This window comes from Providencia sp. AGC89 (assembly GCF_053543535.1).
On sequence record NZ_JBIXLP010000005.1, the window covers coordinates 1 to 49,325 of the forward strand.

Consider the following 49,325-nt stretch of genomic DNA (forward strand, 5'->3'; position numbering starts at 1 on the left):
CCATAAAACCGGGCATGGTACGTATTACCAAGCAGTTTGGTGAAGAAGAACTAATTTACCTCTCCGGCGGTATTTTAGAAGTACAACCAAACGGTGTTATCGTACTCGCTGATACAGCGATCCGTGGTAAAGATTTAGACGAAGCTCGAGCAGTGGAATCTAAACGTAAAGCGGAAGAACACGTCCGTAAAGCACACGGTGATGTTGATTATGCTCAGGCATCGGCAGAACTTGCAAAAGCAATAGCCAAACTTCGAGTGATCGAATTGACTAAAAAGCTAATGTAATGATAGCAGTATAGAAAAAAGCCAGTTGGTTAACCCTAACTGGCTTTTTTATTTGAACGAAATATGTAGTAATTTATAAAGGAAATAGGTTTACTTTCATCCCTAAGTTGGAGTTTCAGGAAAAATGACTGTGCAAAGAAAAAGTGTCGTGATTTTAGCTGCCGGTAAAGGCACACGGATGTATTCAAATCTACCTAAAGTTTTGCATTTACTTGCGGGCAAACCGATGGTGCAGCATGTTATAGATACAGCAAAATCCATTGGTGCATCAGATATTCATCTGGTATACGGACATGGCGGTGATTTACTGAAGGAAAAACTGGGTGAGCAAAACCTAAATTGGGTATTGCAGGCCGAACAACTTGGAACGGGCCATGCGATGCAACAAGCTGCACCAAACTTCCAAGATGATGAAGACATTGTCATGTTATATGGTGATGTCCCATTGATTGCCAAAGATACCTTAGATCGCTTAATTGAAGTGAAACCTGAAGGTGGAATTGGTTTACTGACCGTTATCTTAGATAATCCAAGTGGTTATGGACGTATCATTCGTGAAAATAATGAAGTTGTCGGTATTATTGAACAGAAAGATGCGACTGAAGAGCAACGTAAGATCCAAGAAATCAATACTGGTATTATGGTTGCTAGTGGTAAAGATTTTAAACGTTGGTTGGCTCAGCTAAACAACGATAATGCACAAGGCGAATATTACATTACAGATGTCATCGCATTAGCGCATAAAGAAGGGAATAAAATTGCAACTGTTCATCCTAAACATTTAAGTGAAATGGAAGGCGTGAATAACCGTCTGCAATTGGCTGCGTTAGAAAGGGTTTATCAGAAAGAACAAGCTGAAAAACTGTTATTAGCGGGGGTGATGCTAATCGACCCTGCACGTTTTGACCTGCGTGGAACATTGACTCATGGTCGTGACATTATTATTGATACCAATGTGATCATTGAAGGCGATGTGACATTAGGCAATAACGTCCATATTCAATCTGGCTGTATTTTGAAAAACTGTGTAATTGGGGATAACTCAGTTATTAGCCCATATTCAGTAATAGAAAACTCTGATTTATCATCAGAATGCACGGTTGGCCCTTTTGCGCGTTTACGCCCAGGTGCTAAATTAGCGGCCAAAGCGCACGTAGGTAATTTCGTTGAAATGAAAAATGCGTCTTTAGGGTTAGGTTCTAAAGCTGGCCATTTGAGTTACCTCGGTGATGCACAAATTGGTGATAACGTGAATATTGGTGCTGGAACTATCACTTGTAACTATGATGGCGCTAATAAACATAAAACCATTATCGGTGATGATGTATTTGTAGGCTCTGATACCCAATTAGTCGCGCCAGTTTCAGTGGCAAAAGGTGCAACCATTGGTGCTGGTACGACAGTGACTCGTGATGTGAATGAAGATGAGCTTGTTGTTAGCCGTGTAAAGCAAATGCATATAAAAAACTGGCAACGTCCAGTTAAGAAAAAATAAGTAAATATTAAGGAGTGATAGCGATATCTCTCCTATGATAAAAACGCTAATAAATAGCAAAGATTAAAATAGCTACCTAAGGTAGCAATATAAAAATAAATATCCCCATTTTCTACAAGGCTGGGGAACAGTGAAAACTGTACAACAATTAGGTTACGACAAAATAAGGGTCTCTATAGAAAGAGCCTTTTGTCTAGGAATCAATAAAATATGTGTGGAATTGTAGGTGCTGTTGCACAACGTGATATCGCAGAAATTTTGTTAGAAGGTCTTCGTCGTCTTGAATATCGTGGTTACGACTCAGCTGGTATGGCTGTTGTTGATCACGAAGGTCATCTACAACGCTTACGTGAAGTGGGCAAGGTGCAAATGCTGGCGGAAGAAGCGGAAAAGAACCCTGTATCAGGTGGAACGGGGATTGCGCATACTCGTTGGGCGACTCATGGTATTCCAAGTGAACGTAATGCTCACCCGCATACGTCAGGTTATATTGCAGTTGTTCATAATGGTATTATTGAAAACTACTTAGAACTGAAAGAAGAACTGAAAAAACTCGGTTATGTCTTTAGTTCAGAGACTGACACTGAAGTGATTGCTCACCTTGTTCACCATGAACAACAAAAAGGTGGGTCACTGGTGGAAGTGGTTCAACGTGTTATTCCACAATTACGCGGTGCTTACGGTACGGTAATTATGGATAGCCGTATTCCTGAATTATTAGTCGCCGCACGCTCTGGTAGCCCATTGGTTATTGGCTTAGGTGTGGGTGAAAACTTCTTAGCATCGGACCAATTAGCACTACTGCCTGTGACTCGTCGTTTTATTTACCTTGAAGAAGGTGATGTCGCGGAAGTTACTCGCCGTACTGTTCGTATTTTTGATAATAACGGTGCCCCTGTTGAACGCGAGCAAATCGAATCAAATGTTCAATATGATGCAGGTGATAAAGGCGTTTATCGTCATTACATGCAAAAAGAAATTTACGAACAGCCAATGGCAATTAAAAACACCCTTGAAGGGCGTTTTGACAAAGACAATGGCATCGATTTGAGCGAATTAGGCCCTAAAGCCGGTGATATTTTATCTCAAGTTGAGCATATTCAAATTGTTGCTTGTGGAACATCTTACAATGCAGGCATGGTTGCGCGCTATTGGTTTGAATCCTTAGCAGGTATTCCATGTGATGTGGAAATCGCTTCAGAGTATCGTTATCGCAATCCAGCACATCGTAAAAATAGTTTAATGATCACGTTGTCTCAGTCAGGTGAAACGGCGGATACATTAGCGGCATTGCGTTTATCTAAAGAATTAGGTTATCTGACTTCTTTAGCTGTTTGTAATGTTGCAGGCTCTTCATTGGTACGTGAATCAGAATTTGCGTTGATGACAAAAGCGGGTGCAGAAATTGGCGTGGCATCAACCAAGGCATTTACTACACAATTAACTGTTTTACTGATGTTAGTGGCGTATATGGGGCGTTTAAAAGGCGCAAACCCTGAGCTGGAAGAAAATATTTCCCATGCATTACATGCGCTCCCTTCCCGTATTGAAAGCATGTTGTCTCAAGATAAAGTCATCGAAGCATTAGCGGAAGATTTTTCTGATAAGCACCATGCATTATTCTTAGGTCGTGGTGATCAATTCCCTATAGCAGTTGAAGGGGCATTGAAATTGAAAGAAATTTCATATATTCATGCGGAAGCTTACGCTGCGGGTGAATTGAAACATGGTCCATTAGCGTTAATCGATGCAGATATGCCTGTCATTATTATTGCTCCTAATAATGAGTTACTTGAAAAGCTTAAATCAAATATTGAAGAAGTGCGTGCTCGCGGCGGTTTATTGTATGTGTTTGCTGATAAAGACGCGGGATTTGAAGCCAGTGAAAATATGAAAATCGTTTCTTTACCTCATGTTGAAGAACTGATTGCACCAATTTTTTATACTGTCCCATTACAATTACTGTCTTATCACGTCGCATTAATTAAAGGTACTGATGTAGATCAGCCTCGTAACTTAGCGAAATCTGTTACGGTTGAGTAATTAATAAATTGATTAATAAAGGGCTCATTATTTAACCGTAATGAGCTTTTTTTTCAAATTTAAGCAATCTTGAACATATTTGTGTTGATTGTATACGTATAGAAAATAAAAAAGAAAGGCAAGAAAAAGTTGAATATATTGATAACCTCTTCTTTATAAAAAAAGAAAATGCGTTAAGTATCAATGATCTTTATTTTGAAAATAGTGTTTTTTTACTTGCACTTATACGGTGTTGTGCTGATGAAAACCTAATGTATTTAGATAGCCTTGATAATCGGAGGTATGAAAAATTAACACCGAATTATAATTTTGATCTGTTAATTATAGAACAGCTTTATACCGCTGGTTTAGTCACTCATTTTCCTGCATCAGGGTCATTTTCCTTGTAAGAAAAATGACCCTGTGTTGTGGAATAGTATCGTTAGTAAGGATGTTATTTCACTTTCCTTTCAATTTTGGTAAAAGATCTTCTATTTCAGAATAATAAAAAGGCTTTTCATTATTCGTTTTAAGTGGGTTTATAGTAAATATATCCTTATAAATTTCATGTATTGTTAGGGTTCCTAATGAGGGATATTTTTTTAACCCAGTAGCTTGTGCTACAAAGTCGACATCAATAACATATTTTTTTCCATTCTTATCTATTTTAACATTTCCTTCAGAACCATAATCAAATAAAATACGCCCTTTCTCTTTTACAAAGTCAAATGCATTTTTTCCAGTTATAGACTTACCATCGACATATTTGGTAATTAGTACTTGTTTACCATTTTTTAATGTGATTCCTCGAGAAAAATCATTATCCCTATTTATTTCATTTAATACATTTGAACAGCGAGAGTACTCGGTGTTTTTATTACTTTTCTGTATATTGTCATCATTGGGTATTTTGATAACAAAGTTACCTATCCTATAGGCGGCTCCATATACCCCTTTTCCGATGAGATCGCCGGAACATAGGACTATGGTATGATCATTATTCCCTGTTGGAATGAATGTTTTTCGGTGGTTTTTAATTAAATTAATATATTGTGGTGGTAGTGTTTTATTTTGTGATTGAGTGTAAATTACATTTTTTTCTCTAATTATTCTAGAAAACAAATCTATATTATCTATACTTTCTATGTTTTTTTTATCGCTTTTTATTTTGTTTGATATAATTTCTTTTTTATAATTTAGTTCTATGTTTTTGTTTGCTATATTTACTATCTTGTTTTTTAGTGTGACCTTGTTGGAAATGTTATATATTTTATTTGGGTTATGTTTATAATCAACATTGATAATAATTGGTCTCATAATAATCTCCATTTAAATATGTTGTATAATGATATTAAAATTAAGAGATTATTTATTTTAAAAAAGGATGTTATGAGTCGTTTTTCAATAAGTTAATCATATCACTAAATATAGATTGCCATTCATTATCATCGATTTCCATTAATCCCATATAGCGCAGCATAAAAGCGCCTTCAGTTGCTAGAAAAATAATTCTTGCCTGTTTGCCTTTTTCTGTGGATGTATCCAGGTTTTCAATACGTTCACGATACCAAATACGTGTACTTTTAAGGTATTCCGGCGTTTGTAATAATGACGCCATTAAGGCCGCACCTTTGGCCATTGAGACTTTATCGTGCTCATGGGTTGCTTGTAGATGGGCTAAAATTTTCCTTTCTGGGCTATTATCTTGCTCAATAACTCGGTTGAATACTTCATCATAGGATCGGCCCCAACGTTCAAACATCGCATCGATAAGGGCCTCTTTATTGCCAAAGCAGTACTGAACTCCACCTTTAGAAATCCCCATTGCTTTTGCAACAGCATCAATAGTCAGGGCTGCGGCCCCTTGTGTAATGACGATTTCTTCAGCGGTATCCAGTACCTTATCGCGATCAATCGTTCGTTGACGTCCCATTTAGAAAAACCTCTTTTCAATACATACGTATGGATTTATATTATAGCACGATCATCAATAAAGCGTGATCAACTAAACTCATTGAGAGAATTTTATGTTAGCCGATTATAAACGCTGGATAGTACTTCTGTTAGTATCAAGTGTGTTATTTCTTATAGTTATTGATGTTACTGTGCTTTATACCGCACTGCCCAAGTTGACTCATGATTTAGGTGCGACCGCATCTGAAAAACTATGGATTATGAATGCTTACCCATTAGTGGTTGCAGGTTTATTGCCTGCTGCGGGAATGTTAAGCGATAAAGTGGGTCATAAGCAGATGTTTTTATTGGGGCTACCATTATTTGGCATAGCGTCATTATGTGCGGCTTTTTCGCCAACGGCGATGAGTTTAATTTTATCTCGAGGTTTCCTCGCTGTTGGTGCTGCTGTAAGTATGCCTGCGACATTAGCGATTGTTAGGAATGTTTTTTTAAACCCAAAAGAAAGGGCGCTCGCAATCGGTATTTGGTCTGCTGTGGCATCAGGTGGTGCCGCTATTGGCCCTTTAATTGGCGGCATCTTACTTAACCATTTTTGGTGGGGTTCTGTTTTTTTAATTAATGTTCCTGTTGTGTTATTAGTTTTACCATTTGCTTATTGTTTGGTTCCTAAATGCGGTGGAAATAACACCAAAAAAATCGATGTACTGGGTGCTATTTTAGTTTTGATCGGGCTTATCAGTTCTATTTATACATTAAAAGAAATAGGTAAAGCTTATACAGATTGGACTGCTGTAATGGCTTCTGGGGTTATTGGTGTGGTCTTTTTGGCGGTCTTTAGGCATCGGCAAATCACATCGGAATCGCCAATGATTGATTTTGCCTTATTGAGAAATCCTAAATTTAGTGCTGGTATCTTGATGGCAATTATATCCCTTGTGGTTATTGTTGGGGTCGAACTGCTGCTTAGTCAGCGGTTACAGTTGGTACTAGGTTATACGCCATTTGACGCGGCGCTTTATATCATGCCTATTCCTATTGCCTCGTTGATCTCAGCCCCTTTAGCGGGGGTGTATTTGCATAAGTTAGGTGAAACAAAATTAGCTGTTTTAGGGTTTACATGTACCTTAATTGGTGTTGTTGGTTTAGCGTGGGTATTTAAAACATCAACAGGTTTATTATTACTTTCATTCTTATTTTTGATTGGCTTTGGGTTAGGGGCTATTTTTACTACGGCTTCTACAACGGTAATGTTAAGTGCATCCGAAGAAAAAGCAGGTATGGCAGCTTCTCTTGAAGAGGTTGCTTATGAAATTGGTAGTGTACTTGGCGTGACTTTTATGGGGGGGTTGATGAGTGCTGTTTATACGTTAAAGCTATCCCTTCCAGATGATTTAGCGGTCAGTAATAAGGTCTATGATAGCATTGATGAAGCGTTGCTGGTTTCTGAAAAGCTACCATTAGACAGTGCTAACAGATTAATTAATCAGGCTAATATTGCTTTTGATCATGCCTTTTTAGTGGTTATGATAGCGACGATTGTTGTCTTGCTTGTTAGCATATTGGCTCTACCGTACTTTATGCGTACTAAAAAACACTGAATTAATTAAAAATGGGAGCTAGGTTGCTCCCATTTTAGTTGGATTTAATTATTTCACTTTACGGATCATGATGATAGCCATCAACGGGCTAAGGGCAAATAACGCAAATAGCCAGATAGATGCCTGTTGTGCCCCCAACATTCCGCCGGGGCTGATTAGCCCACTATTGTTAACAACGACACCAACAAGAGCTGCTGATAAGGCCGTGGCATATAGCTGAATAGTAATTATTGAAGAAGATGCAAGGTTTTCTTCCCCTTTTGGCGCATTATTAAATACACGTAGAACGAGGTGAGGCCAACAAATGCCAATACCTAGCCCAACGCCCGCCATAGCAATTAAGTAAATAATAAATAAAGGTAAAGATTCGGTCAGTTTCTGGTTATGCGTCAATACTGCTAGAACAATCAGAGATATAAATATGATGACCGGCCCGACTCTTATAATCTGAATGACTACCTTACCTGTTTTATTTGCACTAAATAGTGCCCCTATTGTCCAGCCAGCAGCCATGATCGCAGTTAAGTACCCTGCATATAATGGTGAAAAGTGATGAATGGTTTGAAGAAAATAAGGTACATAAATTTCTGTTGTCATACCACCAACAAGTAAGCACATAGTTAAAAAAATCACACCAAGCTGATTTTTTAACGAATAGGAGCCGGTTGGTAATAAACGTTTTCCGTTTTTCCCATCTAACAACACAATAATAATAAGTGTGGCGAGGCCAATGAATAAGCCAATCAGGTTTGCTAGTAATTTTTCCGATAAGCTACCAATTGAAATAGCAAGAACTGAGATAACAAGTAATGATATTGCTAAGAAAGGAATTTTAGCCGTTTGAGGTGGCTGGTTTTGCCTTTTTGGTAGTTGTCCGATGACAATTAAGGATAAAAAAACGGCTACAGGGAGTAGGGCCCAAAATGCCCAGCGCCAATGACCTCCCTCTGCAAAAATACCACCAATGGCTGGGCCACATAAGGTCGCTATTCCCCACATACCAGAAACGACGCCCATCGCCCGTGACCATAAATTTTCTGTGAAAACAATTCGGATCAAAGCATAACTTAGTGTGAATAAAATCCCCCCACCAAGTCCTTGTAGCGCTCTACCTCCAAGTAATATCAACATAGATGGGGAAGCCGCACACCAGATAGACCCAAGGGAAAATAATATTAATGCTATTAAATAGGCAAATTTAGGCCCAAAGCTATCTAAAATTTTGCTGGAAAGCGCTGAACCGACAATTGAAGTTGCCACAAACAACGTGGTATTCCATGCATAATATTCAAGACCACCAATATCGTTAACCACACTGGGTAATATGGTTGTTACGATATAAATATTAATAGCGTGTAAGGCAACGCCTCCAGTGAGCGCTATTGTGAGTAATGCATTGGAACCACTGAGTAAATCAGCCCATTTACCCTGTGCTGTTGTTGGTGTTTTATTGCTCATAGAGAGACCCGCTAGACGGAATAGTCAGAAAAGAGGTATTATCCAAGTAATGTATTGGATAATAGAGTCGTATAATGATTAAGGCAAGTAATTACTTTGATAATTTAAATCTCACTCAAGCCGTAGATAAAGTCCTTTTTTGTATTAAAACGAAAGGGCCAATATCTACAGCAGTAATCGCTAAAGATTTAAATCTGACGGGGGAGGCTGCACGGCAACACCTTCAAAAGTTAGTTACTTTAGGGTTAGTGGAAGGTGCTCAGTGTATGTCACAAACTGGAGCAGGAAGGCCTCGGCAAAATTGGGTTCTCACTGAATTAGGGCACCAGCGTTTTCCTGATACCCATGCGCAATTAGCTCTGCAATTAATTGATTCTGTTCGTACTATTTTTGGTGATGAGGGTTTAGAGCGCCTGATAAGCCAAAGAGAAGAGGAAAGCCGATATAAATATTTTGCACGTTGTAAAGGTTTGGCATTGCCGGAACGTTTAGCAGCATTAGCAGAAGTCCGGAGCGAGGAAGGCTATATGGCGAAAGTTGAGCAAGATAATGACAGTTGGTTATTTATTGAAAATCATTGCCCAATTTGTGCTGCCGCGACGGTTTGCCAAAACTTTTGCCGTTCGGAATTAACTTTATTTAGCGAGGTAGTCGGTGACGAGGGGAGTGTTGTGCGTGAGCAATACTTGCTAAATGGTGCGGCACGTTGTGTATATCGAGTCACAGTTAAAAACTAAATACCAAGAAGTCTTGGTATTTAGTTATCAAAATAAGCTTATTGATAAACAGTGAGTGTTTCCGTTGATTCTATATGTGGCGCCAGTTCTTGTTTATCTAACCATAATGGTTTTTTACCGAACTGGTTGTACAGTGAAAGCTGGTCTTGGTAATGGGGTGAGCGTTTGCCTTGGGGCGAAATAAAACCACTTTGACCAGGAGCAACAACATCCCACGCTTGAACACCATTTTCAGTAAATACCACAAGGTCATTTTCTGTACCTCTATTATGGTATTCATTTTGATGGAAATTTTCTTTTGCTAGAGCCTGTGGAACCCCAAAGAAATTATTTTCACGGAAAGTTAATGCAGTAGCATTGGTTTGCCAGTTTGCAGGGTCGTCGCCGTATTTATCTTTCATTTTTTGGTAGGTGGTATCCAGTGCTTTTCGGATGATAGTATTCTTGGATTGACCTGAAAAAATATCCACTGTTTGAGGAATAGCGGAGTCATTACCCAGTAGTGATTCATAAAGTAACTTGGCACCCGTGCTAATATTTAATGACCCTGTAGGCCCTTCTTGTGTGGTTTCATAACCACTTGCAAGATACCATTTATCAAATGGGGCTGGGATCGTTTGGCCTAATGTAGCTTTGAGCATCTCTTTTAACCAAATATCAAGGATGGCTGAACCAGGGTGAATATAGTGTTTACCATCACTGGATAATTGGTTTATACCATCCCATTGTTTGAGTATTGAGACTAATTTGGCAGCGTTATCACTAGCTGGTAAGGCTTCAGTAGCTTGGCTTAAATAAGGCATAAATAAACGCCGGTTGAGGTCAACACGGCTAGTCTGTTGTAAAATATTCCACATATCATCTGATGTTAATTTATCATAAGAATCTATGAGGTTGTCTATCTCTGTCACTCTATCCGCACTGCCCCAGAGAAAAGCAAAAAGGTCGCTCGCAGGGTAATTTTTTGCGGGGGAATTATTCCAGTTAGCGATATAACCTGATTTAGGGTTATACACTTTAGGGTTGTTTTCGAAGGGTTGCATACCTTTCCAATCCCAATCACCTGTTCCTGGAACAGGTAAACGCGGATCATGGTTAGCTTGGCGATCTGGGTAATGACCGGTGTGAACATAGCCGATGTTTCCGTCTTTATCGGCGTAGTACCAGTTAATTGTGAGGGCTTGGTCCTTTGCTTGGTTTAGCCATTGCTGCCAATTTTGTGCTTGCCCTTGTTTAACCCATGCCATTAATGATGATACTTCTTTCCCATCCCATGCGCGAGATTTACTGTAAGCGGTGTGAGTAGAGTCGTCGCGCTTAATAATATTGCCATGAACTGTACGGTAAACAGCAAAGGTAACCGGTTTTTCGCCTTTTACGTTGATTGTTTCTTGGCGTGTTAGCATTTTTTTCCATTGGCCTTGATGTAAATAATTATTGGGGTTTTCAGGTGAAACTTCTTCAGCAAAGATATCAACACCATCGCCAAACCCTGCCGTTGACCCCCAAGAAATATGGCCATTATGACCGAATAAAATAGCTGGGTAGGCAAAAGGAGTATTTCCAACAATGTTAAACCCTGCACCATGCAAACCAATACCATAGGTATATGCGGGGTTAAACCAACCGAACTGAGGGCCGTTGAGTAAAATAGCGTTTGCGCCAGAAGCTTTATTTTTCCCCACTAACCAAATATTGCTGGTGGTGGGGTAGCCCGCAATCCCATTAGCTCCACCTTGTTCGTACTGTTGGGAAATTAACGCATTGTTTTGTTTAGGGGAAAGAGCAATAAGTTTACCTGAGTTATTTTTAGCGGGTCGATCAAACATGGGAGCCGTTAAACGGTAATCATTAATTTGATTCAATTGTGTTGTTATTTTGTTATTTTTTGAATCTGAATAGGTAAATTCTTGCGGTGAGATGGTTGTTGGTGCATTGGGGTTATTAAGCCAATTAATTTGGTCAAAGACTTTTACTCCCATTTGTTCACCATACTTATCTTTCAGTGCAGTAAGTAATGCAAGGTTATCAATTTCACTGTTCATATCAGAAAAACGATTTGCCATTGTACCAACCATGATCATGGCAACATCAAAGCTATCCCATTGTGAAGGTAAAAAACCATAATCGATAAACTGCTTAGGCATTAATTCATTTGGTTTTTCATTAACTTGTTTTATCCATGCATTCATTCCATCAGCATAACCTTTTAGAATATCTTTCTGTTCTGTCGGTAAATGAGTTATTTGTTGATGAATAGAATCTGGCCAATAGTTAGTTCTAATATCTTTGTCAAAAGCGATGTAATCTTTACCTAACACTTCTGAAACCGTGCCCTGTGTGCTGCGTTTCGCCATTTCCATTTGGAACAGCCTGTCTTGTGCGACAGCATAACCATACCCATAAAAAAGGCTATAAGTATCATCGGCATAAATATGAGGAACACCATAGCTGTCTCGTTCAATTTTCACTTGTGTAGTGTGTGCGGCAAGTGAGGTGAATGACAAGGTGGTTAACCCGAAAACCATTGCGATAGGTATGACTTTTTTTTTCATCGGTTGTGTCTCCATTGTCGTTATTGTTTTTTGAGACTAGCATTATTACATTGTTAATTATTGGTTAATTTTAAGTTAATTATTAATATGTGAATCAAGCTCACAAAAAGGGATACGTAAAATGGGAAAAAATATAAAAAATGAGTCAAATGGTGGGGTTATTTGAGCGAAGATCAACGCGTTTTTTTGTCGTAACGATTAGCTAACCATGCGTAGGTGATACCAGCTAGGGCACCAGCAATATGGGATTCAGTAGAAATATACAGGTTAATGGGGAGCAAGCCGCTAGCCATCGTACCAAAATAAAATAACACGAATAATGCAATGGCAATATCAACCCATTTTCGCCGTAAAAAGCCTTGGGCAATGAGTAAGCCCCATAGACCAAAAACCCAGCCACTAGCACCGATATGGATAGCATTACGGCCTAGTAACCAAACAGCTAAACCACCAACACTGATAATAAACAATGACGCCAGTAGATAAGCTTTAACTGTGCGATGAAGTAGCAAGGCACTTAAAATGATAAATGGCGGTAAATTGCTGAATAGATGCTCCCAACTACCGTGGATAAAGGGGGCAAAAAAAATGCCTAGTAACCCGGTCATGGTTCGAGGGACAACCCCAAAGGGGGTTAACCCACCCGCTGTTAGACTATTAATTAACTGAACAATAATAAAAATTGCTACCAGAAAAATTAATAGCCTAATACGCGGGTAACCTTGCAAAAAGTTCATCAGGGGTTACCAAGGGCTTGGACGCTTTCTACTAATGAAGCTAGCTGGCCCACGACCCGATCACCAATATCGGCATTATCGCCACCAAGTGCTTTATTACGCATGAAGTCTTTCTTAATTTGCTGCCAGCGTTTAGCATCTTTCTGAGAAAGAGTGCCACGTATTTCAGCCAGTTTAAGTAAGTTTTCTTCTGCACCAGTGGTTAAAAGTTGAGCTTCCCCAAGGTAGTGGTCATCAAGTAACCTTTCTAGCTCATCGTCATTCATAACTGAAGAAACCTTTTCACTCAATTTATTCATGTTTCGATAGCTACCTTGTAGGCGGAAAGCCGGCTCTGTACGGTATTTATCTGATTGGGCTGCACTTGCGATATACTGTTGGTTCACCTTCAATACAATATCTCGTAACTTAATCATTTTTTTGATTACTGAAGTAATTTCATTTATTTCAGCATCAGAATATGGGTAGCTGAGTGAGTTAGTTGAGATTGATTTCCCCATAGCTTTGTCGACAAATAAGTAGAGGTCATTAAGGTCCCGTAACGCTAGAGGGGCTAATACAGGGTTAGATGTGAGGCTATTTTCGATATAACTCAATGCAAAAGCATCATCCATCCCACCTAATACTTCCCCGAGGTTATAGATATCAGCACGGTTTGCTAGCATATCTGGAATACGGAACACTTCTCCTGACTCGGTATAAGGGTTACCGGCCATGACGACACAGAATTTTTTGCCTCGCATATCATAAGTTTTAGTTTTTCCTTTCCAAACCCCTTCAATGCGCCTTGTTCCATCACATAAGGAAATAAATTTCTGTAAAAACTCAGGGTGTGTATGTTGTATATCATCGACATATAGCATCACATTATTCCCCATTTCGAGGGCTAAATTCAGCTTTTCAAGTTCTTGCCTTGCCGTGGCATTAGGTGCTTGTTCGGGGTCAAGGGAAAGCACATCATGCCCAAGAGCAGGGCCATTAACTTTCATAAAAATTAACCCTAAGCGATCTGCCGCGTATTCCATTAAGGTAGTTTTACCATAACCTGGTGGGGATATCATTAATAGTAGCCCCATTAGGTCGGTGCGTTTCCCTTCCCCAAGAGCCCCTATTTGTTTCGCCATATTGTCACCAATAATTGGTAAATAAACATCATTTATCAATTTATTACGAACAAATGAACTCAGTGGTTTGGCTTTGAACTCATGAAGTTTTAAGCGACTACGTTCTGTGGCAATAATGCGTTGTCGTAATGCTTGATACTGGCGAAATTCAGGAATAAAACGTTTCCTTTGCCCACGCATACGACCAAAGTAATTATCTAAACTTAAGGATAAAGTCTGGTTTTCAATCGTTGGATGCTCACCTAGCAAACCGCTAACTTTAAAGTAAAGGTCAGCTTCACTATAACGGGCAGAGGCGACTTTATCTAATATGATAATCGCGATTGCACCTGGTATATAAGGTTCTAGATGAGAAAATTCAGGTACAGAACATAGCCCTTGTAGCCAGTTTTGAATTAATGACCAGCGTTGAGCATAGCGAGTACCTAAGTTTTGTTGTGAACGATTGAAATCGAGCCACATATGCGCATCTTCCAATCGGCTTTGTAATGCGAGCACTAATTCCCTAGCATATTTACTATAAACCAATTCTATGGGTGTTCTCGCTAAGGCAAAACTTAGATATTCAGCAGCCTGAGTCTGTACATACCCTTGGCATTGAATTGGGTTATCTTGTAAAAATAAGCTGATACCAGCTTCAATTTCGGCTTGTAGGTCAAGTAGGGCATTATCATTATGGAATAATTGGTGAATATTCATTGCCGTTCTTGCGCGTTCCGGCCATTGAGCAGGGTAATCTTCGTTTTGTACTTGTTCCCAATAGATTGCAGCAATGGCACGGGCTGTTGGGTTATAACGTAGAAGGTCTGCATTTTCACCGATTGGCAGTAATTTTTTCAGTAGTGCAACGGCATCATGGTCATGAATACCTTTTTCATAGCCTTCTTTGTAACGTGGGCTAGCAAAATCACGGACAATTTTCTCAAGTTTTTCTGGGGAAGTTAACGCACTTTTTAGAAGACTAAAATCCAGCCCGTCTTGGCGCTTGGTTGCCGCATAAATAATAGAATAAGCAAGGTATTCTGAACGATAAACGGTATCAGACTCAGATTCTAGTGATGCACTCCAATAAGGTCGTAACTGTGATAACTCTGCATTCTCAATAGGTTCTTGGAAATCAGTCCCTGTTAGATAAACCCACAGTTGATCATTCTTAGGTAAAATCGTTAGGTCTAGTTCTTGGGTATTCACACTAAAACGGTGACGACCCAATTTAATGATATTGCCGCCATCTTCAAAAATATCTGTTTTATCCCTTAGGACGCGGATAGCTTGGTCGCGAGAGGCTTTTAAACGAGCATCGATATCATCTGCCTTAACGTTATCGTTAATTTCCCTTAGTTTTTCAATAATTTCGCGAGTTTTTAATGCGAGGGGATCAGATGCGAAGAAAGCGTTAAGTTCATCTTGAGATTGTAAACGGACGGTTCTACGTTGCAAGCTATCGAGTAGGCGATCTGCTGCGGTTAATAAGTTTTGAGCACGACGTTGGCGGTCGTCAATTAGAACTTGTTTATGGGACTCAAAGGTTTCGAGTAATTCTTCACGTTTAGCAAGAATATCATCGAGAAATTCATCATGGCTACTAAACTGGCTTTCCAGTTCTTCTAATTGAACCAGTAATCTTGATAGCTGATCATCACAACTTTCAGGGTCAGAGGCAAGGGAAAGTGCATTGGTGATCCCTTGGCTAAACAAGCGAAATTGAGCCCCAAATTGCGCGACAGTTTCCACGCTACTTTGAGATTTTCGTTTTTGTTGTAAGCGAGCACGAGACTGGTTTAATTGTGCATATATTTGTGAGATAGCATCAATAATACTTGTTTGTTGAGTGACATCGTTAAAAGACAATGATGCCATTAAATTGGATAACATATCTAAATCAGCAGACATTTTTTCCATGTCATTCATGGGGACGTCTAACTGAGCACTGTTTTGTGATTTTTCTATTTGTTCTTCAAAAATAGCAAGCTGTGATTTAAAAGGTAGTAATGCTTTATCGCTTGCAAGGAACGCTGCGGTTGCTTGTGAAACAGATTGCTGAGCTTCAATTATTTCATTTTCCATTTCGCTGAGTTGTTCTAAATCCATATAGCGAAATTCACGTAATGAAATTAAATGCCCTCGATGTGCATTGAGAGAATTTAAGCCATCAACAAACTGTTGAATATCAGTCCAACCATCAGGCAGTGTCAAAGAAAGTAGTGATTTTTGACGACTGACAGCCTCATTCATTGATTTGGCGGATTGTTGCCTAATACTCTCAACTTTTTCATACTCATCAAGAACTAATTCACTAGTCTGAGTAATCTCTTTCAGTAATTTACCAATACTTAGGCACTGTTCATCGCTGAGCCAATAATAGAGATCTAATAAATTTTTGGGTTGTTGGCTAAGTTGTTCATAGCGCGCAATAGAAACTTGGTTACCTTCTATCTCTTTTGCAACATGCAAAATTTCTGAAATACCCCTTACTAAATCAGCATTACCTATACGCCCAAAAAAACCACTCCGGGTTGGTTGCTGATCTGCAAACTCTTCTGAGTAAAAAGGTGTTTGCCAAACCTGCATAGGATGCACTCGGGTGGCTTCCTCCCCTTCACCTTCAAACAGTACCATTTTGCCATCTTCAAACATGGCGTAACCATGCCCAATAAGCGGAACGGATAATGTACGTTCGATTAAATTATAGTTAAATAGGGCAAGGCGACCTTGGTTTGGGGAATAGAAAACATATAAGACATCTTCACCATTTGGAGAACGACGTAAACGACGAAAACGCATTCCCTCCATGGGCTGATCAAAGGTTTTGTAATCGCCATTTTGTAAATAGTAGCCACCAGGGAAAATAATGCCGTGATCTTCAGGTAGCTGAACACAAGCTTGCCCAATGGCATCGATGCGTTGTACTGATTGGGATAATGTGTTGTAAACCAGATAACGCCAGCTTTCTTCTCGGTAAGGCAGAACCTTTAATATAATTAAGCTGCCTGTTTGAGCGTATTCAATTTGTGCGTCATCAAGAGACTGGTTTTTATCCAGAACAGCTTCCCGATAAATCCCTAAACCATCTTCAGTATTATTTTCACACTTAATTGTTAAGTCGCCACCGATAGTTTCAATAAATACAGTATCAAGAATATTTAGATGAGGGTAACGACCATTAACCGTGTTTTCGCGTGTGGTTTTATGCCATTCAAAGTCATACGCGGGAGGAAGAGCTATGTCCCGCTCACCTCGATTATCTATATATTCGATACGGCGCTTATCACTTGATATAGACCAACGGAAAACACGGACATCAGTGATGCGGTCACCAATTTGGAAACTGGCGAGAAGTTTCCCATCCCTTTCAACAAGCTGAAGGAGTTGGGTGTTTTTATAGTAAGTGTACAGTTCAGTAAAATCTTGAACAAAGCGATTATCGCTTAAAAAGGTTTCTTCGTAAGGGACGGCTTCAACATCAAATTCATCCTCACCTTCGACGAGTCGATATAATGAAAAAACATCTTCAAGGTGAGTTTCTTTTTTAAGCCCGAGGAAAACGTTATAACCAAATAAAAGCCATTCACCAACACGAACAATGTCCCTTGCTTGGCAATTATTTTCAGTACGAATACGAATGCGGCCAATAATATCCATTTGGCTTTGGCCAAATTCTTCTAGCCGTTTTTCATTCAGTAACGAAGCTTTTTGATGAAGTTGCTGACCTTGCTCGGTTAGGCGCTTACGCAATATTTCATACGCCCCCCCTTCTGCGACAGCGCTATCGAGTATTTCTTGTTCGCGATCCGTATCCTGAATATCTGACATGGTGCAGCAAATTCCCTTAACTAAGACAATAAAAATGAAAAGCGATTAGGGGTAGAATTACCCCTATATGTGCTGATTACTTAAAGTTGGTCATCTGTCGGTGGAATAGGTTTTGCAGTGACTGTTTTTGCCAGTTGCCCTGCCCCTTTCGCTGCCATAAAGCCATTGATTAGGTCTTGAACTTCAGGGTTTTTTAGTAAAGCGGCAATATCAACTTTCTTATCTTCTTTGCTGCGATTAATTAGTTTTTCAACATTCTCTTTAGCGAAGCTGCTTTTATCCATAAAACCATCAACAGCTTTGCCTAAGCTAAGTGCTTTTGAGAAAGTATTAAAGAAGCTGCCATCACCACCTACAATTTCGATATTGGTTTTGCTCAGTGCAGCAGCCAATACATCGGCTTGTTCACGAGCAATTTCTTTATTCGCATCAATAGAGGCCATGGCTTGTTCAAATTCTTTCTCAAGACGCATACGGAACTCTTCATGAGAACGAGCAGTATCGCTGAGGTGATCCATTGATTTAAATTTATCTGTTAAACCATCAGCTTCGGCTTTCAGGCGTTGGCGGATAACTTCTGCTTGTGCTGAACCTAATTGACCTTCACCGCGAGCTTGTGCTGCCAGTTTTTCTTCAAGGACTTTGGCATCGGCTAAGCCTAATTTTTCTTTAGCGTTAGCTTGTTGTTCTTCACCACGAGCTTGCGCTGCTAATTTTTCTTCAAGAATTTTTGCTTCAGCAAACCCTTGTTGTTGCTCAGCTTTTGCTTTAGCTTCCATAACTTGGGCTTCAGTTAAGCCTTTTTCTTTCAAGCCACGTGCTTCGGCTAGCAGTTTCTCAGCCGTGATATTAGCAAGTACTAAACCTTCTTTTTCTTCGGCTTCCGCAGTTGCTTGGCGAACACGAGCTTCTGCTAAACCTAATGCGGCATGCTCAGCTTCAATACCTTCAGCTAAACGTTTTTTCGATTCAGCTTGTTTTGCTGATGCTTCTAATTCAGCTTGTGCCATCGTACTGATTTCTTCTGCACGGTGTTTAGCGCTAGCTTCATCTGCGGCAGCTTTTTTCACTTGGCGGACTAAAGACTCTTCCGCTTCTGCTTCGGCATTAATGACAGTGACTTTTTTCATACGCTCAGCTTCAGAAACTTCGCGAACTTCTTTAATGCGTTCCTCTTCTTGTGCAACCGTTTTTTCCACTGCTACACGCTCACGGATTACATTAGAGATATTCTTACGTTCTTCTTCCAGCGCTTTTTCTTTTTCAATACGTTGTAATTCAACTTCTCGTTCACGAGCAACGACTTCAAGTTCACGAGCACGGCTAACGCGTTCTTCTTCAATAGCAACAGCGCGAGTGCGGTTCTGTTGAGCCACTTCGACTTCACGCATGCGGTTTTCTTCACGAATTTCAATTTCTTGCTGAGTTTGGATACGTGCTTGTTCTGATTTTAAACGTTCTTCTTCTTGAACACGTAAAGTTTCAGCCTGTTCACGCGCTCGGATATTATCGATTTCACGTTTTTGACGGGCTTCTGCATTAGCTTGTTGACGCTCAAGTGCTAAGCTAGCTTCACGCGTTTCCACATTTTTCTTTTGAATCGCCAGTTCTTGGTCTCGTTCTTTCTGGTTGGTTTCTATATTGTGAATAGCCGTAATTTCAGTAATTTTACGAATACCTTCGGAGTCAAAAATATTATTTGGGTCGAGGGCTGATTTTGGTGTCTGTTCTAGGTAGTCGATAGCGACATCTTCCAGAGCGTAACCGTTGAGGTCTTTACCTATTACATCCACAATGCGGTCACGGAAATCTTGTCTATTTTCAAATAATGTTGCTAAATCTAATTGTTTACCGACAGTTTTTAATGCTTCTGAGAATTTAGCACTAAATAAGGTGCTGACGGCTTGGTGGTCTGATGCGCGGTCAACCCCGATAGCTTTAGCCACTTTCAGTACATCTTCAGTGGTTTCATTTACGCGCAAGTAGAATGCAACCGTGATATCTGCGCGTAGGTTATCATGACAAATAAGGCCATCTTTACCGCGACGGTCAACTTCCAGAGTCAGCAATGAAATACGCATGAACTCTTTTTTGTAGATAACGGGATAAACTAATGCCCCAGTAAAATGTACTTTTGGTTGAGACGACATATCGTTGACAATCAAAGCAGTACCTTGTGGGACTTTGATATAGAAGGCTTTGAATAACCCAAAAAACCCTAAAATAACTAGGATTATCCCTCCGACAATGGTTAAAAAGGGCATTAATGCAGCCAAATCCATATTTTTTCTCCATAGGTTCTGACGATGTCGTCATTTCGATGATTCAAGCAAGTATTATTTTATATAACAACCAATAGCTTTAGTTGCGGAATTCTTTTTCAGTGACAACTTGGTAACTGTGTGAGTCTGCGTCATAGCTAATAATAACAACGCGATCACCCCGTTTTATACCTTCTGTAAATGGCGCTCGTATTTGCAAAATTAGCCCGGCACCACCATCTTCGAGTATGGCTTCACCGTTTTTTTCATTGACGGTACCTGAGCGGACTGTGGCATATTTCCCGATGAGTTGGTGTACTGTTTTGGGTTTATTGAGGCTAATAAGTTTATTCCGTACAGGTTTTAAGCAAAGGGCGGTTAAGTGAAGTGAGATAAATATCGTGATAACAAATACAGCAAAACCAACAAGATAACGCAATAGACTTAAATCAATAAAGCGAATAAAACCATAAACACTAAAGTAGGTGATCACCCAACCAAACAGTGTAAATAATGTCAGAATAATGGTGACAGGGACCCCTGCTAACCCAAGTTTTGTTAACCACCCAGCAAAACCTGTTGCGTCAATACCGCTATCAAATTCAGTATCAACATTGAATAAATCAATATCTAACAGACCAAAAGCAGCGCATAACCAGTAAAACAACACAATAATTAGTAAGCCGCTAAAGATAACTGTTGGAAACATCAAGCTGTTATGGAAAAACAAACTCATAGGATTTTCTCTTTATTCTAAGTATGTATACATAGTATGCAAAAACAGGAACAGCTTGTTTAATTTATCACCATTAAAAAATATAACGTAATAATATATTTTTTAATTAATTACAGTATCAGACTAGTCTATAAGCACTTTTAATTTTTGAGTTTCGTACAATACTGGATTGATATCCAGTGTGATCCTCTGAAGTTATTCCTAAAGTACTTTTTATAATAAGAAGCTACTGACAGAGCATGATTTTATCATTAATAGCTAAGTTGATGATAATCATTCTCAACCAAAGAGGTGGTATTTAAAGGATAAAATGGGGAAAATAGAAATGATTAAAGTGATAAATTTGCGCTTCATTGGCTAAAAGCTTAATGAAGCGCAAAAAAGTACAAAGTTAGTCAATTAAGTTTAGGAATGCTGCCCCTCGAGCCCCACCAGAGTCACCATAACGTGCTTTTTCAATCGCAGGTAATGTTGCGATGCCATAAAGATATTGTGGTAGGACTTCAGGTAGTCGTTGATAGATTTCTTCAAATTGTGAGAGCCCCCCACCAATAACGACTAAATCAGGGTCGAAAACGGTGACGATTTGCCCCATAAACATTGCAAGCAATGATATATAACGGTCGACATGCTGTTTTGCTTGGATATCACCTTGCTTATATTGTTCAATGATTTCGATTGCTGAATGTTTTCTACCAGTAAACGAAGCATAGATACGTTCAAAGCCGGGGCCAGATAAATAAGTTTCAAAGCAAGCGGTTTGCCCACAACCGCAAATGATTTCAGGGACTCTATCACCCAAAAGCTTAGCGCCGCGAACGCTTAAATTCATGTGGCCAATTTCTCCGGCAATCCCATTTTTTCCAGGTAGCACTTTGCCGTTTATGACGAAACCACCACCAACCCCTGTTCCTAGAATTAAGCCTAAGACGGTTGGATAACGTTTGAATTCAGGGTCCCAAGCTTCTGATAAAGCAAAACAATTAGCATCATTTTCCACTTTGACTGGGCGCTGTAAAATATTAGCCAAGTCATGAATTAAAGGTTTATATTGCGCAGTTGGGACGTTTGTTGTGAATACAGTGCCTTCAGCATGGTTGACGATACCTGGCACACCAACTCCTATTTTGCCTAGACAGTTAAATTTTTCATCGGCTTCTTGTGTGAGTGTGAGAAACGCGTTTAACAGTGATTGGTAGTCATTTTTAGGCGTAGGAACACGTTTTTGCCAGACTTGATTTAACTCTTTGTCAAAGACAGCAAGTTCAATTTTTGTTCCGCCCATGTCAAAGCCGTAATACATTTTCACCTTCCCCTAATGGTTTATTTATTAAAAAGCTAATGTATCTCTTTGATAAATAATAAATGATAGTGCGTAATAGGTTAATTATACAAAAGATCACTAGAGGATAAATTATTGTTTTAGATTTTATTTTTCTTTAGGTGTTTTTAGGTTGATTTGCATTGAACAATAACAGATTAAAAGAGGCCAGTGTGTAACGACTCGCCTCTCGGTGAGGGTTAATCAGTTGTTGTAGGAGCTACAGGAGATTTAAAATTTTTTGCAATAAATTCATTGAGTTTAAGTGCCACAATGGCATGAACTTCTTGTGTTGGATGGACATTATCATTAAATAGATAAGGTGGGGCCGTATCTAGTTGTTCTTTTCCACCAATATAACCGTTAGCAAATGGTAGGTTTGTTTCATAGTTAAGGGTTTTGGCTTGCTGATAAATCTCTGTCATCGTTTTATCAATATCAAAAAAGACGATATTAGTACTATGCAGAGCATTTAATTTTTTTATGCTATTTTCCAATGCTTGATTATGCATAAGAGTTAGCATTTTCATTTTATTTTCATATTCCATCGGTTTTTCGTTCTTAAAGGGGGTTTTACTAGGGTCAGGTATCCCCATTATTAAGATATTCTGTGCACCATGCTTTATCATTTTATTGATTGCTTTGAGCTGACTGGAAATGACTTTATAGGTATTTGTTTTATTGAATGTCATGTAATCATTAGAGCCAATAGAGATAATAGCAAGGTCTGACTTATTGAATTTAATACCTTGTATTTGCCTTTTTATATTGGAAATAAATCTAAATTTAGGGTTTTTTTGGTTGTAAGTTGCGCAGACAGCGCCCCCTTCGGCCTTATTGATAACTTCAACAGGTCGATATGTATTATTTGAATTTTTGTCTTTGTAGCTCATCACTGTTGGTGAAGTTAGGAAGTCTACCCATGTGAAGCCGTTAGTAAAGCGTCCTTTATAGTATTGTGGTGCAGAAGGTAGCAGCCCTAGTGTCTTTTTCAGCATTCTTCCTTCTGAATCTGACAGGCTGTCTCCAACCACAATAACTCTTTCAAAATTATTAATTTTATCTTTTGGCTGGCTATACATACTAATAGCTAATGAAAATAGTTCTTTAGACTGTGAAGAGTCAGTCTCATCGGTATTAATACTATTAGTTGATGGGTTAGACACATTAAAAATAGGTACGCCTCCTAACTGAAAACGGGAATTAAATAACATTTTGATTTTACGAGTGAATGAGGAAGAGGTATTTTCAGGTCGACAATTATTTACTTGATCAGTATGACGAGGGAAAGTGCGTATTGTTTCTATAGGCATTGTTTTTTTACCCAAATAATTAATTAAGTACTTATAAAGTTATCAGGTAATTTTTTATTCAAATATCAAATAGTGATAACAGATTTTTGGTTTTTCTAGTATTTATTCTCTTATAAAGTGTTTTAATTCAGTTTGTTATGTTTATTTTGTTGTTTGTGAAATAGTGTTGGTCCATAAAATAGTTGCGTCGTTATTTTAAATAATATATTGTTATATTATAACATAACATTTAGGTGGCTATTATGAAACAGGGGATACATCCACAGTACCGTACAGTGGTTTTCCATGACACAAGTGTTGATGCTTATTTTAAAGTGGGCTCGACGATAAAAACGGCAAAAACGATTGAATTTGAAGGGGAGATTTTCCCTTATGTCACCCTTGATGTGTCTTCTCAATCGCACCCATTCTATACCGGCAAACAAAAAGTGATTTCTCAAGAAGGGAAAACAGCACAATTCCAAAAACGTTTCGGGCGTTTTTTACAAACAGAGGGGAAATAAACGTGAAAGTGTTGAGTTCGTTAAAAACGGCAAAAACGCGTCATCCAGATTGCCAAGTTGTTCGCCGTCGTGGTCGTGTGTATGTGATATGCAAAACAAACCCACGTTTTAAAGCTGTACAAGGCTAACTCCTTGTTAATTTTTTCTGGTGTTTCTTGCTTTTGCCATGGCAATTCATGCTCCTTGCCATGGCATTTTTTATGCATTTACAAAATTGAGAATGCTATTTTTAATTTGTTCTCTTAGCCATAATGTTTTGGAATTATACGAGTTGCGTTTATGCCACAACACTAAAAAGGGGATTTCGAGTTGCTGGTAAAGAATGTCATCAATGGGGAGTGGTAGACAGACGAGATCAAGTTTGAAGTTATTCACATAATGTTGGCAGTATCCGGGAGTACAGGTAATGAGATTGTGTTCAGGTCGTGATGCCATCAGCAGTGATTGTTCAAATGTTGAAAATGAAAGGCTAATTTGGCGATTAAGCCCCATTGTAGACAATAAGTCATCTAGGGCCCATGGAATACGATTACCAAATTCAGTGCTAATATGAGGGTATTTTAGGAAATTGGCTAAACTCCATTCTTCTTTTAGAATGGGGTGATCTCGGCGAATAAAGGCCAGAGGTCGGTCAGTAAACAACACGTCGAAATTAAGGATATTTGGTAAGTGGTTTATTGACTCTTTTGAGCTGTGAAAACTTTCCCTACCTACTAACCCAATATCGGCATCACCTGCCACTAATGCCGCAAGTGAATTATAGTCCCAATCCCGCATAATGACGTCTGATTCAGGATATTGATTGAGGATATTCAAGGATAAATCATGGAGCATGATCAGATTTAATGGAGCTTCCATCATTAACCGGAATGTCATTCCCCGTGGTTTTTCAGTATCACGGATTTCAGTGATATAGCTGGATAAATTCAAAAACTCAGGAAGTGATTTTTCTATATGATACATCAATGGTGTAGGAAGAAGCCCTTGCGGGCTGCGAATAAATAGCGGGTCATCAAACCATTGGCGTAGTTTAGACAATGATTTACTGACAGAAGATGGCGTGATAGCAAGGCGTTGAGCTACGAGGCTAACACTCCGCTCTTCCATTAAATATTGCAAAATAACCAGTAAATTTAAGTCTAAACGATGCAATTGTTTATTCACATGCTATTACCTTTTCATTGACTTGTGTGGCGGGAACTCTGAGCAAGATTATGCCCATAGTACCTGCTGCTAATAGGATAATTAGCAACATACTGATTGATGGTATGCCAATTGCCCCCATTAGCCAAATATACAAAGAGGCGAAGCTGAGTTGCGAAATGGCTAAAATGGAGCTTGCAATACCGGCTTTTCTGGCAAATGGGGATAGCGCTTGGCTCATAATAATCCCAAATTGCATTGAAAAACCCATTCCGCTACAAGCAAAAACAATAAATAGCAAAATCAGGTTGTTAAACGTAAAGAGATACACAGATAAAACAACGGCATTGAATAAAAATAACCCAAGGGCAGTATTGAGCAGTGATTGGCTATTAAATGTTGATAGCAATTTTGGCATTAAGAACGAAGTCCCCATACTCACCATTGCTAGAACGGTCATAGCTGTGGAATATTGACCCGTGGTAAAACCTAGATTACCCATCAGGATAATCGGTGCGACATTCACATAGGTCAGGATCACCGCCATTCCAAAGCAAGAAATAATCAAACGAGTGACAAAGAATAAATTGAAGATTTTTTCTGTGGTGTCTGGCGATGATGTGGTGTGTTTGGTTTCTTGGCGAGCCGCAGGTTTAGTTTCTTTTATCGACACTAAGCAGAAAACCATACTCAGTACCGCATAAGCAGCCATAAAGTAAAACATCATTGACCAATGGTAGACCAGTAAAATGGCAAACCCAATGACAGGGGCAAGTACGGGGGCGATACAAGTCACGCCATTCATTGCCGCTAAGACTTTAGTCCGCCTTTGTGGACTAAGTACATCTCGTAAAATAGCGAAAGTCACCACATAACAGAAACCAGCGCCGATGCCTTGTAGGAAGCGAGCCATCAAAAATAGGTCAATCGATGTCGAGTTTCCTGCCATGACAGAGGAAATGGCAAATATTGCCGTCCCCACTAAGACCACGGGTTTACGGCCAACATGGTCGGCGAACCATCCCCCAATGAGCATTGTGGATGCCATGCCTGCAAGGTAAATAGAAAATGCGACATGAAGTTGGCTTTCACTAGCGCTTAAGTCAGCGGCTATATAAGGAATACCCGTTAAGTGAAGGTCGACACCAAGGGGATAGATAAGGACTATCCAAAAGCTAAAAAGAACATATTTGGTCATGAGATAAGCTGTACTGTGAGAGGGATTATTCTAATTTTAAGCTGAGTGAATGATATAACGAATGGATTAATTAGAAAACAGCATTTTCCAAAATGGAAATAAGATATTCATGTGTTTTAGGAGGAGTATTAGCTTTATTACTAATCTTCTTACTATTAGTGATGAAATTCACTTGCACACTGATGCATATTTTGTCAGGTTTAATATATCCGAAAAATTTCTAGCTCCAGCTTTCATGAGCCTCTTATAAATGACAAAAATGCGGTATTGCTTCTTATTAAGTTGGAACAGGAAATTTTTTGGTAAAACTTTAAACAAACAGGGTGAATAAAAATGAAAAATGTAGGGTTTGTTGGTTGGCGCGGTATGGTCGGTTCAGTATTGATGCAGAGAATGGTAGAAGAACGTGATTTTGATGCGATCCGCCCTGTATTTTTTACGACGTCACAACAAGGTGCAGAAGCACCAACTTATGGTGGTCATCGAAGTGTTTTACAAGATGCCTTTGATATCGATGCATTGAAAGCGCTAGATGTTATTATTAGCTGCCAAGGTGGTGATTATACTAATGATGTCTATCCGAAGCTCAGAGCCGCAGGCTGGGATGGCTACTGGATTGACGCAGCATCTTCATTACGTATGAATGATGATGCGACTATCATTCTTGACCCAGTGAATAACCAACACATTCAAGATGGTTTGAATAAAGGTATTAAGACCTTTGTTGGTGGTAACTGTACAGTTAGTTTGATGTTGATGTCTTTAGGTGGTTTGTTCACGAATAATTTAGTGGAATGGGCGTCAGTTGCAACTTATCAAGCCGCATCAGGTGCAGGTGCACGTAATATGCGTGAGCTACTGGCACAAATGGGGTCTTTGCACACACAAGTGGTCAAAGAACTGCAAGACCCAGCCTCTGCTATTTTAGATATTGAGAAGAAAGTCACTGATTTTACACGCAGTGGCGCGATGCCAACAGATGCGTTTGGTGTCCCACTAGCAGGAAGCTTAATCCCATGGATTGATAAAGCGCTAGAAAATGGCCAAAGCCGTGAAGAGTGGAAAGGCCAAGCGGAATCTAACAAAATATTGGCAACAGGTAAAAATATTATCCCTGTTGATGGTTTGTGTGTTCGTATTGGCGCACTTCGTTGCCATAGCCAAGCCTTTACATTGAAATTGAAAAAAGATGTGCCGTTAAAAGAGGTTGAACAATTACTGGCTTCTCATAATGAGTGGGTAAAAGTCGTTCCAAATGATAGAGAAATCACAATGCGTGAACTGACACCTGCTGCAGTGACTGGTACATTAAGTACGCCAGTTGGCCGCTTACGCAAATTGAATATGGGGCCTGAGTATTTATCAGCCTTTACTGTTGGTGACCAATTACTGTGGGGAGCCGCTGAGCCTCTTCGCCGTATGTTAAGGATTTTATTATAATTCCTTAATGAATGTCGGTGGGTTATATAGGCCTGCATATAAAAATATGTTGGCTTTACCCAAGGGGATATTCTTGTTGTACACGAATAATGGCGTCTTGATATGACGCCATTATGTATTTTGGTGATGAATAACCTTTAATTCAATATACTTCACTGGATAGAAAATACGGTTTTTTTAGGTATTGAAACATCATTAGGGGGAAGTATATTCACGTTTCCTCAAGCAGTTTTATATTATGACCCACTGTATTATTGGCAATACTAGGGCGAACAGTATTGGCGACTTCCATGATGCCACTATTTTTCTTTAGATAATGCCAAATATTTTTAGCTTTTATTGAGGGTCTTTTGTTTCCGATGGTAATTGATTAACCGGTAATATGTTACGGTTGCCATCAATCACCTGAATGTTGTTATTGGGTTGATAGCATTCACGCATGGGAGATAAACAAGCTTGTGATGCATGCTGTTGTATTCCTAACCAGTCACTAATTAACCAATAATTATTAGCAGTTGAATAGGGTTGACCCAAAGCTCGTGGGTTTAATGCCGGTTTTGGTATGGTTTGGCTGTACCAGATTAATAAGGGTATCTCATAAGCTTCTTTTCTTGGGTTATTTACGCCATGGTGGTAGTGAATATTGTTATCACTGTCTAATCGTTGTAATGCATGGTCTGAAAAGTACATCAACGAAGCGGGCTTCCCGTCTAGCTGTTGGAGTAAGTTTTCGATAAATTTATCGGTATAAGCGATAGAGCTGTCATAACAATTATCATCTTCTTGTTCACTGAATTTTTTTAACTCTTTTTCTGGAAAACGGTTACACGCAGGCTCATGGCTCCCATAAGTATGTAGGATGATCAGTTTTTTCTTGTCTGTTGGGTCGTTAATCGCATCATTAAAATGGTCTTGAATTTCCTCATCATAACCCACGAATTCATTCCATTTTTTCTTTTGAGCCATGTTAGCTATCGCAGAGATGACACTGGTTCGTTTATTGGTTTTTCCTTGGTTACTTATCCAATAGGTTTTAAAACCCGCATGATTGGCTAATGAAATAATATTGTCAGCATAGTGTGATTTATCCTGCATTTGGTCAAAGCGAATATTAGACAGTGAGATTGGCACTGACAATATGGTGACCGGAGCAGGAGAATAAGCTTGTTGGAATACCAAAAGCTGTGACTGACGATTATCTAGATTAGGGGTTGTATCATATTGATAGCCATATAAACCCATATGGTCACGACGTAGGGATTCGCCAATGACGAGAACATAGATTTGTGCTTCAGTATCTTTTTTCTCATAGTCAAATGATACGATTTGGGATGAGATTTTTTTTATGCCGCGGTTTTCATACAAGTTTTTGACGAGAGCAGCTGCATTGTAAAATGGCGTGTTGAGCAAATATTTTTCGGTTATTAACAATGAGCTATCTGGTTTATTGAGTAATGACGCGTAATAAGCAGGGATTGCTAAGAGGTAACCACATAACATCGCGATACTAATCATTGTCGTACGGCGGTTTATATATTTAGCACATTTATGGATGCTTAATAAATACACTGAAAAAACAAACAAATAAAAGATCACATAACCAATATTGTAGGAGAGCATCCCCACCGTTTCGCTACTATTGGTATTAATAAAGGTTTCGGCAATTGAAGAGGAAAACCGAATATCGTGTTTTTTGTAAAAGAAAAATGAGACTGAAAGATTTAACGCCCAAAGCAATGAGACGAAAACCGTGAATATTTTTCCGATAAGGAACCGATATACGCCAGCACACAGAAGCATAATGAGTGTGCCAGAAATGATAATCGCAGTGTCTGCCATCACATTCGCATCACCACTGAAAAAAACAGGGATGGATGAGAGCAACAAAAAATAAATAGGGATAATCAGTTGTCGTATCATTGTTTTCTTATTACGTATTTTGCTTTTACCTTGAGTGTGTTGGGTTATTGAACATATGGATTTAACCATTAACATCTAATTAACTTAGGGTATTAACCGTTTATAGCACATAAAAAGATAAGATAATCAAAATAGTGGCGTAAAAAACTGTAAAATCTCGTGAGGTTAAGTCATGAGCTTTTCCCTACCAAGAAAATGGCAGCGAAGAAACTTTGTTAAAAGAGAGAGCAATTTGGATCTCAATATCACTGTGATGGTCGCTTTTAGATAAAGACTTACCATAATCGGCTAATAAATTAATGAGTTATTGCTTATTTTAAAATAAGAGGGCTGCTGAATGTCATGTTCAGTGAGCAAATAAGTAGGGGAAATAAAGAAAAAAATAACCCCACACTTTCGAGTGGAGTTATTTAATATTAGTCAGTAAATATAATAATTAAATATCAATATTTGCTGCTTTTAGCGCATTCTCTTCAATAAATGCACGGCGAGGTTCAACAGCATCACCCATCAATGTAGTAAAGAGTAAATCTGTTGCGATAGCATCTTTTACGGTTACGCGCATCATACGGCGAGTTTCAGGGTTCATGGTGGTTTCCCAAAGCTGTTCTGGGTTCATTTCACCAAGACCTTTATAACGCTGTACATACAGACCACGACGCGATTCACGAGATAGCCAAGCGAGAGCTTCTTCAAAGTTATCAATATTCTGACGACGCTCACCACGTTGGATATACGCCCCTTCTTCAATTAAGCCACTGATTAAGTCGCCTAAATGAGTGATACGGCGATACTCGCTACCGTGAACAAAATCGAAGTCGAGGTTGTAATCAGTATCAACACCGTGAGTGCGAATACGGATTGTTGGCTCAAATAATTGGCGCTCACGATTTTCTTTAATTATGTAGCTATATGTGCTGCCGAATTGCTCATTGTCTTCTAAGCGCTTAACTAATGTTTGAGCCCATTCTTCAACTTTTGCGTTTTCTTTTAAGTCTTCCTCAGTCAGCGTAGACTGATAAACTAAGCTGTTGAGTAAGGCTTGTGGGTATAAGCGCTCAAGGCGACGAATAATACGGTGAGCCGCATTATATTCGACAACCAGCTTTTCTAATTCTTCACCTTTCATTGCTGGAGCGTCGGCACTGAGATGTAACTCTGCACCATCAAGGGCGATAGAAATAAGATAATCGTCCATCGCATCGTCATCTTTTATGTATTGCTCTTGTTTGCCACGTTTTACTTTATACAGTGGCGGCTGAGCGATAAAGATATGACCGCGTTCAACAATTTCAGGCATTTGACGATAGAAGAAGGTTAATAGCAGTGTACGAATGTGTGAACCATCGACGTCCGCATCCGTCATGATAATAATGCTATGATAACGCAGTTTGTCTGGGTTGTACTCATCACGTCCGATGCCACAACCTAATGCTGTGATAAGAGTGGCAACTTCTTGTGAAGAAAGCATTTTATCGAAACGCGCTTTTTCAACATTAAGAATTTTACCTTTTAGTGGCAAAATAGCTTGGTTTTTACGGTTACGGCCTTGTTTTGCTGAGCCGCCCGCAGAGTCCCCTTCCACTAAGTAGAGTTCAGATAATGCTGGGTCACGTTCTTGGCAGTCTGCTAATTTACCCGGTAGGCCGGCTAAGTCTAACGCACCTTTACGGCGTGTCATTTCACGTGCTTTACGTGCGGCTTCACGAGCACGAGCGGCATCGATAATTTTACCGACAACAATTTTAGCGTCATTCGGGTTTTCCAGTAAATACTCAACCAACCGCTCGTTCATGATGGTTTCAACGGCAGTTTTTACCTCAGAAGAAACTAGTTTTTCTTTGGTTTGTGATGAGAATTTAGGGTCTGGAACTTTCACGGAAATAACAGCAATTAGGCCTTCACGCGCATCATCACCTGTAGCGTTGACTTTGCTTTTCTTCTGATAGCCTTCTTTTTCCATGTAGTTATTTAATGTGCGGGTCATCGCTGCACGGAAACCAGCTAAGTGAGTACCACCATCACGTTGTGGGATGTTATTGGTGTAGCAGTACACATTTTCTTGGAAGCCATCATTCCATTGCATTGAAACTTCAACACCAATACCGTCTTTTTCTGTAGAGAAATAAAATACTGACGGATGAATTGGCGTTTTATTGCGACTTAAATATTCAACAAAGGCTTTGATACCACCTTCGTAATGGAAATGGTCTTCTTTCCCATCACGTTTATCAATAAGCCTGATTGATACCCCAGAGTTTAAGAATGATAGCTCACGAAGACGTTTAGCTAAAATATCATACTCGAATTCTGTGACACCTTTAAAGGTATCCATACTTGGCCAAAAACGTACGAGAGTACCTGTTATGTCTGTTTCCCCAACAACAGTCAGAGGACCTTGTGGTTCACCGTGTTTATAAATTTGCTCATGAACTTTACCGTCACGACGAATGACCAGTTCAAGTTTTTCAGATAAGGCGTTAACAACAGAAACCCCAACTCCGTGTAAACCACCGGAGACTTTATAGGAGTTGTCATCAAATTTCCCCCCTGCGTGCAGGACAGTCATGATAACTTCTGCAGCAGAGACACCTTCTTCTTCGTGTATACCTGTTGGTATCCCACGTCCATCATCCTGTACGGAGATAGAGTTATCGGCATGGATAGTGATCACGATATCGTCACAGAAGCCTGCGAGGGCTTCGTCGATAGCGTTGTCGACAACCTCGAAAACCATGTGATGAAGACCTGTTCCATCGTCTGTATCACCGATATACATGCCCGGGCGCTTACGCACCGCATCCAGTCCTTTTAATACCTTGATACTTGAGGAGTCATATGTATTCGACATCAACGTTTCCTGCTCTTTCTATTCCTGAGGTTGAACTTCTATTTTGCCATGTTCTACACTAAACATCTTACTGTTTGCGTCTATCATATCATTAACTTGTTCAGCTGTAATGGCACTGACAAACACTTGTGCTTGCGTAGCTTTGAGACGTGTCGCTAACAATTGGCGGCGACCCGCATCAAGCTCGGAGGCAAAATCATCCAGCAGATACAGGCACCTTTGCCCGCTCTGACGAGTGAAAAACTCACCCTGCGCTAACCTTAATGCACACATTAATAGCTTTAGTTGGCCCCGAGAAAGCATATCTTCTACAGGGGTACCATTTGCACGAATACGCAAATCTGCTTTATGTGGCCCTGAAGCGGTATAGGTTAGTGCTCTATCACGCTCAAATTGGCGCTCTAATTGTTCTGAATAATCAATTTCTTTATCCCAACCGCGCTGAAAGGATACCGAGAGTGAAAATTCGGGTAAAAACTGCTGACAGGTTTGCTCTATATTTTCGGCAATACCTGCGATGTAGTCATGACGCCATTGGCTAATTTGCTCTGAAATTGGCGCCAGTTGTTTATCCCAGTGACGTATTTGTTCGTAACGGGTAACTTGGCGTAAAGCCGCATTTCGCTGCTTTAATAACCGTTTTAAATCAGACCATACTGAAAAAAACAACGGATCATTGTGAAAACAGCCCCAATCAATGAAGGCTCGACGATATTTCGGGCCGCCATTGAGTAGTGTAAAACCTTCTGGGGTAATTAATTGCATCGGCAACAGTTTTGCAAGCTCTGCAATTTTATGGCCGTCGGTGCCGTCTATGCGAACTTTACTGTCACCCTCGCGATTTTTGCTTAACCCCAATGAAAGGTCATTACGATTTTTATCTAGATGGCTAAGTTTACCATGAAGAATAAATTGTTCTTGCTCATGACGAATAACACGATTCGCTTGAATACTGCGAAATGCGCGGCCATGACCTAAGGTGTACACTGCTTCCAGTATACTAGTTTTGCCACTCCCGTTTGGGCCAATTAAAAAATTGAACCCATTAGCAAGGGCGAGATCCGCATTTTCAATATTTCGAAAATCGCGGATTAATAAACGCGAAAGGATCATAAATACCGATTATAAACGCATTGGCATGACAACATATACCGCCGCTTTGCTTTCAGCGTCTTCAATTTGCACACTGGAAACTGCATCGGTTAATAATAGCTGCACGTTTTCACTTTTCAGTGCATTTAAGACATCTAAGATGTAGCTGACGTTAAAACCAATTTCCATCTCAGTTCCCTGATAGCTAACATCAACAATTTCTTCAGCTTCTTCTTGCTCAGGGTTATTTGCTGTGATGCGTAATTGGTTTTCACTAAAATATAAGCGTACTCCGCGGAATTTTTCATTGGATAAAATCGCCGCACGGGAAAATGCCTGTTTTAGTAAGTCACAACGAGCTTCTAATGTTTTATTTGGGTTTTTCGGTAACACACGGCGATAATCAGGGAAGCGACCATCAACCAATTTAGAGGTAAAAATAAAATCCCCTACGTGGGCGCGTATGTTATTGCTACCGATTTGCAGTTGTAATGGTGAATCGCCACCATCTAACAAGCGCATTAACTCAATCACCCCTTTACGAGGAACAATTACCGAATGAGAAGGTAAAGATTGACCGATGTCCATCGCACAAACTGCTAGCCTGTGCCCATCGGTTGAAACGGTTCTCAGCATTGAGTCTTCAGTTTCAAATAGCATTCCGTTGAGATAATAACGCACATCTTGGTGTGCCATGGAAAACTGAGTTGCTTCAATTAAACGTTTCAGTATTGACTGAGGAAGAGAAAATTCAACTTCACTTTGCCAATCATCTAGGTTTGGAAAGTCTGCTGCTGGCAAAGTAGATAATGAAAAGCGGCTACGACCAGAACGGACGAGCAGTCTATCATCATTGAGTTCTACTAGAATTTCAGAACCTTCAGGTAAACCACGCCAGATATCAAAAAACTTGCGTGCAGGCACCGTTGTTGCACCAACTTCATGTTCCTGCGTTAGAGGAACGTTGGCCATCATCTCCATTTCAAGGTCGGTTCCAGTGAGTTGGAGGGTGCCTTCTTTTACCTGTAATAAAAGGTTACCTAAAATAGGCAGAGTTGGACGCCCACCTAAAGGACCACTAACCTGTTGTAACGGTTTTAATAACTGCTCGCGTTCTATAATAAATTTCATAGCAATTAAGATGATAATGTTCTGATTAAATTAGAAAAATCTTCTTTGATGTCATGGCTCTCTTCCCGTAACTGTTCAATTTTACGACAAGCGTGTAATACCGTGGTATGGTCACGGCCGCCAAAGGCATCCCCGATTTCAGGTAAACTATGGTTGGTCAGCTCTTTTGCCAAGGCCATTGCCATCTGACGCGGACGAGCGACAGAACGAGAACGGCGTTTCGACAGTAAATCTGCCACTTTAATTTTATAATATTCAGCAACAGTTTTTTGAATATTATCAATAGTTACCAGTTTTTCTTGTAGTGCTAATAGGTCACGTAATGCTTCGCGTACAAAATCGATAGTAATTGCGCGACCTGTAAAGTTTGCGTTGGCGATCACACGATTTAATGCGCCTTCTAACTCACGAACATTAGAGCGAAGCCGTTTTGCGATGAAAAAAGCCACTTCACCTGGCAGTTGGATTTCATTTTCATCTGCTTTTTTCATTAATATCGCGACACGGGTTTCGAGTTCTGGTGGTTCGATTGCTACCGTTAAACCCCAACCAAAGCGTGACTTTAAGCGATCTTCAACCCCGTTAATCTCTTTTGGATAACGGTCGGATGTTAAAATAATTTGCTGATTGCCTTCAAGTAACGCGTTAAAAGTATGGAAAAACTCTTCTTGTGAACGCTCTTTGTTAGCAAAAAATTGAATATCATCAATAAGTAATGCATCTACAGAACGGTAATAACGTTTAAATTCTTCAATTGCGTTATTCTGTAGAGCTTTGACCATATCTTGAACAAAACGTTCAGAGTGCATATAAACCACGCGTGCGTTGGCTTTATGCTCCATAATACTATTGCCTACAGCATGTAATAAGTGAGTTTTACCTAAACCTGTTCCACCATAAAGGAATAGTGGATTATAGGCCCCACCCGGATTTTCAGCCACTTGCCTCGCGGCGGCACGAGCCAATTGGTTCGATTTACCTTCAACAAAGTTATCAAAAGTGTGCTTAGGGTTCACATTAGAACGGTAAGCGACTTCCGGTTGTACTTTGGCTGAGTTATCCCAACTTGGTTTAATCGGAGCTGACGGCGCGGCAAATGCAGGTACTTGGTTTGTTGTACGTGCTTGCGTTGCTGCCGGTGCGACGGCAATCGGTTTATTGCCCACTTCAAAGTGTAGAGCAGGCGCGTCAGTTCCACAAAAGTCATTCAATAATTCATTAATATTATTGATGTACTTGTCTCTAACCCAGTCGAGAACAAAACGATTTGGGGCATACAGTGCCAGTGTGTTGTCGTTTAATTCAGCTTGAAGGGGGCGTATCCACATACTGAATTCTGTGGCAGGTAGTTCATCCTGCAATCGGGCAAGACATTGCTGCCAAAGCGAAAGTGACACGTTGGACTCCCCTAAACAAGGTCAATGGAACAAGAATTACGGATTCAAACAAGAATTTTCTCAGGATCACTTTTTATTAATGGCCCAAAGAGGTTTTAGATTAATTTTTACTTACCGCATATTGCTGATCAGTGGATCAGAAATAGACCCGAGATCATACCGCAAAATTAGCCAGAGATCTTCATTCTTTTACACAGTTTTTATGCTTTTTATCCACAGGTAAATGTGATAAGGCATCTCTTATGATAAGGCATCTCTTATGATAAAGAAACAGACAGGATGATCGTCATTACCCGCTATTTTTCCACATGGCTGGGGATAACTTTAGACGATTTCTCGAAAATATTCTGCTTGATCAAAAAATATTTTCAGATCACTTCAAGATCCTTGCGCTTTGGGGCGGAGTCCGTATAATCTTCCTCCCTGTGTACAGTACTGATGTGATTTTTACACAAAACTGAGGTAAACTTGCTGGGTACCGCTACTCTATTTTAACGCTGACGTTAAAGAGAGAGGGGTTAAAAGCAGGTGGTCAGCCAGTATGAAAGTAAAATAATCAGTTGGCTGTCACAACATATGTCGGCAAACCTGTCAGCCAGGCTATAAATAAAAGTGGTTTGATTGCGTCATTTCATTGACGTGACCCCCTATGTTTTATTACAATCCTGCCTCTTTCTATATTGTTGCGATAGAGGCACAGGTGTAAATCAGTTTTCACTGGTTGCCAACGCGTTTACTGAATCAGTAATAAATTTTAAAGTTAGGTAGAAATCGTTATGAAACGCACTTTTCAACCGTCCGTACTGAAGCGCAACCGTTCACACGGTTTCCGTGCTCGTATGGCTACAAAAAATGGTCGTCAAGTTCTGGCTCGCCGTCGTGCGAAAGGCCGCTCTAGTCTGACCGTTTCATCTAAGTAATAAAGCTAGCCCTCTATTCCAGTGGTTACGCTCGCTTTTACCCGGGAGTTACGTTTGTTAACTCCCAGGCATTTCGATAATGTCTTTAAGCAGCCGCAGAGGGCGAGTTCCCCAGAGATAACTATCCTTGGTCGCCTAAACGAGCTGGGGCATCCCCGCATCGGTCTTACCATCGCCAAAAAAAATGTTAAACGAGCTCATGAGCGAAATCGTATCAAACGGTTAGCCCGTGAATACTTTCGTTTGCATCAACATGAGTTGCCTTCAATGGATTTTGTGGTATTGGTAAGGAAAGGGGTCGCTAATCTCGACAATCAACAGATTACGGAATCGTTGGATAAGTTATGGCGTCGTCACCGTCGCTTGGCTCAAAATTCCTGATCATGCTGATCAGAGGCTACCAACTGGTGATTAGCCCGTTGTTAGGGCCTCGTTGTCGCTTCAATCCCACATGTTCAAATTACGGAATTGAGGCATTGCGCAGGTTTGGTATGCTAAAAGGGAGTTGGTTAACGGCGAAACGCATATTAAAATGCCACCCTTTACACGCTGGTGGAGATGATCCTGTCCCACCTAGAAAAACTGATGATAATAGAGAATTATAACGATGGATTCGCAACGCAATCTTCTACTCATCGCTTTGTTGTTCGTGTCGTTCTTAGTTTGGCAGGCCTGGGAGAGCGATAAAGTTGCTCAGGAAGTTAAAACTGTTCAAACTACGCAACAAGCGGATATGCCAAGCAGTGATGCTCAAGCCGTAACTGGCAGCGGGCAAGGTAAGCTCATCACAGTCAAAACAGATGTATTGGATATTCGTATCAATACTCGTGGCGGTGATATCGATGAGGCTGACCTGTTAGCCTATCCTGCGACCCTTCATTCGGAAGACCCTTTCCGTTTACTGGAAACTAACCCAGGCTTTGTCTACCAGGCACAAAGTGGTTTGATTGGCCTTCATGGCCCAGACAACCCCGCAAATAATAATGGCGAACGTCCACTGTACTCTACAGACTCTGCAACTTTCGTTTTAGAGAACGGTCAGGATGTGTTACGTGTTCCAATGACATTTACAGATAGCAACGGTGTTGTTTATCAGAAAACGTATATTGTGAAACGTGGCCAATACACTGTTGAAGTTGAATACAGTATTCAAAACCCGACAGCTCAACCTTTAAGTCTCGCTTTCTTCGGTCAGTTGAAACAAACTATCGAGTTACCAAAAGAGCGTGATACAGGTAGCAGTAATTTTGCTTTGCATACTTACCGTGGTGCAGCTTACTCTTCAGATGAAAACAACTATAAAAAATATAGCTTTGGTGACATCGAAGATAAAAGCCTTGATTTGACCACTAAAGGTGGCTGGGTCGCGATGTTGCAACAATATTTTGCAACCGCATGGATCCCTGCAAGTTCTGAAAAGAGCACCTTCTATACCATCGACCTTGATAAAAAATCTGCCATTATTGGTTATAAGAGTGAACCAATGACCATTGCTGCAAATGGTGCAGGTACTTATTCATCAACGTTATGGGTTGGTCCAGAAATTCAATCTGAAATGGCGGCAGTTGCTCCTCATTTAGATTTGACCGTAGATTACGGTTGGTTATGGTTTATCTCTCAGCCTCTGTTCAAACTGTTGAAATTTATTCACGGTTTCGTGGGTAACTGGGGTATTGCCATCATTGTTATTACCTTTATCGTCCGTGGTATTATGTACCCACTGACTAAAGCGCAATATACCTCAATGGCGAAAATGCGTTTACTGCAACCAAAATTGGCTGCGATGCGTGAGCGTATTGGTGATGACAAACAGCGTATGAGCCAAGAAATGATGGCGATGTATAAAGCAGAAAAAGTAAACCCACTGGGTGGATGTTTACCTCTGCTGATCCAAATGCCAATATTCCTTGCACTTTATTATATGTTGATGGGTTCTGTTGAACTGCGTCACGCCCCATTCTTCGGTTGGATCCAAGACTTGTCTGCGCAAGACCCGTATTACATCCTGCCAGTATTGATGGGTGTGACGATGTTTGTTATCCAGAAAATGTCACCGACCGCTGTGACTGACCCAATGCAGCAGAAGATCATGACGTACATGCCTGTCGTGTTTACTATTTTCTTCCTGTGGTTCCCATCAGGTCTGGTTCTGTATTATATCGTGAGTAACTTAGTCACTATTATCCAGCAACAAGTGATTTACCGTGGTCTGGAAAAACGTGGTCTACACAGTCGCGATAAAAAAGAGAAAAAATAATTTCGCTTCTCAGTAAATTGAGAATGGCTTCACAAAGCGAGATTCTATAGTAGTATTAAGGCGACCAATTATGGTCGCCTTAATTATTTTCAAAAAACAGTTTTCAAGTCAAAGACAGAGAAACCTCATGCAAATCAACGATACTATCGTCGCACAGGCAACACCTCCCGGTCGTGGTGGTGTCGGTATTTTACGTATATCTGGCCCAAAAGCTGCATTAGTGGCTGAAACCGTGTTGGGTAAACTCCCTAAGCCACGTTATGCGGATTATCTCCCTTTTCGTGATGTAGAAGGTTCTGTCCTTGACCAAGGTATTGCGCTTTACTTCCCTGGGCCAAATTCCTTTACAGGGGAAGATGTCCTTGAACTACAAGGACACGGTGGTCCGGTCATTCTTGATTTATTGCTAAGAAGAATACTCACTATTGATGGTATTCGTATAGCAAATCCGGGTGAGTTTTCTGAGCGTGCATTTTTGAATGATAAGCTTGATTTAGCCCAAGCTGAGGCGATTGCCGATTTAATCGATGCGAGTTCAGAGCAAGCTGCGCGTTCTGCAATGAACTCCTTACAGGGGGCTTTTTCTTCCCATATTCACCAATTAGTGGAAGCACTCACTCACTTGCGCATCTATGTGGAAGCAGCGATTGATTTTCCCGATGAAGAAATTGATTTTCTATCTGATGGTAAAATTGAAGCCAAGCTTAATGAAGTGGTTGCCGATTTAGAACAGGTTCGCTCCCAAGCTCGCCAAGGTAGTTTGTTGCGAGAAGGGATGAAAGTGGTGATTGCTGGGCGTCCAAACGCCGGTAAATCTAGCTTACTGAATGCGTTAGCAGGGCGAGAGGCAGCGATTGTCACGGATATAGCGGGTACAACCCGTGATGTGTTGCGTGAACATATACATATTGATGGAATGCCATTACATATCATTGATACAGCAGGCCTACGGGAAGCCAGTGATGAAGTTGAGCGTATAGGTATCGAGCGTGCATGGAAGGAGATTGAACAGGCTGACCATGTGCTGTTTATGGTGGATAGCACCACGACTGATGCCACTGAGCCACAAGAGATTTGGCCCGAATTTATGGCACGCCTACCCGATGAGCTACCCGTAACTGTGATCCGTAATAAAGCAGACATGACCGGGGAGCCGGTTGAGTTTATTGATAACACTCGTTACCCATTAATCCGTTTATCTGCTCGAGAAGAAAATGGTATTGATTTATTGCGGGATCATCTAAAAGAAGCGGTTGGCTTTAATAGTAATACAGAGGGTGGTTTCTTGGCACGTAGCCGCCATTTACAAGCATTGAATGCGGCCGCAGTTCACCTAGAACAGGGCTATGACCAGTTAGTGAATGCCCGCTCCGGTGAGCTTTTGGCTGAAGAGTTGCGTCTAGCCCAATTAGAACTCAGCGAAATCACGGGGGAGTTTACCTCTGATGATTTATTAGGCCGTATTTTCTCAAGTTTTTGTATTGGGAAGTAATACGGTATCGTATTAACCTACACGGCGTTGTGTAGGTTTCCTTTCTTTTTTGTCGTCTTAATCCAATATTAAGCATTTAGTGTTTTTATTTTTCTAAAATGGTCGATTAAACCAACTAACAGATAAAAGCATGGATAAGTTATTGCAAGTTAACACTCAAAGTTACGCTCAACGCCCTGACTTAATAGAAGAGTGCGAGTTATTTCTTGATAAGTTATGGCCTCAGTTTATGAGCCAATCATCGGTATGTGATGAATATTGGAACAGGCTTGATGAAGAGCCCAATTCTTATTTTCAATTTATTGCCACTGTAAATGAGAACGAAGAGGAGCGGGTCATTGGTATTATTCGCTCTGTGCCTTTTTTATGGCCTTATGGTGATTTTAGCAAATTAGCGGAAATGGGCTGGGATGCGATTTTTAACTTCGCGATGGAAAATCAACAAGGCGGAGAGCCTTATATTTCGGCACTTTCTGTGACGGTTGACCCGCAATATCGTGGGTGTCAAATCCCTGCTTTATTGATTAATGCATTAAAACACGCAGCAAAAGAATATGCGGCAAAAGCGGTGATTGTGCCTGTTCGCCCAACATTAAAACATTGTTATCCATTACAGGATTTTGAGGCGTATTGCGGCTGGCAAAATGAGCGAGGAGAGCCTTTTGACCCGTGGATCAGAACGCATTGGCGGTTGGGTGCCACGGTACTACAGCCCGTTCATCGTTCAATGGTCATTACAGGCTCAATTGCTGATTGGCAATCATGGACAGGCATGTATTTCCCGCAATCAGGGCAATATATTGTACCCAACGCTTTGGTGCCAGTTACTGTTGATATTCAGCGCCAACAAGTTGAATATATTGAGCCTAATTTGTGGATGCTGCACTCGCTTTAAGGCTCAGTATTGTGTCTATCTTTGAATGATACTTATCGATATATTTCTACACTCTATAGCGTGTTATTTATATTTTACCGGTTATAGCAGGTAAATATCATTAGTGCCAAACAAGGTAGGTGTTAAAATGAAAGTGACCAATACCCGACAACTTAGTGCTTATATGAAGGATGTCAGAGAGACGAAAAAATTATCTCAAAGTAAAGTCGCAAGTAAAGTGGGTATTCGGCAAGATACCGTCTCCAGTTTTGAACTCTCTCCTGACTCTACCAAATTAGAAACCTTCTTTAAGATTTTATCTGCCCTAAATTTAGAACTCGATATTAAACCGCGAAATGAAAGTGGCTCATCAAACTCAAACTCTGGATGGAAGGAGGAGTGGTGATGGCGACTTTGCATGTATATATGAATGGTTATTGGGTAGGTGACTTTATTCGCTCAAGTACTGGGGCTCATCAGTTTAAATGATGTGCCCCATAGTTTTATTTTAAATGTAGGTGAAATAAAGGCGTTAGCGGTTGAACGTTTTGATCGTAAATATTCTTCTGATTCCTCGTGGATTATGCGTTTACCACAAGAAGATTTTTGTCAAACATTGAATATTTCACCGGCAAGAAAATATCAAAATCATGGTGGACCGGGTATTTCTGAAATTATGAATTACTTATTAGGTTCAATAAATGCAGAGAAAGATAGATATCAGTTTATGAAGAGCCAGGTTTTGTTTTGGTTACTTGCAGCGACGGATGGCCATGCTAAAAATTTTTCATTATTTATTGAACCTGAAGGCCGTTATCAGTTAACACCTTTTTACGATATTTTGTCCATGTATCCTAGTTATGGGGGGAGGGGAATTAACCCTAGAGATGCCAAATTGGCTATGGGGCTGAAGGGAACAAGGGAGATGAAATACAATATAGAGCAAATTTTTCCAAGGCATTTTTTTGCAACGGCCAAGGAGGTTGGTTTTGACCGCACTGAAATGGAAAAAATCTTAATTGAGTTTGATGAGCAAATGGAAAGTGTTATTACAAAGGTTAGGGAACAGCTTCCAACCAATTTCCCTAAGCACATTGCAGACTCAATTTTATCAGGGTTACATCATAAAGCCGCACGATTAAAAAAAGGTTGGGATTAATCCTTTACCCGACTCGGATGGGTAAACACGGTGGCTTTCCCCTGACGGCAAAAACCGACTAAGGTTAAATTGGCTTTTTCCGCCACTTCGATAGCGAGTGCCGTGGCAGCAGAAACGGCAAATAAAATTTCCGCACCGCAACTGGCGGCTTTTTGTACCATTTCATAACTTGCGCGGCTAGAAACCAATACAGCACCTTGTTGCCATTGGTTACGATGCTTCATTCCGAGTAGTTTATCAAGTGCGACATGGCGACCGACATCTTCGCATCCCCCCACTAATAAACCTTCTGGTGATATCCATGCGGCGGCGTGGGTACAGCCCGTTAGGGCACCTATTTCTTGTACCTTTTTCAATTCATGTAGCGCGTTATCTAAGTAAGACAAGGAAAATGTTTGTGTAAAAGGTAGGGGAGCGATGGGTTTAAAAATTTCATCGAGTTGTTCGGTACCACAAATACCACAGCCTGTACGCCCTGCTAAATTACGGCGGCGTTCTTTTAGCTCCATAAATCGGCGGCTAGATAATTCAACCTGTACTTCAATTCCTCGGTTACAGCCTTCAACGATATCAATTCCACGTATTTCATCACCTGACTGTATTATCCCTTCTGAAAGTGCAAACCCGACGGCAAAATCCGCTAAATCTTTTGGCGTTGCCATCATAACAACATGTGATATGCCATTGAACACTAGAGCGACAGGATATTCTTCTGCAACATAATCATTAACGGGTGAGTTAAGGTTGCCTTTTTGTTGCACACTTGTGTGATTTAAGCCAATCATTTTAGTTAATTTGGAGTCATTTGTAGTATTTGTTTCATACATTAGATGAATTCCTAGCATTAATGATACATAATATTAATTATGGGTAAAAAGAATTTACACCATTTGCCAGGCAATGTACCTGGATACGATAGGGAAGACGTTGAATAAGAACAGTTTACCTGATTATCGCGATTGGCGTTAGGTAAACATGAGCAATGTATAATGAGGAGATCCCCATGCAAGTCAGCAGAAGGCAGTTCTTTAAGATCTGCGCTGGCGGTATGGCAGGTACGACGGCAGCAGCATTAGGGTTTGCACCCGCCACTGCGTTAGCGTCAACGCGCCAGTATAAATTACTGCGTGCGAAGGAAACCAGAAATACCTGTACCTACTGTTCTGTCGGCTGTGGGCTGTTAATGTACAGCCTTGGTGATGGCGCGAAAAATGCGAAAGAAAGCATTTTCCATATTGAAGGGGACCCGGATCATCCGGTAAACCGTGGTGCACTTTGTCCTAAAGGTGCTGGACTTATCGATTTTATCCACAGTGAAAGCCGCCTTAAGTACCCTGAAGTGCGTGAGCCAGGGACAAATGAGTGGAAACGTATCACTTGGAATGAAGCCTTTGATCGTATCGCTAAGTTAATGAAAGAAGACCGCGATGCGAACTTTATTGAAAAAAATAAAGAGGGTGTCACTGTTAACCGTTGGCTAACCACCGGTATGCTATGTGCATCCGCAGGAAGCAATGAAAGCGGCTTTGTAACCCAAAAATTTACCCGCGCTCTCGGCATGCTTGCCGTAGATAACCAAGCGCGTGTCTGACACGGACCAACGGTAGCAAGTCTTGCTCCAACATTTGGTCGCGGTGCGATGACCAACCACTGGGTTGACATTAAAAATGCAAACCTAGTTGTCGTTATGGGTGGTAATGCGGCAGAAGCGCATCCAGTCGGTTTCCGCTGGGCGATGGAAGCTAAAATCCATAATAAAGCCAAACTAATCGTTATTGACCCTCGCTTTACCCGTACTGCGGCAGTGGCGGATTTTTACACGCCTATTCGCTCAGGTACTGATATTGCGTTCTTGTCTGGTGTTATCAAATACTTATTGGATAATGAAAAAATTCAGCGTGAATACGTGGAAGCGTATACCAACGCCAGTTTAGTTATTCGTGAAGATTATGGTTTTGATGACGGCCTGTTTACAGGTTATGACGAAGAAAAACGTCAATACGACAAAACCACGTGGAACTATGAGATGGATGAAAACGGCCTTGCGCTGCGCGATCCGACTCTGAAACACCCACGTTGTGTGCTAAATCTATTAAAAGAGCACGTCAGCCGTTATACACCTGAAGTGGTGAATAACATCTGTGGTACGCCAATTAAAGACTTCTTGCAAGTCTGTGAATACCTTGCAGAAACGAGTGCTAAAGATAAAACCGCTTCGTTCTTGTACGCATTAGGTTGGACACAACATACTGTTGGTGCCCAAAACATTCGTACTATGGCGATGATCCAGTTACTTCTGGGTAATATGGGGATGCTAGGCGGTGGTGTAAACGCACTGCGCGGGCACTCCAATATCCAAGGGTTAACTGACTTAGGCTTGCTATCTCAAAGCTTGCCGGGTTATTTGACCTTACCATCCGAAAAACAAACGACATTAGACAGTTATTTAACTGCCAATACACCGAAAGCGACGGTTGCAGGCCAAGTTAACTATTGGAGCAACTATCCGAAATTTTTCGTCAGTATGATGAAAACTTTTTATGGTGATAAAGCGCAGAAAGAAAATGACTGGGGCTTTGATTTATTACCGAAATGGGATCAAGGCTACGATGTGTTGCGTTATTTCGAAATGATGGATAAGGGGGAAGTTAACGGTTATATCTGCCAAGGCTTTAACCCGGTTGCTTCATTCCCGAATAAAAACAAAGTCATTAAATCACTTTCTAAGTTGAAGTATTTAATTACCGTTGACCCGCTGAATACGGAAACATCCAATTTCTGGCAAAACCACGGCGAAATGAACGATGTGAAACCGGAAGAAATCCAAACTACGGTATTCCGTCTACCTTCTTGTTGTTTTGCTGAAGAAAATGGCTCGATTGTTAACTCAGCTCGTTGGTTACAATGGCACTGGAAAGGTGCGGATGCTCCGGGCGAAGCCATTAGTGATGGTGAAATTCTTTCGGGGATTTTCCATCGTATGCGTCAGTTATATGCTGCCGAAGGTGGTGCTGTGCCAGAGCAGGTTCTGAGTATGACTTGGAACTACTTTGACCGTGATAATCCAACTCCGGAAGAAGTCGCTCAAGAAAACAATGGCTATGCTTTAGTTGACTTGAAAGATGCAGATGGCAACGTGATTGTTAAAAAAGGCGAATTACTTAGCTCCTTTGCTCAATTACGTGATGACGGTACGACATCAAGTGGTTGCTGGATCTTTACGGGTAGCTGGACACCAAAAGGTAACCAGATGGCTAACCGTGATAACTCTGACCCAACAGGTCTGGGTAACACATTAGGTTGGGCATGGGCATGGCCTTTGAACCGTCGCGTGATTTATAACCGCGCATCAGCTGACCCAATGGGTAAACCGTGGGACCCAAAACGTCAGATTCTCGAGTGGGATGGCAGCAAATGGACAGGAATGGATATTCCTGACTATAGCAATGCTGCTCCGGGTAGTGGTGTTGGTCCGTTTATCATGCAACCGGAAGGTATGGGGCGTTTATTCGCACTGGATAAAATGGCGGAAGGCCCATTCCCAGAGCATTACGAGCCTATCGAGACCCCGCTTGATACTAACCCATTGCATCCAAATGTGGTGTCTAACCCTGCGGCTCGTGTCTTTAAAGATGACTGGGCTCAAATGGGTAAAGCGACTGAATTCCCTTATGTGGGAACCACTTATCGCTTAACGGAACACTTCCACTATTGGACAAAACATGCTCTGTTAAATGCCATTATTCAGCCGCAACAATTCATCGAGATTGGTGAACGTTTAGCGAATGAAAAAGGTATCAAGCAAGGCGATACGGTGAAAGTTAGCTCTAAATGTGGTTACATCAAAGCGAAAGCAGTCGTTACCAAACGTATTCATACCCTGAAGGTGGCTGGAAAAGATATCGATACTATCGGTATTCCAATTCACTGGGGATTTGAAGGTTTGGCAGTGAAAGGCTTTATCGCTAATACGTTAACGCCGTTTGTGGGTGATGCGAATACTCAGACACCGGAATTTAAATCATTCCTTGTCAATGTGGAAAAGGTGTAAGGAGATAAATTATGTCAATGCAATCTCAGGACATTATTCGTCGTTCTGCCACCAATTCCCTGACTCCCGCACCTCAGGTGCGGGACTATAAGGAAGAGGTTGCAAAGCTTATCGACGTTACGACCTGTATCGGCTGCAAAGCTTGTCAGGTCGCATGTTCCGAATGGAATGATATCCGTGACAAAATAGGGACTAACGTTGGGGTATATGATAACCCAACAGATTTAACAGCTAAGTCATGGACAGTAATGCGTTTTTCTGAAGTCGAAGAAAACGATAAGTTTGAATGGCTGATCCGTAAAGATGGCTGTATGCACTGTGCTGACCCAGGGTGCTTAAAGGCATGTCCTTCAGAAGGTGCTATTGTTCAGTACAAAAACGGTATCGTTGATTTCCAATCAGAACATTGTATTGGTTGCGGTTACTGTATTGCGGGTTGCCCGTTTGATGTGCCACGTATCAACCCAGAAGATAACCGTGCATACAAATGTACGTTGTGTGTTGACCGAGTTGAAGTCGGTCAAGAGCCTGCGTGTGTGAAAACTTGTCCGACAGGGGCTATTCATTTCGGTAGCAAAGAAGACATGATTAACATGGCAGGTGATCGTGTTGAAGAGCTGAAAACACGTGGTTATGCAAATGCAGGTTTATATGACCCTGAAGGTGTTGGCGGTACGCATGTTATGTACGTCTTACACCACGCAGATAAACCTCAGTTGTACCACGGGCTGCCGGAAAACCCGACAATCAGCCCAACCGTCACTTTCTGGAAAGGTATCTGGAAGCCGTTGGCAGCGGTTGGTTTTGCTGCAACATTTGCGGCGGCCATCTTCCACTATGTGGGTATTGGTCCGAACCGCGTCTCCAAAAAAGATGAAGAAGAGGCTTTAGAAGATTTGCATAATGCAATGTCATCTGACACTTCGAAATCAAAAGAAGGGGAGGATCAGAAATGATGCCAGATGATAACGATAAAATTATCCGCCATAAGCCGATTGAAAGGATCAATCACTGGGCGGTTTTGATTTGCTTTTTGTTCACCGCGATCAGTGGTCTAGGGTTCTTTTTCCCATCATTAAACTGGTTTATGAACATTTTAGGTACGCCACAACTGTCTCGAATTTTACATCCATTCGTGGGCACAGCGATGTTCTTGCTGTTCGTGTTTATGTTCTTCCGTTATTTCCACCATAACTTCATTAATAAAGAAGATATTAAGTGGGCTAAGAATATTGGTAAGGTACTGAAAAACGAAGAGGCAGGCGATGTAGGGCAATATAACCTCGGTCAAAAAGGGGTATATTGGGTAGTCACCATTTGCTTACTAGCATTGGTTATCACAGGTGTGATTATGTGGCGCCCTTATTTTGCGGATTATTTCCCTATTCCTGTTTATCGTGCAGCTATCTTAGTGCACTCACTTTCAGCTATCGCATTGATCATCATGATAGTGGTGCATGCATACGCTGCAATTTGGGTGAAAGGCTCTGTACGTGCGATGGTTGAAGGTTGGGTAACTCGTGGTTGGGCAAGAAAGCATCACCCACGCTGGTACCGTGAAATCATCGAAAAAGAAAAGCAGCAGCAAGAGAAAAACTAAGTATCTTGATAGTATTTTTAAAACCCACAAATTATATTTGTGGGTTTTTTTATATTATTTAATTATCATATTCAGATGGGTTTTATTTTAACTGTGTTTAATTATTTATTAAAAATATATTTTAATTTATCAATATTAGAATGTCGATATTAGATTTATTATCTTAATTTTATGCTTTATTTAATAAAGATGGTCATATTTAGAGTAACTAAATAATACATTTAGATGATGTTGATTTATTATTCAATAATAGAGCAATAGTGAAATTAATTACTATATTTAATATTATTTTAGCCTATTGATATTAAAAAATAATTAAAGCGGCGAATCACTGGACTTATACCATAATATTTAATACAAATAGTTAACGGTTGCGGAATATATTACCTCAACAAAATAAAACCCTCATATTTAAATATATTATTTTAATACAGTGAAATAAATATCATTCATTCCATTTACGATAGCTAAATAAAGGTCATGTATTCAATCCGGTGATTAACCTGTAATATAGGGTAATTTATCGGAGAATATTCATGGCTAAAGTCGATGTAAGGTGCCCATTTTGTCAACAAACGCTCCCAGTGAAAAAACATGGATTAGGTAGCACTGGTCATCAACGTTATCGTTGCCAAGATTGCTGCCGAAGCTTCCAACTCGATTATAAATATCGTGCTTGCCAACCCGGAACTAAAGATAAAATTATCGACCTCACGATGAATAATGCCGGTATTCGTGATACTGCTAGGGCCCTTCATATCAGCATTAATGCGGTTGTTCGTACTTTAAAAAACTCTCGCCGAAGCAGGTAACGTCTTTACCGCTTGATAATTTGCACATTGAACTCCTTTGTGAAGTCGATGAACAGTGGTCTTTTGTGGCTAATAAGAAACAACAACGCTGGCTTTGGTATGCCTGGGAAC

General features: G+C 40.5%; 38 protein-coding genes and 1 pseudogene. 21 read left to right on the top strand and 18 right to left on the bottom strand.

Annotated features, from left to right (window positions below):
- The 3 genes from atpC to glmS all read left to right on the top strand — a co-directional run.
- Positions 1-287 (top strand): ATP synthase F1 subunit epsilon (gene atpC / locus ACIPUA_RS01660; protein WP_449059218.1); only part of this gene is annotated, 287 nt, incomplete at its 5' end.
- A gap of 124 nt (positions 288-411) precedes the next feature.
- Entirely contained in the window at positions 412-1,782 is a 1,371-nt protein-coding gene (gene glmU, locus ACIPUA_RS01665; protein ID WP_042846796.1) for a bifunctional UDP-N-acetylglucosamine diphosphorylase/glucosamine-1-phosphate N-acetyltransferase GlmU, read from the top strand.
- Between the two features lie 210 nt (positions 1,783-1,992).
- Positions 1,993-3,825: a glutamine--fructose-6-phosphate transaminase (isomerizing) gene (glmS, locus tag ACIPUA_RS01670; RefSeq protein ID WP_042846795.1), complete on the top strand. Its 1,833-nt coding sequence runs from the start codon at positions 1,993-1,995 to the stop codon at positions 3,823-3,825.
- 438 nt (positions 3,826-4,263) lie between these two features.
- Here glmS and ACIPUA_RS01675 read toward each other — a convergent pair whose 3' ends face one another.
- Positions 4,264-5,121 (bottom strand): hypothetical protein, encoded by an 858-nt coding sequence (locus ACIPUA_RS01675; protein WP_449059219.1) that lies wholly within the window; start codon positions 5,119-5,121, stop codon positions 4,264-4,266.
- A 70-nt stretch (positions 5,122-5,191) separates the two neighbouring features.
- Positions 5,192-5,737: a TetR/AcrR family transcriptional regulator gene (locus ACIPUA_RS01680; protein WP_048605644.1), complete on the bottom strand. Its 546-nt coding sequence runs from the start codon at positions 5,735-5,737 to the stop codon at positions 5,192-5,194.
- Positions 5,738-5,831: 94 nt separating this feature from the next.
- Here ACIPUA_RS01680 and ACIPUA_RS01685 point away from each other — a divergent pair, with 94 nt between their 5' ends.
- A complete protein-coding gene (locus ACIPUA_RS01685) occupies positions 5,832-7,319 on the top strand; it encodes an MFS transporter (protein ID WP_449059220.1) in 1,488 nt (495 codons plus the stop codon).
- A 48-nt stretch (positions 7,320-7,367) separates the two neighbouring features.
- On the opposite strand, the gene ACIPUA_RS01690 is transcribed toward ACIPUA_RS01685, so the two are convergent.
- Positions 7,368-8,777 (bottom strand): MFS transporter, encoded by a 1,410-nt coding sequence (locus ACIPUA_RS01690; RefSeq protein WP_449059221.1) that lies wholly within the window; start codon positions 8,775-8,777, stop codon positions 7,368-7,370.
- A gap of 74 nt (positions 8,778-8,851) precedes the next feature.
- Between ACIPUA_RS01690 and ACIPUA_RS01695 the strand changes: the two genes are divergently transcribed.
- Positions 8,852-9,514 carry a helix-turn-helix transcriptional regulator gene (locus ACIPUA_RS01695; RefSeq protein WP_042846792.1) on the top strand — a complete coding sequence of 221 codons (663 nt, stop codon included), beginning with the start codon at positions 8,852-8,854 and terminating at the stop codon, positions 9,512-9,514.
- Positions 9,515-9,552: 38 nt separating this feature from the next.
- On the opposite strand, the gene ACIPUA_RS01700 is transcribed toward ACIPUA_RS01695, so the two are convergent.
- The 7 genes from ACIPUA_RS01700 to ACIPUA_RS01730 form a co-directional block, all read right to left on the bottom strand.
- Positions 9,553-12,042 (bottom strand): penicillin G acylase, encoded by a 2,490-nt coding sequence (locus ACIPUA_RS01700; RefSeq protein ID WP_244058180.1) that lies wholly within the window; start codon positions 12,040-12,042, stop codon positions 9,553-9,555.
- Between the two features lie 200 nt (positions 12,043-12,242).
- Positions 12,243-12,806: a rhomboid family intramembrane serine protease gene (locus ACIPUA_RS01705; protein ID WP_166686689.1), complete on the bottom strand. Its 564-nt coding sequence runs from the start codon at positions 12,804-12,806 to the stop codon at positions 12,243-12,245.
- Positions 12,806-17,743 carry a DNA repair ATPase gene (locus ACIPUA_RS01710; protein WP_131680792.1) on the bottom strand — a complete coding sequence of 1,646 codons (4,938 nt, stop codon included), beginning with the start codon at positions 17,741-17,743 and terminating at the stop codon, positions 12,806-12,808. Before ACIPUA_RS01710 ends, ACIPUA_RS01705 begins: the two co-directional genes overlap by 1 nt.
- Before the next feature lie 80 nt (positions 17,744-17,823).
- On the bottom strand, positions 17,824-20,025 hold the full coding sequence (locus ACIPUA_RS01715) for a hypothetical protein (RefSeq protein ID WP_449059222.1): 2,202 nt from the start codon (positions 20,023-20,025) through the stop codon (positions 17,824-17,826).
- 79 nt (positions 20,026-20,104) lie between these two features.
- Positions 20,105-20,740: an OB-fold-containig protein gene (locus ACIPUA_RS01720; protein ID WP_042846787.1), complete on the bottom strand. Its 636-nt coding sequence runs from the start codon at positions 20,738-20,740 to the stop codon at positions 20,105-20,107.
- 391 nt (positions 20,741-21,131) lie between these two features.
- Positions 21,132-22,043 (bottom strand): N-acetylglucosamine kinase, encoded by a 912-nt coding sequence (nagK, locus tag ACIPUA_RS01725; RefSeq protein ID WP_129467258.1) that lies wholly within the window; start codon positions 22,041-22,043, stop codon positions 21,132-21,134.
- A 218-nt stretch (positions 22,044-22,261) separates the two neighbouring features.
- Complete coding sequence (locus tag ACIPUA_RS01730; RefSeq protein ID WP_053083838.1) at positions 22,262-23,374, bottom strand: SGNH/GDSL hydrolase family protein; 1,113 nt, start codon at positions 23,372-23,374, stop codon at positions 22,262-22,264.
- Positions 23,375-23,616: 242 nt separating this feature from the next.
- On the opposite strand from ACIPUA_RS01730, the gene ACIPUA_RS01735 reads away from it, so the two are divergent.
- Both ACIPUA_RS01735 and ykgO read left to right on the top strand, forming a co-directional pair.
- The gene (locus ACIPUA_RS01735) at positions 23,617-23,877 is read left to right on the top strand and encodes a type B 50S ribosomal protein L31 (RefSeq protein ID WP_071547547.1); all 261 of its coding nucleotides are present in this window, start codon (positions 23,617-23,619) and stop codon (positions 23,875-23,877) included.
- A gap of 2 nt (positions 23,878-23,879) precedes the next feature.
- Complete coding sequence (gene ykgO / locus ACIPUA_RS01740) at positions 23,880-24,005, top strand: type B 50S ribosomal protein L36 (protein WP_042846784.1); 126 nt, start codon at positions 23,880-23,882, stop codon at positions 24,003-24,005.
- A 70-nt stretch (positions 24,006-24,075) separates the two neighbouring features.
- Here the strand turns inward: ykgO and yidZ are convergent, their stop codons facing one another.
- Both yidZ and ACIPUA_RS01750 read right to left on the bottom strand, forming a co-directional pair.
- Entirely contained in the window at positions 24,076-25,041 is a 966-nt protein-coding gene (gene yidZ / locus ACIPUA_RS01745) for an HTH-type transcriptional regulator YidZ (protein ID WP_129467257.1), read from the bottom strand.
- Complete coding sequence (locus ACIPUA_RS01750; RefSeq protein WP_129467256.1) at positions 25,034-26,218, bottom strand: MdtL family multidrug efflux MFS transporter; 1,185 nt, start codon at positions 26,216-26,218, stop codon at positions 25,034-25,036. The genes yidZ and ACIPUA_RS01750 overlap by 8 nt, the downstream gene beginning before the upstream one ends.
- 333 nt (positions 26,219-26,551) lie before the next feature.
- Between ACIPUA_RS01750 and asd the strand changes: the two genes are divergently transcribed.
- Positions 26,552-27,658: an aspartate-semialdehyde dehydrogenase gene (asd, locus tag ACIPUA_RS01755; RefSeq protein WP_449059223.1), complete on the top strand. Its 1,107-nt coding sequence runs from the start codon at positions 26,552-26,554 to the stop codon at positions 27,656-27,658.
- Positions 27,659-27,994: 336 nt separating this feature from the next.
- On the opposite strand, the gene ACIPUA_RS01760 is transcribed toward asd, so the two are convergent.
- The 5 genes from ACIPUA_RS01760 to dnaA form a co-directional block, all read right to left on the bottom strand.
- The gene (locus tag ACIPUA_RS01760; RefSeq protein WP_155405703.1) at positions 27,995-29,578 is read right to left on the bottom strand and encodes a phosphoethanolamine transferase; all 1,584 of its coding nucleotides are present in this window, start codon (positions 29,576-29,578) and stop codon (positions 27,995-27,997) included.
- A gap of 436 nt (positions 29,579-30,014) precedes the next feature.
- The gene (gene gyrB / locus ACIPUA_RS01765; RefSeq protein WP_042846780.1) at positions 30,015-32,429 is read right to left on the bottom strand and encodes a DNA topoisomerase (ATP-hydrolyzing) subunit B; all 2,415 of its coding nucleotides are present in this window, start codon (positions 32,427-32,429) and stop codon (positions 30,015-30,017) included.
- Positions 32,430-32,447: 18 nt separating this feature from the next.
- Positions 32,448-33,542 carry a DNA replication/repair protein RecF gene (recF, locus tag ACIPUA_RS01770; RefSeq protein WP_042846779.1) on the bottom strand — a complete coding sequence of 365 codons (1,095 nt, stop codon included), beginning with the start codon at positions 33,540-33,542 and terminating at the stop codon, positions 32,448-32,450.
- Positions 33,543-33,551: 9 nt separating this feature from the next.
- A complete protein-coding gene (dnaN, locus tag ACIPUA_RS01775) occupies positions 33,552-34,652 on the bottom strand; it encodes a DNA polymerase III subunit beta (RefSeq protein ID WP_042846778.1) in 1,101 nt (366 codons plus the stop codon).
- A gap of 5 nt (positions 34,653-34,657) precedes the next feature.
- Positions 34,658-36,049, bottom strand: coding sequence for a chromosomal replication initiator protein DnaA (dnaA, locus tag ACIPUA_RS01780; protein ID WP_042846777.1), 1,392 nt, complete (start codon positions 36,047-36,049; stop codon positions 34,658-34,660).
- 528 nt (positions 36,050-36,577) lie between these two features.
- Here dnaA and ACIPUA_RS01785 point away from each other — a divergent pair.
- The 9 genes from ACIPUA_RS01785 to ACIPUA_RS01825 all read left to right on the top strand — a co-directional run bounded on the left by ACIPUA_RS01785 (position 36,578) and on the right by ACIPUA_RS01825 (position 42,751).
- On the top strand, positions 36,578-36,655 hold the full coding sequence (locus tag ACIPUA_RS01785; protein WP_367575689.1) for a hypothetical protein: 78 nt from the start codon (positions 36,578-36,580) through the stop codon (positions 36,653-36,655).
- A gap of 170 nt (positions 36,656-36,825) precedes the next feature.
- Positions 36,826-36,969: a 50S ribosomal protein L34 gene (gene rpmH / locus ACIPUA_RS01790; RefSeq protein WP_042846776.1), complete on the top strand. Its 144-nt coding sequence runs from the start codon at positions 36,826-36,828 to the stop codon at positions 36,967-36,969.
- A gap of 21 nt (positions 36,970-36,990) precedes the next feature.
- Positions 36,991-37,350 (top strand): ribonuclease P protein component, encoded by a 360-nt coding sequence (rnpA, locus tag ACIPUA_RS01795; RefSeq protein ID WP_072035181.1) that lies wholly within the window; start codon positions 36,991-36,993, stop codon positions 37,348-37,350.
- On the top strand, positions 37,314-37,574 hold the full coding sequence (gene yidD / locus ACIPUA_RS01800; RefSeq protein ID WP_042846775.1) for a membrane protein insertion efficiency factor YidD: 261 nt from the start codon (positions 37,314-37,316) through the stop codon (positions 37,572-37,574). Before rnpA ends, yidD begins: the two co-directional genes overlap by 37 nt.
- A gap of 2 nt (positions 37,575-37,576) precedes the next feature.
- On the top strand, positions 37,577-39,226 hold the full coding sequence (gene yidC / locus ACIPUA_RS01805) for a membrane protein insertase YidC (protein ID WP_042846774.1): 1,650 nt from the start codon (positions 37,577-37,579) through the stop codon (positions 39,224-39,226).
- Between the two features lie 127 nt (positions 39,227-39,353).
- On the top strand, positions 39,354-40,718 hold the full coding sequence (mnmE, locus tag ACIPUA_RS01810) for a tRNA uridine-5-carboxymethylaminomethyl(34) synthesis GTPase MnmE (protein WP_042846829.1): 1,365 nt from the start codon (positions 39,354-39,356) through the stop codon (positions 40,716-40,718).
- 130 nt (positions 40,719-40,848) lie between these two features.
- Positions 40,849-41,613, top strand: a complete 765-nt coding sequence (locus tag ACIPUA_RS01815; RefSeq protein ID WP_048605662.1) for a hypothetical protein — start codon at positions 40,849-40,851, stop codon at positions 41,611-41,613.
- 127 nt (positions 41,614-41,740) lie between these two features.
- On the top strand, positions 41,741-41,998 hold the full coding sequence (locus tag ACIPUA_RS01820) for a helix-turn-helix domain-containing protein (RefSeq protein ID WP_181468903.1): 258 nt from the start codon (positions 41,741-41,743) through the stop codon (positions 41,996-41,998).
- A gap of 39 nt (positions 41,999-42,037) precedes the next feature.
- On the top strand, positions 42,038-42,751 hold the full coding sequence (locus tag ACIPUA_RS01825) for a HipA domain-containing protein (protein ID WP_232370503.1): 714 nt from the start codon (positions 42,038-42,040) through the stop codon (positions 42,749-42,751).
- Here the strand turns inward: ACIPUA_RS01825 and fdhD are convergent.
- On the bottom strand, positions 42,748-43,578 hold the full coding sequence (gene fdhD, locus ACIPUA_RS01830) for a formate dehydrogenase accessory sulfurtransferase FdhD (RefSeq protein WP_042846771.1): 831 nt from the start codon (positions 43,576-43,578) through the stop codon (positions 42,748-42,750). The two genes, ACIPUA_RS01825 and fdhD, sit on opposite strands and share 4 nt — an antisense overlap.
- A 176-nt stretch (positions 43,579-43,754) precedes the next feature.
- On the opposite strand from fdhD, the gene fdnG reads away from it, so the two are divergent.
- The 4 genes and pseudogenes from fdnG to ACIPUA_RS01850 form a co-directional block, all read left to right on the top strand.
- Positions 43,755-46,802, top strand: coding sequence for a formate dehydrogenase-N subunit alpha (gene fdnG, locus ACIPUA_RS01835; RefSeq protein WP_449059224.1), 3,048 nt, complete (start codon positions 43,755-43,757; stop codon positions 46,800-46,802).
- 11 nt (positions 46,803-46,813) lie between these two features.
- Positions 46,814-47,758 carry a formate dehydrogenase subunit beta gene (gene fdxH / locus ACIPUA_RS01840; protein WP_449059225.1) on the top strand — a complete coding sequence of 315 codons (945 nt, stop codon included), beginning with the start codon at positions 46,814-46,816 and terminating at the stop codon, positions 47,756-47,758.
- Positions 47,755-48,402, top strand: coding sequence for a formate dehydrogenase cytochrome b556 subunit (fdoI, locus tag ACIPUA_RS01845; RefSeq protein ID WP_449059226.1), 648 nt, complete (start codon positions 47,755-47,757; stop codon positions 48,400-48,402). Before fdxH ends, fdoI begins: the two co-directional genes overlap by 4 nt.
- A 536-nt stretch (positions 48,403-48,938) precedes the next feature.
- A pseudogene (locus ACIPUA_RS01850) lies at positions 48,939-49,325 on the top strand (IS1 family transposase); the annotation flags it as partial.

Coding starts and splice junctions, on each gene's coding strand:
- glmU (WP_042846796.1), top strand. CDS start 412: ATGACTGTGCAAAGAAAAAGTGTCGTGATTTTAGCTGCCGGTAAAGGC.
- glmS (WP_042846795.1), top strand. CDS start 1,993: ATGTGTGGAATTGTAGGTGCTGTTGCACAACGTGATATCGCAGAAATT.
- ACIPUA_RS01675 (WP_449059219.1), bottom strand. CDS start 5,121: ATGAGACCAATTATTATCAATGTTGATTATAAACATAACCCAAATAAA.
- ACIPUA_RS01680 (WP_048605644.1), bottom strand. CDS start 5,737: ATGGGACGTCAACGAACGATTGATCGCGATAAGGTACTGGATACCGCT.
- ACIPUA_RS01685 (WP_449059220.1), top strand. CDS start 5,832: ATGTTAGCCGATTATAAACGCTGGATAGTACTTCTGTTAGTATCAAGT.
- ACIPUA_RS01690 (WP_449059221.1), bottom strand. CDS start 8,777: ATGAGCAATAAAACACCAACAACAGCACAGGGTAAATGGGCTGATTTA.
- ACIPUA_RS01695 (WP_042846792.1), top strand. CDS start 8,852: ATGATTAAGGCAAGTAATTACTTTGATAATTTAAATCTCACTCAAGCC.
- ACIPUA_RS01700 (WP_244058180.1), bottom strand. CDS start 12,042: ATGGTTTTCGGGTTAACCACCTTGTCATTCACCTCACTTGCCGCACAC.
- ACIPUA_RS01705 (WP_166686689.1), bottom strand. CDS start 12,806: ATGAACTTTTTGCAAGGTTACCCGCGTATTAGGCTATTAATTTTTCTG.
- ACIPUA_RS01710 (WP_131680792.1), bottom strand. CDS start 17,743: ATGTCAGATATTCAGGATACGGATCGCGAACAAGAAATACTCGATAGC.
- ACIPUA_RS01715 (WP_449059222.1), bottom strand. CDS start 20,025: ATGGATTTGGCTGCATTAATGCCCTTTTTAACCATTGTCGGAGGGATA.
- ACIPUA_RS01720 (WP_042846787.1), bottom strand. CDS start 20,740: ATGAGTTTGTTTTTCCATAACAGCTTGATGTTTCCAACAGTTATCTTT.
- nagK (WP_129467258.1), bottom strand. CDS start 22,043: ATGTATTACGGCTTTGACATGGGCGGAACAAAAATTGAACTTGCTGTC.
- ACIPUA_RS01730 (WP_053083838.1), bottom strand. CDS start 23,374: ATGCCTATAGAAACAATACGCACTTTCCCTCGTCATACTGATCAAGTA.
- ACIPUA_RS01735 (WP_071547547.1), top strand. CDS start 23,617: ATGAAACAGGGGATACATCCACAGTACCGTACAGTGGTTTTCCATGAC.
- ACIPUA_RS01750 (WP_129467256.1), bottom strand. CDS start 26,218: ATGACCAAATATGTTCTTTTTAGCTTTTGGATAGTCCTTATCTATCCC.
- asd (WP_449059223.1), top strand. CDS start 26,552: ATGAAAAATGTAGGGTTTGTTGGTTGGCGCGGTATGGTCGGTTCAGTA.
- ACIPUA_RS01760 (WP_155405703.1), bottom strand. CDS start 29,578: ATGATACGACAACTGATTATCCCTATTTATTTTTTGTTGCTCTCATCC.
- gyrB (WP_042846780.1), bottom strand. CDS start 32,429: ATGTCGAATACATATGACTCCTCAAGTATCAAGGTATTAAAAGGACTG.
- recF (WP_042846779.1), bottom strand. CDS start 33,542: ATGATCCTTTCGCGTTTATTAATCCGCGATTTTCGAAATATTGAAAAT.
- dnaN (WP_042846778.1), bottom strand. CDS start 34,652: ATGAAATTTATTATAGAACGCGAGCAGTTATTAAAACCGTTACAACAG.
- rpmH (WP_042846776.1), top strand. CDS start 36,826: ATGAAACGCACTTTTCAACCGTCCGTACTGAAGCGCAACCGTTCACAC.
- yidD (WP_042846775.1), top strand. CDS start 37,314: ATGGCGTCGTCACCGTCGCTTGGCTCAAAATTCCTGATCATGCTGATC.
- yidC (WP_042846774.1), top strand. CDS start 37,577: ATGGATTCGCAACGCAATCTTCTACTCATCGCTTTGTTGTTCGTGTCG.
- mnmE (WP_042846829.1), top strand. CDS start 39,354: ATGCAAATCAACGATACTATCGTCGCACAGGCAACACCTCCCGGTCGT.
- ACIPUA_RS01815 (WP_048605662.1), top strand. CDS start 40,849: ATGGATAAGTTATTGCAAGTTAACACTCAAAGTTACGCTCAACGCCCT.
- ACIPUA_RS01820 (WP_181468903.1), top strand. CDS start 41,741: ATGAAAGTGACCAATACCCGACAACTTAGTGCTTATATGAAGGATGTC.
- fdhD (WP_042846771.1), bottom strand. CDS start 43,578: ATGTATGAAACAAATACTACAAATGACTCCAAATTAACTAAAATGATT.
- fdxH (WP_449059225.1), top strand. CDS start 46,814: ATGTCAATGCAATCTCAGGACATTATTCGTCGTTCTGCCACCAATTCC.
- fdoI (WP_449059226.1), top strand. CDS start 47,755: ATGATGCCAGATGATAACGATAAAATTATCCGCCATAAGCCGATTGAA.